Source organism: Huijunlia imazamoxiresistens (assembly GCF_037132455.1).
Taxonomy (GTDB): domain Bacteria; phylum Bacteroidota; class Bacteroidia; order Chitinophagales; family Chitinophagaceae; genus Flavisolibacter; species Flavisolibacter imazamoxiresistens.
On the sequence record NZ_JBBBEI010000040.1, the window covers coordinates 1 to 40,870 of the forward strand.

Sequence of the window (40,870 nt, forward strand, 5' to 3'; positions counted from 1 at the left end):
CTGCCAAATCTTTTTTCTTAAAAACCGGCGGCTATTTTTTCACCCTTATTTTCCCCTCACCGTAAAGAACAACCGCCGTTATTTGTTTGGCGGGCCGCAAAGATACAAGCTCTACCATTACCCGCCAAGCTTTTCTTTTGTTTCTTAACATTTTCTTCTCCCCTACCCCTCTAAAATAAAAAAAGGAGAAGGTGGAAACCTTCTCCGTAGCTTGTCTATGCTTGATATGTCAAAAAGTAATGCTCAACGAAACCGGATGCGCACACAATATTAAACCGGTTCCACGTCTCCGGGCAGGGACGGACCGGTAGAAAATGGGGGGTTATTTCTGCTTACCGGGCTTTTCTTCCTGCTTTCCTTTTATGCGGATCACCGTAAAGGAATAAGGCTGCAGCTCGGTTACCAGGTTTTCCGGAACAGCGATCGACGAGGTCACCGGCCGTACATTCCTGTCGGAGGGCGCACCGGCCAATACCGTCTTTACCGCTGCGGAACCAACCGGCACGATGCCTTTCAGGTCCACGGAAGCATTCACCGGCTGGGGCAGCAGGTTGACCAGCTTCACCACCACGTCCTTACTCTTTGCATCCCGCACCACTGACACGGCAATGCGCTTGCTCACCGCTTCCGTATTATTGGAAAGGGCCACGGCGGCCGGCAGGTATTCCGTGCCCGCATTCTGCCCGTACAATTTCTGTACTTCGTAGTTTACGGTAGGCTTCACTTCCGTGCCGTTAAAGTAAATAAGGTCGGGGTTCCACTGGGTATGTCCCTCCCGGGCCAGCAGGGGCGCATAAGAGGTCATGGTCACCACGTCGGCATTCCGCTCCACGGAGGCCAGGTACAGGGCCTCGGCCAGGGCGTTGTAAAATGTATTGCCCCGGGTGGCATATTCACCGAGGTACACCTTCGGCTTGGAACGGTCGTAGCGGTCGTAATACTCCTGGTTGTGGATCATCCAGGCCGGCGGAACATAATAGTGTTCGTCCACCATGGGCACCTGCAGCTTCGAGGCCAGCTCCCAGCCTTCCTCGTAATCCGTTCCTTCATAAAAAGGTCCTACGGTGCCGATGACGGTAATCTCCGGATGCTTTTCCTTCAGCGCCTTATAGATCATCGCGAACCGCTCTTCGAACACGTCGGAGATCAGGTCTTCGTTGCCCACGCCGATATATTTAAGGTTAAAGGGTTTGGGATGGCCGGCCTCCGCCCGCATCCTGCCCCACTTGGAAGTGGCGGGTCCGTTGGCCCATTCCACCAGGTCCAGGATGTCCTGTACGTATTCGTCCATCTGGTCCATCGGGATGCCGCCCTGCTGGCCGCCCCCATGGGGCCCGGTAGCCGAGTTCTGGCAGGGCACGCCGGCAGCCACCACCGGCAGCGGCTCGGCGCCCATGTCCTCGCAAAACTGGAAGTACTCGAAATAGCCCAGTCCCATGCTCTGGTGGTAGTTCCAGATATTGCGCTGCGGCTGGCGGGCTTCCAGCGGGCCGACGGTATGTTTCCAGCGATAGATATTCTCCAGGCCGTCGCCGTGCGCCACGCAGCCGCCAGGGAAGCGCACAAAGCGCGGATGGAGATCGGCCACCGCCTGCGCCAGGTCGGCCCGCAGGCCGTTCTTGCGTCCTTTAAAGGTTTTTTGCGGGAACAGCGACACCATATCCACCGCCAGGCGGCCGGCGGCCAGGGGCTGCAGCTCCAGGCGGGCGTCGGCGGCATCGGCCGTGGGCGTCAGTACGGCCTTCACGGCCTTCCAGGCGCCGGCAGTTGCAGTAACGGTGGTACCCGCCAGCAGGTTACCTTCCTTGCTCACCAGGCTGACACGGATCTTACCGCCTTTGCCCTCCAGCTGTTTGGCGAAAAGCGAAAAATCGTAGCGCTCGCCTTTCTTAACCGGGATGCCGTCGAAGCCCCCATTTACCAGGGCCGCGCCGGGCGCCGTAGTGTGCAGCACGGCATAATGCGGGTTGTTGGGATGAAGGGGCGCAGCGGAATCTATGATCAATTGGGTGTTGTCGCCTTTGAGGGACCAGGCATGGGTGGCATTCCAGCCCTGGTCGCGGAATTTTTTGTCGCCGGGCTGGTACTCGAAGCCGCGGTTCTGCACCAGTTCGGCATACAGCCCGCCGTCGGCGGCATAGTTGATGTCTTCAAAGAAAACCCCCACCAGCAGGTCGCTGATCGACTTTGCCCGCTGCGGCTCCAGGGAGATCTTCGCCTCCACGGGCTTCAGGCCGGCAAAGCGCTGGGCGTCCTGGGCCGCGCTTTCTGCGTAAAGGGTGTTGCGGTACTGGTTCTGCTCGTAGGTTTTCACCAGCTTGTCCACCACCGACCAGGGCACCCGGTGCACCTGCCCGGTAGCGGCGCCTCCCGGGAGGGCCACGGTCAGGCTCCCATCCTGGTAGCGGGCGGGGGGCACTTCGGTGGCGGCCGTGTAATTTTTAAAGTCCTTTGTGGTGACCTGGAAATACTTCCCCGCTGCATCGGCATAGGTGACGACGTAGGCGCCGGCCTTCTGGTCATAGACCGCCACCGGCCGCAGCACGTTGGCGCCCGCTGTAACCGCCGGGTAGTTCTGGCGGCCCCAGTCCACCAGGTCGGCCGAGGCCGCATGGGCAAACAGGTGTTCGCGCTCGTTCAGGCCCCAGACCGCGTGCCAGACGCCTTTGGCGTCCTGCAGCACAAAGGGAGTCATCATGCGCTTGTCCGATCCCCAGGGACCGTAATCGCTTTTGACATAGGCGTATTCGTTGCCCACGGGATGCCAGCTTTGCTTATCGCGGCTCCAGGCAAAATGCAGCCCGTTCTTACTGCTGTTTTTGGTGGTTCCGTAAGAAAAGAGATAAACGGAATCGGGTTCGTTCGCCATAGCCGCCGGGCTTACTCCCGCCGCCAGGGCTACCAGTGCAAGAAATCGTTTCATGTATGGTCTTGAAATTTAAGTAAGTGTATCGCCGGCTCCGGGCAGGGCTGGCGGTGAAACGCTGCAAATTATGGAGGAAAATGGGAGCAAAGGGGGACATATTCACTAAATAAGGGTAAAATTGATGAAGGCAACCGGCCCATCCCCCACATCCGGGCTCTTTTGAAAAAGGAAAACCTTAGTAATTTTACAGAATTTGGCAACCCGCCCTCCATGGCGTTTTCTTAACTACCCTGGCCTATGTTCGCTCCAGAAAAACAAGCTTCCGCCGAAGCGGATAAACTGTCCGGCATCGTCAACCGCGTCACCTTCCACAGCGTGGAAACGGGCTATACCGTGCTGAAGGTCTCCAGCTTCCAGAAACCCGCGGAGGAAGTGACCGTGGTGGTGCACCAGTCGAAAGTGTTTGCCGGCGCCACCCTCGACCTGTACGGACAGTGGACCACCCACCCCCAGTACGGCCTGCAGTTCAAGGCCGTCAAGGTGGTCGAGCGCAAGCCGGCCACCGCCCATGCGCTGGAAAAATACCTCGGCTCGGGCCTCATCAAGGGCGTGGGCCCGGTAACGGCCAAAAGGATTGTAAAGCATTTCGGAAAGGATACGCTGGAGGTGTTTGAAAACAACATCGAACGCCTGACCGAGGTGGACGGCATCGCCCGGCGCAAGCTGGAAATGATCAGCCAGGCCTGGACCGAGCACCAGGAGATTCGCAACGTGATGCTGTTTTTGCAATCACACCACATCTCCACCCTCTTTGCCGTAAAGATCTACAAGACCTACGGCAACGACGCCATCGAGATCGTCACCAGCAATCCTTACCGGCTGGCACAGGACATTTACGGCATCGGCTTTTTCTCGGCCGACAAGGTGGCCCTGAGCCTGGGGCTGGCCAAGGATTCGCCCCAGCGCATCCAGGCGGCCATCGACCACATTTTGCAAAACGCCCGCAGCGAGGGACACTGCTACCTCACGCAGCAGCAGATCGTCCAGGGCGTGACGGAGTTGCTGTCGCTGGAGGCCCCCGGGGCCATCGATACCGGCTTGGTGGAGATGGAAAAGAAAGAAGAGCTGAAGATCCGGATGCTGCCCGACGACAAAGGAGGGGTACAAAAATGCTTTTACGCCCACTCGCTGTTCTACGACGAGCAGTACCTGTCCACCAAGGTGCGGCAGCTCATCGCTCACCGGCTGCCGGCCAGCCGCGAGCACCTGCTGCAGCAGCTGGAGGTTTTTTGCAGGTTCCACCGCATCACCCTCAGCGACGAACAGCAGGAAAGCGTGTTGCATATGCCCACGGAGCGCCTGTCGATCCTGACCGGCGGGCCGGGCTGCGGCAAGACCACCACCACCCGGGCCCTGGTGGGCCTGTTGCAGGCCATGGGCCGCAAGGTGCTGCTGGCGGCGCCCACCGGCCGGGCGGCCCAGCGCATGAGCGAGGTCATCGGCGAGGAAGCCAAAACCATCCACCGCCTCCTGGAATTTGACGTGTCCAAGGGCGGCTTTAAAAAGAACGAGCTCGATCCCCTGCAAACCGACGTGCTGATCGTGGACGAATGCTCCATGCTGGACGTGCACCTGGCGGCGGCCCTGCTGCGGGCGGCGCCCCCGCAGGGGCAGATCGTGCTGATCGGCGATGCCGACCAGCTGCCGGCCGTCGGCGCCGGCAACGTGCTGAAGGACCTGATCGCCTCGGGCGTGGTGCCCTGCCACCGCCTGACCAAAGTATTCCGCCAGGCCCAGGAGTCGCTGATCATTTCCTACGCCCACCAGATCAACCGCGGCGAGGTGCCCCGGATCGAATCGCCCTTTCACCAGCCCCAGGTGTGGCAACAGAAGATCGACTGCCTGTTCATCGATTCGGAAGAAGCCACCAGCGAGCAGCTGCGCTTTATTGCCCGGGTGAAACGCATGGGAGAGGCCGGAAACACCGAGGCCACCGGCACCGGCGAAAAGACCAACTGGATGCAGGAAACGCCTGCCGATCCGTACAGCCAGGACAGCGAGTTTTCGATCCCCTCCAAGTTCAGCCACGTCGACATCGAGGCCCTGCTGCAGGCCCGTACCTACACCGACGAGCTGAAAGAGGTGCTCCGGCGGGTGCACCCCTGGTCGTCCCTGAATTACGGGCTGTCCGCCGTGCCCATGCTGGAAAAGCTGTACGAGACCATCATTCCCAAATATTTTGGAAAAAACACCGAGATCCAGATCCTCTCGCCCATGACCAAGGGCAGCCTGGGAACGGCCAACCTCAATAAGGTGATCCAGGAAAAGCTCAACCCGCCCAGCGAAGGAAAGGCCCAGGTAACCGTGGGCGGACGGATTTTTCGCGTAGGCGACCGGGTGATTCAAAAACGAAACAACTATGACCTGGGGGTCTTCAACGGCGACATCGGCACGGTAGCCAACGTGGACAACGAGGACATTGCCTTAATGGTATCGTTCAAGGCGGGAAAGGAGGTCAAGGAAGTGGCCTACGAAAAGGAGCACCTGCTGGAGCTGGACCTGGCCTATGCCATCACCATCCACAAGTCGCAGGGCAGCGAGTTCGAGGCCATCATCATCCCCGTAGTGACGCAGCACTTCAACCTGCTGTTCCGCAACCTTATTTATACCGGCATCACCCGGGCCAAAAAGCTGGCGATCTTCATCGGCACCCGCAAGGCCCTGGCCATGGCGGTAAATAAGCAGAATACGGCGACACGGCAAACCGCATTGGCGTATTTGCTGCAAGGCGGAAAATAAGTCCCCTCCCTTCCGGGGTCAGGGCGCTTTCGACCGGACGATCTCGGCCCCGTTGCCCGTATAGGTAAATTCGACAATGCAGCCCTGGCAAAAGCTTTTCTTTTCCTTGTCCTCCGTAGGACCCGAGGATTTTTTGGCACTGTCCACGGCCAGGTAAATCCTGCGGCCGTCCGGGGAAAGGGCAATGTCCCGGTAACGGGCCATTGCCTGGAAATACACCAGGGTGTCGCCGGTAAGGCCGTCCCCGTTTTCGTTTAAGGGCAACCGGAGCAGGCGGCCGGTTTTCAGCGTGGACAGCAACAGGGAGTTGCGCCACCCCGGTATGGCAGGGGATGTATAGACGTCTATACTGCTGGGCGCTTCGGACACCCACTCCCCCCGCTCTCCATCCCTGGTTTTGACCAGCACCTTCCGCAGGGTGCTGTTCCGGGTGGGGTAGAAACTTTTCAAAGGATTGCGGTAAGCAGCCCCCAGGGCTGTGGCAGTGGCCTGCTCGCTGATGATATCGGGATAAGTGGTATTCCAGGCTCCCGGCAACTCTTTGTGGTCGGTAGCGCCGGCGGCCAGCCCGTTGTAATTGCCGTCAGCATAGCCTTCGATCAGCGGGTGGCCGTAGTTACCCGCTTTTTCAATGAGGTTGACTTCATCATCGGAATAAGGGCCGTGTTCCGATGAATAAATTTTCCCACCGGCAAACGCAAGACCCTGGGGATTGCGGTGGCCATAAGTCCAGACAGCACTTTGCCGTTGCCCGTTAAAGGGATTGTCATTGGGGATCCACCGGTCAAAGGCGTTTGCATCCCCGTCCGGCTCGGTATGGAACCGGAGGATCTTGCCCTCGTAGAACCGCACGTCCTGTGCATGGTTGGGGCGTCCCCCGTTATCAAACTGCCCGGCGCCCATGTCACCGACGGCATAAAACAAATAGGGCCGGTCCCCTTCCGGGGCGATCAGTAAACGGCCGCCGTTGTGGTCGTTGCTGCCCGGGATCGTATCGCAGAGCACCACGGGATCGATTAACTTACCGGCCGGGGCATCATAACGGTACCGCACGATCCGGGTGGAAAAAAAGCAGCCGCCGTACTTATCCGCACAACCGCTTCCACGGGCCCCGGCACCGGCAAAACGGTACACGTAGGAAAGAAAGACATAGGGCTTGCCTTCCCCGAATTGCGGATGCAGGGCCAGCCCCATCAACCCGCCCTGCGGCCAGGGCTTGCGCTCCTTTTTCTCCTCTTTCACCAGGTCATACCTCGAAAACTTCCGCTCCCCGCTCACATCCAGCACTACCGTACGCTTGCCGCTGGCAGGATCCACCCGGCTGACCCGGTACCCTTTGGCTTCCGTTACCCACAACGACTGGTCGGGACCGTAGGTGATCTCCCAGGGATCGCTCAGCCTGTCGGCTACAATCCGGCGGACAAATACTTCGCCTTTGGGTCCCGTTACGGTTTCCGGCGCTTTCGTACCGCCGCAGGCAGAAAGAAGAAACAGTAAAATTGCGCTGATGCTACGCATACTTCCTGGTGATTGGTTTTTAAAAGGGGTGCAGCCCGGTAAACAGGCAGGAGAAAACAGGCAAGAGTGGTGCCATGCGTGGGGGCAGCAACCTGATCACGTAGTAATAAAGCGTATCTTTAACCCACAACCAAACTAACCTCGTGCGTACCTACCTGATCAGCCTTTGGGCCGGCGTATTCTTTCTCCTGGCCGGCGGCAGCCTCCGCTCCCAAACCTCCACCAGCAGCCTTTTTGTAAAATCCTATACGTTGGAAAGCGCTCCGGAAAATAAAGACTTCCTGCTGGCCCTGCCCGGCGGCAGCACTATTTTCGGTGGCAGGGGCCACAGCAACGCCAGCATCACCAAGGCAGACGCCCAGGGAAATATCGTGTGGAATAAAAAGATCCCCCTGTCCGCCCTGGGTCCGTCTACCCAGGCGGTCCTCGCGCCGGGCGGTGTTTTATGGTTTGCCCTCGGCGGGGGCAGTTTCGCCCGGATGGATACCACCGGCAGGCTGCTGTCCGCCAAAAAGGTTATCCATCCCGAAGGGGATTGCTCCTATATCGATATGCAGGTGGCCGCAAACGGCGACCTCTGCGTGCTGTTCCGCGACTGGACCGGCAGCGGTGGCGACAAGTACCTGCTGACCCGCTTCGACCCCGGCTTCTCCCAGATCAGGTGGACGGCCTTTTTTTCGGCCGACTTCGCCAATTACCGCCAAATACTGGTGGACGGCGACCGGGTACTGGTCGCCGGCTCTTCCACCGTGAGCTCCCGGGAGCCCCTGGCCGGGAACCTCCTGTGCTTCAATGCAACGACCGGCAAACCGGAGCGCCAGGTGACCCTGGAACTGGACGGCCATCCTACCGATATCCGCAATATTTACAGCTACGACAACGGCTACCTGGTTACCGGCATTTACCTGCCCCAGGGCAACACCATCCCGGAGAACAAGGCGGTGGCCGTGCGGCTGGACAAAGCCCTGCAGCCCAGGTCGGCTTTCCGCCTGCGCAACCAGAACGGGCCCGACTTTGCGCACCTGTGGGTAGAGCCGGACGGTTCCTTTTTCGGCGTGAGCCCCTCGGTAGGGAACACCTATTTTCACGTCAGCCCCACGGATTCGCTTTTGTGGTCCCGCATTACCATGACCCAGCCTGCCGTCCCCTGCCGGATCGTCCGCTCCGGGGGTCAACTGGTGGTGGCCAGTGAATACCATAATTTCCTGTCAAGGTCGGACCTGAATGCCCTGGTCGGCGACTGCCCCTGGGGCGAGGAGGCCAACGGCACCATCCCCCTCCGCCCTACGTTGATTTCCGGGCAGATCTATATGGCCGATACGTCCCTGCTGACCGTTTCCCCCCTTTCGCTGACCCTGCAGAACCACCCGGCCGCCACGGCCTTCACCTACTGCTCCTCCACCAGCAGTTGCGCCTCCCTTTCCATCCAGGGAGCCTCCCTCCTGTGCACGGCCCGGGACCGGGTGCTGTTTACCGGGAAAAGAAATGCCGGCTGCTCCCTGCCGGTAGACTGGCAATTGACCGGGGGCCGTTACGAGGCCTACCGGCTGAACGACAGCACGTTTTCGGTGCGGTTCTTACAAAACGGCACCTACCGGCTCACCGCCCGCCTCGGGGGTAGCAGCGTTCCCATCGCCGACAGCCTGGAAGTAACCTATCATGCGCCGGACGGGCTTAGCCTCGGGCCGGATACCACCTTGTGTACTGGGGGCAGCCTTACCCTGCAGGCCGGGCAAGGCTACCGGGGCTACCTGTGGCAGGATGGCTCCACCGGCACCTCCTTTACCGTCCGGCAGCCCGGCACCTACCACGTACGGGTGGAAACCGCCTGCGGCTCCTTTTTGCGGGATACGATCACGGTGGGGCAGGCGCCGCCCCCGCCTTTCGACCTGGGCGGCAACCGCAGCGTATGCAACGACGATACGCTGGTAGTGACGGCCCCCGGCGGCTTTACCGGCTACAACTGGCAGCCTGCGGCGGCGGTGCGCCGCAACGGGGAACAAACCGTTACGCTGACGCCCCCGGTCAGCACCCAATACCGGGTTACCGCAACAGGAGCGGGCGGCTGCATTGCTACTGGCACCCTCCTGGTCCGCGTCTACCACTCCACGCCGCTGGACCTCGGAAAGGATACGAGCTTCTGTGCCGGCGGCTCCGTGACGCTGCGGGCAGGCGACGGCTTTGTACGTTACCTCTGGAACGACGGAAGCACCCAGGCTACCCTGCCTGTCCCCCAAAAAGGGCTCTACCGGCTGAAAGCCTGGAACGCCAACGGCTGCCTGTCCGAGGATAGCCTCCGGGTGCGGGAGGTATACCCAAACCCAAAGGTCCGGTTAAGCGGTGATTCGGTGCTCTGCGCCGGCACTGCCCAAACCCTGGATGCGGGGAGCGGCTTTGCGGCCTACCAATGGAATACCGGCTCCCGGGAACAGGTAATAACGGTGCGGGACAAGGGCGTGTACCGGGTGGACGTGTGGGACGGAAACGGCTGCAGGGGAAGCGATTCCACCGCGGTCACCCGCATACAGGAACGGCCGGCCGGCTTTCTTCCGGAGGATACCGCCTTATGTGCCGGTACTGTTTTGCGGTTAACGTCCCTGGCGTCCTTTTCCTCCTATCGCTGGAGTACAGGCGCACCTACCCCGGGCATTACCATCAGCCAGCCGGGCACTTACCGGCTGGAGGTGACGGATGCATCCGGCTGTACCGGCACGGATACCATCCAGGTGCGCTCAAAGCTTTGCGTGCAGGAACCCAGCGTACCAACGGCCAGTGTACCGACGGCCTATGCGCCAACAGCCTTTACGCCCAATAGCGACGGGAAGAACGACTCTTTCCGTCCCCTGCTTTTGGGAAAGGTCGTCAAATACCAACTGGTCGTTCTGAACCGCTGGGGCACAAAATTGTTCGAGACCACCGACCCGGCAAAGGGATGGGATGGCACCTGCAAAGGAAGACAGGAAGCTTTCGGCACCTACGGATGGTTCTGCACCTACCAACTGGAAGGTAAACCTGCGGTACAGCAAAGAGGCACGATCGTACTGCTGCGGTAACGCCGGCAGGAAACAGGAGGCGTAAGCACCGATTATCTGTAGGAAGAAAATGGGCGCTTTTGCCTAAGACAATTGAAGCTGCACGTAAGGCACAAATTCTTCCTCAGAGAAAAACCCCGGCGGCAGGTCCAACCCATCCAGTTTTTCCCCGTCCCAGCGTAAGGGTACCTTAAGCAAAATGCAACTTACATGGCTCTCCAGCCCGTTGATCCACTGTTTTTTCACATACGTTCCCCGGGAACATTCTTTACGATCGGAAGGGTAAACCAAGATCAGCAGGCGGGCATCATTATAGTGTGCATAAGCAAACATCTGTTGCAGGTCGCTGTCCGCGGGACAGCTGTCTTCGATAATCTTCCACTTGGTATCTATCACTACACGGCCTTGGGAATGGCTGTTGATAACGATATCGGGACGCAGCGATTTTATGCTTCCGCCTGCAGGTTGCCAGAAACCGATTTCATCCTGGCGCGATATGTCCCAACTGGGATGGAGCCGGACCAGCTGCCGGTACACATACTCTTCCCAAAGCCGGTTCATATCAAACAGCAACGCCAGCACATGGTCGTTGCCGCCTGCGATATCAGGTTGGTAATTCAACAGCAGCATTCGGGCGATCAGCAGGGATTGACGATACCGGGCCGTTTTCTGGTCCACCCCCACCTGACTAAACGTATCGGCAGTTACCTTGATTTCCTTTACATCCGGGAAATCCAGCAGCAACCGGTCCGCCCGGCCCTTAACAAGCGGGCTGCCGGAAAGCCTTTTTACGAGCTTCAGTGCCTGGAAAAGGACCTGGTGTACCAAGTGATCCTTATCATAAACAGTATGACGCACATAAAACCGCTCTTTATGCACCAGGTTACGACTTAACTGTTTGGAAAATAACAGTTGCCCTTTCAAAGCGGACTGATTGCCATCTTCCTTGCGGTACTTTTTGATCAGGCCTTCGTGCATCAGCCGCTGAAGTTCTTCCAAGAACAGCGACAGATAGATCTCTAAGGTCGAATGGTGCTGCAGTTGCAACTGTGCCAAGTCGGGATGCTCTACTTTCAGGAGCTGGCACTCACGGAGCATTTGCAGCAGGGCGCGGTGCCATTTGATTCTTTCCTTTTCTTCCTGCTTTTTATGGTTACCCGGCTTATCCGCTTTGGGCAGGACCTCAATAGTCAGGTTACCTGCCTGGATTACCCCCACATATTGTTTGAACTTAACGCCATCGGGGTAAAGCGTAAGGAACTTATCGCCGTTCTTTTGATTAAATGCGCCCAGGGCTTTCCAGTGTCGCTCCTGAAAATCACCAGTACCTATTTCCAAAAACTCGTGTTCGAAAACTTTAAGCGGCTGGGGCATCTTTGACAGTTTCAAGAATTGGGGAAGGAGGATAAATGGACCGGAAGGCTTCAACCAGGGCTGTTTCATCTTGGGGCATTTTGAACTTATAAGTAACCTTCGATGCCAGCTCTTTTTGAACATCAGCCTCCAGCCCATCAAAACCGGCAAACAAATCGGTATACTTTTTTGTCGACTTTTCCACGAAGGCTTTGCCCAGGATCAGCCCTATCTTGCTATAGTCATTGTAAAAGAACTCCTTCAGTAGAGGAATGATCTTGTTCTCGAAAGCCTCCTTTACTTCATAAACGTTCTGGCATCCCATAAGCCAGGCATGACCAATGGTATGGTCGCGGTCCAGTAATACTTCCAAGCGTTCATTTATGGCTTTCAGCATCCGGTTCAGGTCAATGCCGTCCTTCGTTTGCTCCAGCACTTCCGGCCTGGGCATCATTTCCTCAAAGGTAAAGCGGCGGCGCAGCGCCGTATCTAAGGCCTCCACACTCCGGTCGGCGGTATTCATAGTCCCTATCAGAAAAAGGTTGTTAGGAACGGCAAATTCCGACTTACTATAGGGCAGCTTTACCGTCAGCCTTTCGGAATTACCCAGCCGCTTATCCGGTTCCAAAAGGGTAATCAGCTCACCAAAGATCTGCGAAACATTTCCCCGGTTGATTTCATCGATGATCAGTACAAACGGCCTACCAACCGCCAATGTCCCCTTGCTGTTGAGAATAGCCTGCACTTTTTCAAGGTAGCCCTCATATCCTAAATCCGCCGCTATGCTTTCTTCCCGGATCCGCTCCTTCTCCGAGAAATGATCCTTGATAAAATTCAGCAATCCTTTATAGACACCGTAATTCGGCGACAAATGATATGTCAGGTACGGCTTCAAGGCCTCTTGCAGATTCGATTCGGAACCGGATACGTTTCCCCTGTACATTTGCTCCAGTACGGTCTTCCTGACCGTAAACGGTGTTTTGCCGGCAACTGCCTTTTGGGAATTATTGCTCCATTGATAGTACACTACGATCCGGTCCGGATAAATCTCGTTCTTGCCAATCCTTAACTTGGATCCATCCTTAGTTTCAAAAGGAAACGCATCCTCTTCATAAGTAGACTTTAAGTGACTAATGAAGGCGTCAAATACCGTATCAAAATGCAAGTCCTCCGATGAGGCCTCCTCACTGTTTCGCTGGTACAGATCCTTCAGGGACTGTAGGCAAACTTGCTTGAATAATCCGGGCACAACGGGATAACTCAGTTCCTTTGCACCCGTATCAAAAACGGGTTTGATTCCTTCAATGAAATCCTCATAGCTCAGGCTCTGGTGAAAAGTAACAAAGGATATCCGGCCTTCGCTTACGTATTGCTCAAAACGCCTTTTCAACTCCTTGCGGTCTTCTTCCATCAGCTCGTCTTCCGGGGCATCCTCAATAAGGGAGAGGGCTTTTGTGATCGTTCTATAGGTTTTACCAGTTCCCGGAGGGCCATAAAGAATGGTATTCAGAGGCAGATCATCCAGGTCGTCTCCCAGGCTGGCCGCCGGCGCAGGCAAATGATCGGCTGGAGCATGAAGCCCATCCCTGATACGCAGCACCTGATTCAATTGTTTTGTGAATTTTGGCAGGGGAATTTCGAATTTCTCCGTCAGGTTATGCCGGGCAATGATGTGGTCAAACTCTGGCAGGATCGTTTCTATAAAAGCCTCCAGACTTTGCAGCATAGGCTCGTCGGCGAGCTCCTTACGGTACCTGCAATCACCTATGGAGTCAAAGCCTGCCACACTTTTCACGATATCCTCATAGCAGGCGAGCAGGGCCGAGTCGCCTTCACCCGGCCATACCACTTCCACTTTGTAATGGGGCTGAAGCTGATCGTCAATCCATAACACCCAACCGATGCTCCTAGTCATATTTTTATGGCCACTTGGGTTGTAAAAGCTTAGAAAAATATAGTCGGATCCCTGAAACCATTGCCCGTTTCCCAACCGGCGTTGGTCCCGGTTCCTGTTATTTTCCCGGCTTCTCAGCCAGAAACGAAAATTGGGATGGGTCTTGCGGTAATTTAGTAAAAATTCCAGCAGTTGGTCGCTGAGCCGGATAATTTGCTCCTGCTTCGTCATAAGCAATCAGTTTTTGAAGGGTAAAATTTTTACAATGATAATGTTTCCCGACAGTTCGCGAAAAAAACTGTAGCTCTTAAATAAATGCCTTGGCTGCCACAAAAAAGGGCACCTGTAAAGATAAACAAGCAGGCGGGAGTAAAATTTTGTAAAAACCGGGCAGCGCTTTTGAAAACACCGCAACCTGTCGAAATTTTAGTATTTTCAACCACCTAAAAACCAGCTTATGAGCGGCACAGACTTATCTCCTTTTCCGTCATATCCTACCGTCCGTGCACAGAACCGGCCGGCTTCATTTTATAAATAAACCCCTATGTCTACTCTTGCATTGACCATAAACGATGAAACCGGAACCGGAAAGGTGGTCCACACCTTCCAGGTGGAATTTCCCCTGTCGCTGGTTACCGTGGCCGACATCATTGAAAAACGGGTCCGGGCCGAAGTGCACCAGCACAACACCGCCCGGAAGGAAAATTTTTACGGACTGGTACAACCCTCCGAAGCGGAAGCTGCCCTGAACGGCTCCCGGTCCCAAAAGTTCCGGTTCATTGATGCCGACAAACAGGTAGAGGCCGCAAAAGAAGCCTTTCTGCGCAACGGCTTTTTCCTGCTTATCGACAACCTGCAGGCCGAATCCCTCGACCAGGCCTTTCTCCTGCATGCCGGTTCCGAAATCAGCTTTGTCAAACTAACCCCCCTTGTAGGAGGCTAATCCCCATGGACTCCCTGCATACATCCCTGCCCGGAAGCGAAACGGCCTCCGCCCCGCCCCCCAACCATACGCCCGCCATCCGCCAACGGCTTGATACGGTAGCCGCCAAACTGCTGGAACGGCATCAACTGCCGTTCCATCCCGGCTTTTACCAGAACCAGCCTTCGCCCGGAAACAAGGAAGCTTTATACCTGCATACCGGCGATATCCGCGGCAAGGAAGACCTGCTGTACCTCTCCGCCCTGCTGCCCGGCCTGAAGGAGCAGAACGACCTGGACGCAGAGATCAGGATAGACGTGATCACCTCCCTATTCCAGTACGTGCAGCTGGAAGAAATGGACCTTACGGAGGAAGAACTGTACCGGTTCCTGTACAGCTGGCGCCAGGTAACGAACGACAGCCGCTTCTCCTATGTGGTCCATAAGGCGCTTGGCCTTGTGCTGAAAAGAATGGACGAAAAAGGCATGACCGACGAAATAAAAGAGATCCTGATGCTCTTCCTGATCCCCGACGATGGCTACCTGCCATCCGAAGCGAGAAAGATCAACGGTACCGTGGAATTCCTGCTGCAGGGCGCCGTCTCCGTAGCGGTTAATATGTACGATCCCTGGGGCAAAAAGATCATTTCCTTCCTGGAGGCGTTGCCCGATAGCGAAAAGGCCGCATGGAAGGCCCTGCTGAACCACTGCCTGGCGGCTGGAGAAAAAGGCTCCCCGGTAAAAAAGTGGCTCGAAAAGGCGCAGCAACTGGTGGCCGCTACAGGCAGGGCTGCTTTTTCCACCCAACTGGCGGAATGGCTGTCCTTCAACCGCGACATCCTCCTGGCCATCCACCGCAATGAACAGGAAGGTTTCCTGCGCGAAGGCAACCACAACCTGCTCAAAAGCCTTATCTGGTGCGCGGGCCTGGTGAACGACGCGGCCCTGAACACCGCCGTGGACCACTATGCCGCACTGGCCTACAAGAAGAAACCCGGCCAGGGACCGGTATCCCTCAAAACCGGCAATGCCTGCATGTTTGCTTTTTCCATGCTGCCCTTTAAAGAGGCCGTTACCCGCCTGATGAAATTCCGCAACCGCACCACCAACAACGCTATCATCAAATCCATTGATAAACTGATCGGCGAGGTAGCGGAAAAAAGCGGCCGCGACAAGGATGTGCTGGAGGAGATCGGCGTGATGGATTTCGGGTTGAATAAACATGGCTGCCGCCAGGTAACCTTCGACAACGTTACCGCCACCCTGCAGGCAAAAGCAGCCGGCGACGTATCACTGACCTGGACAAAGGAAGGCAAAGAGCTGAAAAGCGTTCCTGCCGCCGTGAAAGCGACTCATGGCGCGGCGCTCAAAGAGCTGAAGAACGAAGCCACCGAAATGGCCGCCCAGCTGCAGGTACAGAAAGACCGCATCGAAAGCTACTATCTCCGGGCTAAAAGCTGGCCCTATTCCGAATGGCAGGAGCTGTACCTGCAGCATCCGCTGGTACGGATCGTGGCCGGCCGGCTGATCTGGTCCTTCACGCATAACGGCCAGACGCAAAGCGGCTTTTTCGAACAGGGACGCCTGGTGAATGCCGCGGGAGCGCCGATCACCGACTTGCCGGAGGAAACAAAGGTAGAACTATGGCATCCCATCCAGGCGGCTACGGAAGAAATCGTGGCCTGGCGCAACTTTATACAGGAGCGGGAGATCACCCAGCCCTTCAAGCAGGCGTACCGTGAAATTTACCTCCTCACCGATGCGGAGCTGCGCACCAACACCTATTCCAACCGCTTTGCCGCCCACGTATTGCGGCAGCACCAGTTTGCCGCCCTTTGCCGGCAGCGCCAGTGGAAATATCATTTAATGGGCAGCTGGGATTCGCACAATACGCCTGTGTTCCTGCTTCCGCACTGGAATATGATGGCCCAGTATTATGTGGAAGCCGACTGGAACGGCGCCACCAACGAAATGGGTATCTTCCTGTATATCGCCACCGACCAGGTACGCTTCTACCGCGACGGGGAGCAGCTGGAACTGGCCGACGTGCCCCGGCTGGTCTTCAGCGAGGTGATGCGGGACGTAGACCTGTTCGTAGGCGTTACCAGCATCGGCAACGACCCGGACTGGAGCGACGCCGGGGACAGCCAGTTCGGCAACTACTGGCGGAGCTATTCCTTCGGCGACCTGGGCGAATCGGCCAAGGTGCGCAAGGAGGTGCTGCAGCGCCTGGTACCGCGGCTGAAGATCCGCGACAAGTGTTCATTTGACGGCAAGTTCCTGGTGGTCCGGGGACAGATCCGCACCTACAAGATCCACATGGGCAGCGGCAACATCCTGATGGAGCCGAACGACCAGTACCTCTGTATCGTGCCGGCCGGCAAAAAGGAAAGGGACCAGAAAATGTACCTTCCCTTCGAAGGTGACAACCTGCTGTCCATTATCATCAGCAAAGCGCTGCTGCTGGCAGAGGACGACAAGATAAAGGACGAGACCATCACCCGGCAACTGAAGTAGCCCGGCGGAATCCTACCGACTCTTTTTTCCTATCCTGTACCTGGAATCGGCGCCCATGACAGCCGTTGCGGGTCTTTCTTCCCTACCAGCAGGATACGTCTCTGGTTGGGGCACCCCTCTCCAGATGGAGAACCTGTCCCGCCTCAGCGGGAGGGGCCGGGGGTGAGGTTACTTCCGCAAGGCCTCCCGCACCTTGGGGGCGATCTTCGTGCCGAAGATCTCGATGGACTTCATGAGGGAGCCGTGCAGCGGCCCGCCCACATCCATATGCGCCGAAAAGCGGGTAAGACCGAACAGCTCGTGCAATTGAAGGATCTTGTCTACCGCTTCATTGGCATCGCCGACCAGCAGGTGGCCACCCGAGCCGCGTCCCAACTCGAATTGCTGCGGCTGGTAGGGCGGCCAGCCGCGCTGACGGCCGATGCGGTTCATCTGCGCCGCGTAGAGCGGGTAATAGTCATCGGCGGTCTGCCGGCTGTTTTCGCCAAAGAAGGAATGCATGTGCACGCCCACCTGGAGGTTTTCGGGCTTATGGCCGAAATGCGCATAGGCTTTTCGGTAATAATCGAACAGGGACTTAAAATGCGCCGGGTTGCCGCCGATAATGGCAAAGATCACCGGGAGGCCGTGGCGGGCCGCCCGCACCACCGACTCCGGCGTGCCGCCTACCGCCACCCAGATGTCCAGGTGATCGTTCACCGCCCGGGGCAGCACTTCCTGGTTCACCAGGGCAGGACGGAACTTCCCTTTCCAGTTGACCCGCTTTTCTTTATTGATCTGCACCAGCAGCTCCAGCTTTTCCTCGAACAGCTCGTCGTAATGATTCAGGTCGTACCCAAAGAGCGGGAAGGATTCGGTAAAGCTGCCCCGGCCCACCATCAGCTCGGCCCGTCCGCCGGAAATGCCGTCGAGGGTGGCAAAGCTCTGGTACAGGCGCACGGGGTCCGAGGAACTCAGCACCGATACGGCGCTTCCGAGCTTAATGTTTTTCGTCACCGTGGAGGCCGCGGCCAGCACGATCTCGGGGGTGGACACGGCGTAGTCGGGGCGGTGGTGCTCGCCGATGCCGAAAAAGTCCAGTCCCAGTTCATCCATCAGTTTGATCTCTTCGATCAGCTCCTGCAGCCGCTGGTGCGCCGGCTGTATCTCGCCCGCGCTGTTGATATGCAGGTCGCCAAACATGCCAATTCCTATTTCCATGGAGTTCAATTTTTTCTATGTAAAGAGGACAATTATAAGGTTTTAAAATGAGCCGGAATCCATCAGGAAAGCGGCTCGGGGCGTGGTGCGCTGCCGGCAGGTTTGGAACGGTCATCCGGGAGGGGAATGAAGGCCTCGTTGTCGTTGGGCGGTAAAATGATCCGTCCCTGCTTCCAGTCTTCCTTCGCCTGCTCGATGCGCTCCTTGCGCGAGGAGACAAAGTTCCACCAGATAAAGCGCTCGCCCAGCGGCTCGCCGCCGAGGAGCATGAGCGTTGTGGGCTCCAGGGCCTTGATCACCGGGTCGGCACCGGGAGTGAACACCAGCATCTGCCCCTGCCGGTAGGCGGTAGTGCCGATGGCAACGCTGCCCTTGACCAGGTAAATACCTCTTTCGGCATGTTCGCGGGGCAGGCCAAAATGGGCGCCGGCTTCCAGCACCACGTGCAGGTAAAAGAGCGGTGATAGGGTGGCCACCCCGTTGCGCAAGCCATAGGCGGTGCCGGCGATCAGGCGCATCCACACACCCTTGTCGGTAAAAACCGGCAGCTGCTCCGGCTTGTAGTTATGAAAGGAAGGCAGGTCCTCTTCGTCCTTTTCGGGCAGCGCCACCCAGGTCTGGATCATCTCCAGCTGGCCGCCGGCCAGGGCGGCGGGGTCTTCGAAGCGCTCGGAATGGGCGATGCCGCGGCCGGCCGTCATCCAGTTGACCTCGCCGGGGCGAATCACCTGCTCCACGCCCAGGCTGTCGCGGTGCGTGACCTGGCCGCCAAACAGGTAGCTGACCGTGGACAGGCCGATATGCGGGTGGGGCAGTACGTCCAGCGACGAAACGTTGGAGGGCACGTCGGCCACCGGGCCGGCATGGTCCATAAAGATAAAGGGGCCCACCATCCGGCGCAGGCGGAAGGGCAGGATGCGCTTCACCTTCACGGAGGGACTGATGGCCGCCTGGCGGGCTTCAATGACAATGTCGAGCATAGGCCGAAGTATTGTTTCGGATTAAAGGTACCATTTCCTATTCACCCCAGGCCGTCACCACCAGGCTGCGCGGACCGCCCTGGTCGCGGTGCTCGCAAAGGTAGATGCCCTGCCAGGTGCCCAGCGCCAGCCGGCCGTGGCGGATCGGAATGAGCACGGAGGCGCCCAGCAGCGACGCCTTCAGGTGGGCCGGCATATCGTCGGGCCCCTCGTAGTCGTGCACGTAGTCGGGATCGTTCTCCTTTACCGTTTTATTGAAAAACATCTCAAAATCCTTGCGCACGGTGGGATCGGCGTTTTCATTAATGGTCAGGGAGGCCGAGGTATGCTGGAGGAACACCTGGCACAGACCGGTGCTGATCTGCGCCATTTCGGGCAGGGCCCGCACCACCTCGTTGGTGACCAGGTGGAAGCCCCTTCTTTTTTCGGGGAACGTTATCGCTTTCTGAAACAGCTTCATATTCCTTGCTATTGGTTTATTGGAGTAAAGTTCCGGGAAAGATAGCGAATGCTCTTATCCCAGTGCCTGCACCACCAGGCTCCAGCAGGCGGTGCTGAGAAAGGCCAGCAAAATGCCGATGCCGATAATGAGGTTGACCAGGCGGGCGTTGAGGCGATACTGCTCCGCCACGATGCCGGAAGATACCAGGGTGGGCATGGCCGCCTCCAGCACGCTCACCTGGGCCACCGCTCCCCGGGTGCCGGTGGCCAACACCAGCAACACCACCAGGGCGGGCGCCAGCAGCAGCTTGTACACCAGTGCGCTGGAAACCTGGGAAAGCTGCTGCCGCCAGCCGTTGAACTTCAGCTGCAGGCCAATGGAAAACAGGGCCAGCGGCCCTACCGTGGCGGCCAGCCGGTCGAAAAAGGGTTCGGCAAACGACAGGTCGACCAGGAAGGAAAGCACTAACGCCAACATACAGCCGATAAAAGGCGGGAACGACAGCAGCCGTTTTCCCACCTGCGCCGCGCTTACCTTTCCGCCCTGCGCCCCTCCCCCCTTCACGGCCGCGACGATGCCGGCGGTGGCCAGCAGCAGGAAGGTGGCCTGGTCGCAGATGATGGCGATGGGGATATGTTGTTCACCCAGGTAGGCGGCCACCAAAGGGAAGCCGATAAAGGAGGTATTGCTGTAGCCGCCGGCCAGCTCCAGGGAGCTGCGGGAGCGCTGCCCGTACTTTTTGTACCGGCAATAGAACTCCATAAAGAGCCAGCTGCCCGCCCATACCACCACCGGCGACAGCACCGGCACCAGCATCTGCCGGGACCATTCTATTTGCGGAAGGTATTTGAACGAAACGGCGGGCAACGCCACGTACAGGATCCAGGCATTGATGCTTTTGTGGGCGTCGGCGGGGACCCACCGCTGCGCCTTGAACAGCAGGCCGGCACCGATACAAAAGGCGATCAGGATAAAATTCACCATAAGAGCCTGCAAATTTCCGTAACCTTACGGCGAATAAATACACGCCCGTGCAAATAGACCCCTCGCTGGAGCAGCTTCGCTCCTTTGTTTCCTTGCTGCACCCGCTGGAAAGCGGAATATGGGAAGAATTTGCCGCCATCTGGCAGCCCTTCAGCGCCCGGCGCAAGACCGTGCTCACGGCGGCCGGCGAAACGGAACGGCACCTCTACTTTGTGCGGGAAGGCGTGCAGCGGGCATACTACCTGCACGAAAGCGGGCGGGAAGCTACTTTGGTCTTTACCTACAGCGGGTCGTTCAGCGGGGTGGCCGACAGCTTTTTGCTGCAGCGGCCCTCGAAGTATTTTTTGGAAACCCTGACCACCAGCACCCTGCTGCGCACCACCTACGGCCAGGTGGCCGCACTCATGGAAAAACACCATGGCTTCGAAACCTTTATCCGAAAAACGCTGGCCGCCACCCTGGCGGGTACGCTGGAGCGACAGATCGAGCTGCAGTGCTTTTCGGCCGAGGAGCGGTTCCGGGCACTGCTGACCCGCAGCCCGCATGTGCTGCGCCTGATCCCCCATAAATACCTGGCCTCTTACCTGGGCATCGACGCCACCACCTTCAGCCGCCTGCTGGGGAGCATACGCCTCTAAACTTCTTTTTTGACTTTAGTCGCTGTACGCTGCGCCCACCCCGCTTTGCGTACGGTCATTCTCATTGTCCTGATGAATCCGATCAAAATGCAACAACGATGCAAAAGAAGGGGTTTGGTATGCAAAAACGCCTACATTTGCAACAATGTATCAAATTCTATTGCGGGCCGCTACCGGCTTATCCGTTATACGAACAGGTACGCAGGAAAGGTACTTTCCTGTTTTTTATTCATTCAACTGTTTTCCCTTGCGCGCTATTTTCCCTTTTATATTGCTCTTCCTGCTCTCCCCGGGGGCTTTTTCACAAACCTGTGGCCTCCGGCTTTCCGGCCATGTGGAGGATGCGGATACCAAGGAAAAGCTGTCGCGGGCCGTGGTCACCATCCGGGAGACGGGCGCACAGCTGACGACCGACGAAAAAGGCGATTTTTTGTTCCCGGCCTTATGTGCCGGCGTTTACACCTTGCAGGTACACCACCCGCATTGTGATACGGCAGAAAAAAGAATCCTTTTTGCAAAAGATCATCATATAGACATCTTCCTTCCCCATGCCCGCAGGCTGCTGGGGGCAGTAGTGGTGGAGGTGCAGAAGGGCACGCCCAATACGGGCTTCAAAAAGGAACTGCGCGGCAGGGAGCTGGAGCAGACCCGGGGCCATTCCCTGGCGGAGGCGCTGAGCCGCGTCAACGGGGTGACCCTGCTGCAAACCGGCTCCACCATCTCCAAACCCGTCATCCACGGCCTGCACGGCAGCCGCATCCTGACCATCAATAACGGCGTGCGCCAGGAAGGCCAGCAATGGGGCAATGAGCATGCACCGGAGATCGACCCCTTCATCGCGGACAGGCTGACGGTCATCAAAGGCGTAGACGAGCTCCGGTACGGTTCGGATGCCATCGGGGGCGTGATCCTGGTGGAACCCAAAGCGCTCCGGACCACGCCCGGCGCATCCGGGGAGCTCCATACGGGCGGGTTCACCAACAACCGGCAGTTCGTCGTTTCCGGCGTTTGGGAGCAACGGCTCCGGAAAGCGCCTGCCTTCGGGTACCGCCTGCAAGGCACCTTTAAAAAAGGGGCGAATGTCACCACCCCCGGCTACCGCCTCAATAATACCGGCAGCGAGGAAAAGAACTTTTCGGCCACGGCCGGCTGGAAAAAAGACCGGTTCAGTACCGAGCTGTTTTACAGCCAGTTTGCTACCCGGCTGGGCATCTTTGCCGGCGCCCATATCGGCAACCTTACCGACCTGAAAACCGCCCTTGCCGCTTCCCGGCCCGATGCCGTTTTCCTGGGACAGAACACGTACCGCATCGGCCGCCCCTACCAGGAGGTGGCCCACCACCTGTTAAAGTCCAGGACCCTTTTGCGCAAAGGCGAGCATCAATTCAACCTGCTGCTGGCCGGGCAATGGAATAACCGCAAAGAGTATGACATCGTCCGCAGCAGCAGCAATACGAGGCCCCAGCTCGACCTGTCCATCGCCACAATGTCCGGGGACCTGAGCTGGGAACCGCCCAAATTCCATGGGCTGAACGGTACAACGGGCGTGTCTGCGGCGGTGCAGGACAACACTTACAGCGGCCGCTATTTTATACCGAATTACCGTTCGTATTCGTGGGGCGGCTACCTGGTGGAAAAATGGTCGCGCCACCGCTGGGAGCTGCAGGCAGGCGCCCGCTTCGACCACAAAACGATCCGGACCAACCGCCTGAAATTTAATGGCGATACCCTCAACCACGACTTTAACTTTTCCACGCTGGCGGCCTCCCTCAATGGGATCTACCATCCCTCCCCCCACTGGCAGGTGAACCTCAACGTTAGCCTGGCCAGCCGTGCCCCTTATGTCAATGAGCTGTTAAGCGACGGCATTCACCACGGCACCGCCACCTACGAAAAGGGCGATATCGGCCTGAAGCCCGAGCGGTCGCTCCACCTGTCCTCGGGGGTGAATTTTCAAAACACGCCCAAAACCTTCCGCGGCGAGCTGCTGCTGTATGCAAATGCCATCCGGGACTTTATTTACCAGCAGCCCCTGCCGGACAGCCCGGTATTGACGATTGCCGGCGCCTTTCCCCTTCTGGCGTACCGGCAAACCAGCGCTCTGCTCAGCGGTGCTGACCTGTCGGCAGCCTGGAAGATCGATCCCAGGCTAAGTTGCGGCTCCCGTCTCTCCGTGCTGTATGCCCGCAACACAACGGCCCGGGACTGGCTCATCCTGATGCCGGCCAACCGGATCAGTAACGAGCTCACCTATAACCTGAAGGAACGAAAAGCCTTTTCGGGCAGCTACCTTTCCCTGGAAGCGGTCAACGTCATGCGCCAGACCCGAACGCCGGATGAAAGCAAAGGGGCGCAGGATTACAAAGCCCCGCCCCCGGGCTATACCCTGGTGCACCTGCATGCGGCCACTACTCTGGCCCTGGGCCACAGGAAGATCACCTTTAACCTGGAGGTGCGGAACCTGCTGAATACCCGCTACCGGGAGTATCTGAACAGCATGCGGTATTTCACCGATGAGGCAGGCCGGAATATCGGCCTCCGCATCAAGGTACCGCTCCACCATACACCTGGATCCTGATACCATATTCTTTCATCAAAAAAACAAATACATGAATTGGAAACTGACAAGAATGGCCCTGGGAGTACTTATGATCGGCTCCTTGTTTACCGCCTGCAAAAAGGATAAGGACGAACCGGAAGAAAACGAAGAAGAGCTGATCACGACCCTGAAGCTGACCTTTGTTCCCGTGGGCGGCGGCGCCACCGCCACCTACCAGTTCCGTGACCCGGACGGCGCAGGCGGCGTAGCCCCCACCCAGGATGGGATCGTGCTAGCACCGTCGAAGACCTACAATGTAACGGTGCAGCTGCTCAATGAATCCAAAACGCCGGCAGAGGATATTACCACGGAAGTACAGGAGGAGCCCCAGGCCCACCGGTTCTATTACCAGCCCTCCGCCGGCAGTAATATTACCGTCAGCGGGTTGAATACCGATGCGGCCGGTGCACCGCTGGGCATTACCAGCACCTGGACCACCGGGGCCGCCGCTACCGGTTCGGTGGCGGTGACCCTGCGGCACTATGGCGGCAATCCTCCCGGCAAAGCGGCTGCAGATCCGGTAAACAGCCCTAAATCCAGCACGGATATCGACGTCACCTTTACCACCCGGGTTCAATAGCACAGGAGCATACCCATTTCCGCATACACTTAACCGATAGTGGCCTGCCGGGTGCCGGCAGGCCACTAAAATCTTGTTCTGCGCCAAGATTTTCTACGACGGTCTGCCGCAGCTTTGCTGGAAACATTCACCCCATGCCCACCTACACCCCCACCGCGCTGTTGCAGGACCTGCAGCTGCAAACCGAAAACATATTGGATAAAGCCGTCGGCCACTGGCAGATGATCCCTCCCGAAAGCCTGCTGCGCGCCCCCGGCGAAAACCGCTGGAGCGCCGCCCAGTGCCTCGAACACCTGAACAGCTACGGCCGCTACTACCTGCCCGCCATCGAAAAAGCCATCAGTGCCGCGGAGCAAAAGGGCCCCGCCCCCTCCCCCACCTTTACCAGCGGCTGGCTGGGCCACTACTTCTACCAGCTGATGCTGCCCAAAGAAAAGGGCATGAAAAAAATGAAGGCCCCCAAAGACCATATACCGGCTTCAAACCTGGACAGCGATGCCGTACTGCGGGAATTCATCGACCAGCAGGAACAATTGCTCCTGCTGCTGGAGCGGGCCAAGGGCATCGACCCGGGCCGGGCAAAAGTAGCCATCAGCATCGCCCCGTTCCTAAAACTAAAGTTGGGCGACGTATTCCTCTTCCTGGTAGCCCACCACCAACGCCATGTACTGCAGGCGGAAAAAGCCATGGGAATTTCGGATGTCGGATTTCGGATTTCGGCCCCTTCAAAGCAGTAATACCATTGTAACCCGGATTGACCAGGAAGAAGAGGAAGCCCGCAGGGCTTCAACAAAAGTAGCCCCGGGTGCAACCCGGGGTCAGCCGTAGTTCGTTACCCACAACCCCGGATGGGGTTGAATGTGGGACCCACAGCAAACGGGCAATCCGGGAGCAGAAAGGCTTTCCGAAGACTCCTTCGAAACTGAATAGTGCTTTAAGTCGAACAGGACACATTCAACCCCATTCGGGGTTGGGGTGCCTAACTACTGCTGACCCCGGGTTGCACCCGGGGCTACTTTTGTTGAAGCCCTGCGGGCTTCCTCTTCTTCCTGGTCAACCATAATGAAAACGGTATAAGGCTCTTGCTACAGTCAAAGGTGCCGACATCCGAAATAAAAAAAGAGGCTGCCCCTAATCAGGAACAGCCTCTCCAGTCATCATGAGTATCGGATCTTGAATGGTGGCCTTTCGAATTTTTCGAAAAACCTGTTTTATTGCAACCGTAAAACCTAGCTGCTTAATTCCAGCCGCCGCCCAGCGCCTGGTACACATGTACCACGGCGTTGAGCTGCTGCTTTTTTGTTTCCACCAGCTCGAACTTCGATTCCAGGGCATCGCGCTGCGTCATCAGCACCTCCATGTAATCGGCCCGGGCCGACTGGAACAGGTCGTTGGAAATGTCGATGGACTCGGTCAGCGCCGCCACCTGTTTGGATTTCAGGTCGTAGCTCTTTTCCAGGTTGCTGATGCTCGCCAGCTGGTTGGCCACTTCGAAATAGGCGTTGAGGATCGTGCGCTCGTACTGGTACACCGCCTGGATTTGTTTGGCGTTGGCATTGGCATAGGTGGCCCTGATGGCGTTCTTGTTGATCAGGGGGCCCGCCAGGTCGCCGGCCAGCGAATACAACAGCGATTCCGGCATTTTTAACAAATAAGCCGGGTTGAAGGCCTGGAAGCCCAGGGAAGCGGATATACCCAAAGAAGGATAAAACGCGGCCCGGGCCACCTTTACATCCAGCCTGGCGGCTTCCAGGTCCAGCGCCGCCTGGCGGATATCGGGACGGTTGTCCAGCAGCTGCGAGGGCAGGCCGGCATGCACCGCCGCCGGCACCAGGTTCTCGAAGGAACGGCCGTTGCGGGCAATGGCCTGCGGCTGGCGCCCCAGCATGAAGTTGATGCGGTTCTCCGTCTCCGTTATCTGTTGAAGAATGCCGTATTGCAGGCTCCGGGTTTTGAGCACCTCGGCCTCGAACTTGCGCACCGCCAGCTCGGTGAGCCTCGTGGCTTCCTTCTGGATTTTTACGATGCCCAGGGCATTGTTCTGTATCTCGATGGTCTTGCGGACGATCTCCAGCTGGTTGTCCAGCGCCAGCAGCTCGTAATACGAGTGGGCGATCTCGGCCACCAGGTTCGTCACCACGAAATTCCGCCCTTCCACGGAGGAGAGGTAGCGCACCGCCGCCGCTTTTTTGGCGTTCCGCAGCCTTTTCCAGATGTCCACCTCCCAGGTGGCATAGGCGCCCGCCCCGAAGTCGGGCAGCGGCTCGGGCATTTCCTTGCCCGGCTTCAACTCGGTAGTGGCCTCGCTGGCACCGCGGCTGGTGTAGCGGCCCACCTTTTCCAGGCCGGCGCCGCCTTTCAGGCCTACAAAGGGTTTATACTCCCCCTGGCGTGCCTGGATCTCGTTGCGGCTGATGGCGATCTCCTGGAGCATGATGCCCAGCTCCTGGTTGTTTTTGAGGGCCGTGTCGATCAGGGCCGCCAGGTAGGGATCGGTAAAAAACTGTTTCCATTGCAGCGCGGCCGCATTGGTGGTATCTTTCGCAGGGGCGTACTGCGCCGGCAGGGCGGGGTTTTCCGTCTTTCCCACCAGCGTGGGCACCTTGCAGGCTGCCAGCGACAGCGCCACCAGGCCCACGCCTATATAGTTTGATCGTTTACTTTTAGACATTGTGTTCGATTTCTTCGGTTAAAGGATTTTCCACTTCATCGCGAATCAGCTTGCGCTTCGAGGCCAGCTTGCCGAATACGTAGTACAGGCCGGGGATCACAATTACCCCGAACACGGTACCCAGCAGCATACCCCCCGCCGAAGCGGCACCGATGGTGCGGTTGCCGATGGCGCCCGGGCCCGAAGCGAACAGCAGGGGCAGCAGGCCGGCAATAAAGGCCAGGGAGGTCATCAGGATCGGGCGGAACCGTTCGCGGGCACCTTCCAGGGCGGCGCGGTATACCGAGGCGCCGGCGCGGTGCTTTTGCACGGCGATCTCCACGATCAGCACAGCGTTCTTACCCAGCAAACCTACCAGCATCACCAGGCCCACCTGGGCATAGATGTCGTTGGCCAGTCCCATGGCTTTCACCAGCAGGAACGAACCGAACACGCCGGCCGGCAGCGACAGGATCACCGCCAGGGGCAGCAGGAAGCTTTCGTACTGGGCGGCCAGGATCAGGTACACGAAGGCCAGCACCACCAAAAAAATGACGAGGGCTTCGTTGCCCCGGGCCGATTCGTCCTTGGACAGGCCTTCCCAGTCGATGTCGTAGCCGCGGGGCAGGGTTTTCGCCGCCACCTCTTTGATCACCTCGATGGCTTCCCCCGAGCTGTAGCCGGCGGCGGGCTCGCCGCGGATGGCCGAAGACGTATACATGTTGTAGCGGGTGATCTCGTTGAGGCCGTGGGTCTTTTTGATCTTCATGAAGGCCGAATACGGCACCATCTCGTCGCGGTTGTTCTTCACGTACAGCTGCAGCAGGTCGTCGGGCAGGCGGCGGTATTCCGGGGAAGCCTGCACAAACACCTTGAAATAAGTGCCGAAGCGCACGAAGCCCAGCTCGTAGGAGCTCCCGATCAGCACCGACAGGTTGTCCATGGCCTTGCCGATGGAAACGCCCTTCTGCATGGCGGCCTCGTTGTCGATCTGCAGCTCGTACTGGGGGTAGTTGGCGCTGAAAAAGGTAAATAAGCCTTTCAGTTCTTTACGCTTCTCCAGGGCGGCCATGAAGTCGTCGTTCACCTTTTCCAGTTCTTTATAGTCGTCGTTATTGGTCTTGTCCAGCAGGCGCAGGGCAAAGCCGCCGGCGGCACCGTAGCCCGGTACGGCCGGGGGGCCGAAGAACTCGATGGTGGCGCCGGGGATCTCTTTGGCTTTCTCTTCCAGCTCCTCGATGATCTCGGTGGCGGTATGCTTGCGCTCCGACCAGTTTTTGAGGTTGATCAAACAAGTACCGGCGTTGGAGCCGCGGCCTTCGGTCAGCACCTCGTAACCCGCCAGGGCCGAAACCGACTGGATGCCGTCCACGTGTTCGGCGATCTCCTGCAGGCGGCGGGCCAGGTCGTTGGTCCGCTCCAGGGTGGAGCCGGGAGGCGTCTGGATGATGGCGTAGATCATGCCCTGGTCTTCGTTGGGGATAAAGCCCGTAGGCAGGGTTTTGCTGATGCCGAAGATGCCGAAGCTGAAGGCGGCCAGCATGCCGAAGGTCACCAGGCGGCGGTTAACGATCCGCTTCAGCAGGCGGGCGTAGCGGCCGGTAAGCCGGTCGAAGGCCCGGTTGAAGCTGCCGAGGAAGCGGGTCATGAAGGTTGGCGACTGCGGTTTACCGTAGTTGTTTTTCAGGATCATGGCGCACAGCACCGGCGTCAGGGTCAGGGCCACTACGCCGGACAGCACGATGGCCGTAGCCATGGTAATGGAGAACTGGCGGTAGAAGATGCCTACGGGACCCGACATGAAGGCTACGGGGATGAACACCGCCGCCATGACGAAGGTGATGGCCACGATGGCGCCGCTGATCTCGTGCACCACCTGGCGGGTGGCCATGAAGGGCGAGAGGTGCTTTTCCTCCATTTTCGCGTGCACCGCCTCGATCACCACGATGGCGTTGTCCACCACGATGCCGATGGCCAGTACCAGGGCGAACAGGGTGATCAGGTTGATGGTCAGGCCGAAGGCCTGCATCACGAAAAACGTCCCGATCAGCGATACCGGCACCGCCAGCGTCGGGATCAGGGTCGAGCGCCAGTCGCCCAGGAACAGGAACACCACCAGGGCCACCAGCACGAAGGCCTCGCCCAGGGTATGCACCACTTTTTCAATAGAGGCGTCGAGGAAGGAAGAAACGTCGTAGCTGATCTCGTATTCCATGCCCGGGGGGAAGGAAGAGGATTTCAGCTCGTCCAGCTTGGCCTTGATATTTTGGATTACCTCGCTGGCGTTGGAGCCGTAGTTCTGCTTCAGCACGATGGCCGCCGAGGGGTGGCCGTTCAGGTTGGAGTAAATGTCGTAGTATTCACTGCCCAGCTCCACTTCGGCCACGTCCTTCAGGCGCAGGGCCTCCCCATCGGGGTTGGAGCGGATGATCACGTCTTTATATTGTTCGGGCTGGTTGTAGCGACCCTGGTAGGTGAGCACGTATTCCAGGGCTTCGGAGCGCTTGCCGTCGCTGCGGCCCAGGCGGCCGGGCGAGCCGATCACGCTCTGGCTGCCCAGGGCCTCCATCACCTCGTCGGTGGACACGTTGTAGGCCCGCATGCGGTCGGGCTTCAGCCACACCCGCATGGCGTACTGGCGGGAGCCCAGGATCTGGGCGGTACCCACACCGCTTACCCGCTTCAGCTCCTGTAAAATATTGACGTTGGAATAGTTGTATAAAAACTTCTCGTCGGCCTTGGGGTCTTTGCTGTAAATGTTCACGTACATCAGCATGTTGGGCTGCATGATGTTCACGACGATGCCCTCGCGCTGCACCAGCTCGGGCAGGCGGCTCGTCACTTGTTCGATCCGGTTTTTGACGTTCACGACCGCCTGGTTGGGGTCGGTTCCCAGGTCGAACACCACCTGGATGTTGGCCTCACCGGCACTGGTGGCGTCGGAGGTCATATATTTCATGCCGGGAACGCCGTTCACGGCCTTTTCCATGGGAATGAGCACCGACTTCACCAGCACGTCGGCGCTGGCGCCCGGATAAGACACGGCCACCAGCACCCTGGGCGGGGCGATGGACGGAAACTGCGAGGTGGGCAGGGTTTTGATGGCCAGTACCCCCATGAAGACGATGACCAGCGAGATCACGATCGCGAAGACCGGCCTTCTTAAAAATGTGGTAAACATGGTTTAACTTTTTGGGATAAGGGAATTATTCGGACGCTAATTGCAGGTGGCCGATCACCGAGCGGGGCTCCTGGTATTCGAAGGCGATGTGGTCGTTGTCCTTCACCTTTCGCAGGCCTTCCAGCACGATCTTCTCGTTGGCGGCCAGGCCGTCGCCGATCACGTACAGGTCCGGGATCTGGGCCGATATGGTGATGGGGCGCAGCTTCGCCACGTTGTCCTTGCCAACGACCAGCACGTATTTCTTATCCATGATTTCCAAAGTAGCTTTCTGGGGGATGACGATGGCATCCTTCAGTTGTTCTTTCAGGAGGATGTTGCCGGTTTCGCCGTGGCGCAGCAGCCGCTCGGGGTTGGGAAAGGTGGCGCGGTAGGCGATGTTGCCGGTTTCGTTATTGAACTCGCCTTCGATGGTTTCCACCCGGCCGGGGTGCTGGAACAGCTCGTGGTTGGCCAGCTGCAGGTGCACCTGCGGGCGGCCTTTGGACCTGGCCTGGGCTTCGAAATTGAGGTATTCGGGTTCCGACACGTTAAAGTAGACCCACATCTGGCTGTTGTCCGACAGGCTGGAGAGCAGCTCGCCTTCTTCCACCAGGCTTCCCAGCTTCAGGTGCAGGCGGTCGACCAGGCCGTCGAAGGGGGCGCGGATCTCGGTAAAGGCCAGGTGCACTTTGGAAAGTTCCAGTTCGGCCCTGGCCTTTGCCAGCCTGGCCTGGGCCAGCGCCAGCTCGTTTTTCGATACGACCTTTTTGTCGGCCAGGGTCTGGGAGTTCTGCACTTCGATGGTGGCGGCGTCCACTTCGGCCTGCGCTTTATGCATTTCGGCTTCGTAGAGGCGGGGCATGATGCGGAACAGGAGCTGGCCTTTTTTCACAAACTGGCCTTCGTCGACGAAGATGTCCTGGAGGTAGCCTTTTTCCTGGGCCCTCAGTTCGATGTTGCGGATGGAGCGGATCTGGGCCACGTATTCATTGGTGACGGTGGTGTCCATTTTGAGGGCGCTGGTAACGACGAATTTGGTTTCTTCTTCCTTGATCTGTTCCGTGGATTTGCAGCTGGTGTGGCACAACAGGGCGCACAAGCCCACTACAATGAGCGTTCTTTTCATGTGTATTAAAGGGTCTGATTGGAGGTTTTACGGTTGCTGTTGACAGGGAGGGGCCCTCCGGTAGCGGGTGCTACGGCGGTCCGAACATGACGATGCCAGGCAGAAAAAATTTGCCTTGTGCGGAGCGGGGTATCAGATGCGGAAAACGCGGAAAACGATGTACCGGGAAGTGGAGGTACCGGTGTAAGGGAAGTGGCCGGGGAAGCGCTTTTTCAGGGGCGCATGGAAGTCGTCGGGCGCCTGGGTTTCGAAGAAGGAGGTGAAGTACGCAGCGGATCTTGCGTGTTTCTGGAATGAAAGGGAATCTTCCTCCTCTTCGTCCTCGTCCTGCTCCTCCTGCGTGGTGGGCGTCGCCTTGCCGGCCCTGCGGTGCGCTTTTGTTTCCCGGAGGGAAGGAGCGATCCGGGCCACCTGCACGTGGTGCTTCCGGGCGATGCGGGTATGCAGCACCGCCAGCCGTTCGGGATGCTGCTTCCGGTACACGCAGGAAATGCCCTCCTTCTGCCGTTCGCGGGCGTCGAGGTGGTTATTTCCCAAAAACAGGAAACACAAAAGCAGGAAAAAACGAACGAGTAACTTCATCAGCAGGCTTCAAAATTAGCCAAAAGCCGGGCAAAAGCAGAGGCATATGTCTTTTATTGAAATGTTAATATTAATTAAACACGATATGATCTCCCGGTTTTCTTCAGATTTTAATATTCCGGCATGCTTGTACTTACCTTTATCCGTAAAAGAATATGAGCGGAAAGGAAACCTATGGAAAACGGGGGCTGTCCCTGCTGGGCCGATTCGGGCTCGATCCGTTTGTCCTGATGCTGCTGGTGATGATCGTGCTGGCAAAACTGTTCCCGCAGGGAGGCACAGGCGAGGGTCCCTGGTCGCTTTCGTCCCTGGCCGGCTACGGGGTTTCGCTGATCTTCTTTTTTTACGGATTGAAACTGAATTTTGCGGGGCTGAAGGCCGGCCTGCGCAACTGGAAGCTGCACCTGGTGGTGCACAGCAGCACCTTCCTCCTCTTCCCGCTGCTGGTCTGGGCCTGCAAGGGACTGTTGCCCGATGCCGCTTATACCCTGTGGCTGGGCACCTTCTTCCTGGCCAGCCTTCCCTCCACGGTTTCCTCCTCCGTAGTGATGGTGTCCATCGCCGAAGGCAACATCCCCGCGGCCATTTTCAATGCCAGCATTTCCAGCATCCTCGGGGTCTTCATCACCCCGGTCTGGATGGGCATGGTCAACACCGGCGCCGCCGGCGGGGCCGACATGTCCGACATCATCACGAAGCTTATTTTGCAGGTGCTGGTGCCGGTGGCGCTGGGCGTCCTTTTCAATAAAAAATGGGGGCATTGGGCGGACCGGCATAAAAAGCAACTGAAATATTTCGACCAGAGCATTATCCTGACCATTGTGTACACGGCCTTTTGCCACTCCTTTGCGGAGCGCCTGTTCAGCAATATCGGGCCGGCCGACCTGGTGCTCCTGGGCGTGGGTATGCTGGCGTTGTTCTTCGTGGCCTACTTCATTACCACGATGGCCTGCAAAGCTTTTTCCTTCAACCGGGCCGACACCATTACCGCTACTTTCTGCGGCTCCAAGAAATCGCTGATCCACGGCACGGTCATGTCGAAGGTGCTCTTCGGCCAGAGTACGCTGACAGGTATTTTGCTGCTGCCGCTGATGGTGTACCATGCGTTGCAGCTGATCGTCGTGAGCATGATCGCCCAAAAGTTGGCGAAGGACCACCACAAAGCCCCGGCAACCGGTGAAACCGGCGGTAAACTAAAGGCCTGATAGCCACAGGTTTTCCCTTACAGGCCGGCTCCACTATACTCTTAAAGGCGCATTTTACCCTGAAATTCACCTTCAAAAGCGGGGCATTCACCGAAGGAATAGGGCGTAGCCTGCGTTGGCATCCTATCTTTGACTTGTCAAACGATCCGATACCTGTTGAAAGCAAAAATTAAAACCAAATCCAAAAGTCTGAACCGTCCGTTTCCAATATCTTGAAGAAGCCCGTTTTTATCCGTAAGTACCACTTGAAAACTTCCAAATCCAGAAAAGCCAAAGGCGTCCTAAACCAACCGAACAAAATTTAAACGCCTTTAAATGAAAAAGCCCCTCCCTCCGGAGGGGTTTTTTATTTGCCTTAATGGCTGGTTACCTGCATAAAAAAAGCCCCTGTAGAAACAGCGGGCCTTGCTTGCTTGTATTGCTTGAAGATTTAAATAATTCGTTGTCTTTTTATTTGGCGGGGGTCACCTTGTACAGGCCGGCGCCGTGGCGGTTGATCTCCGGTGCGAATTCGCCGGAAAAGCGGCCCACCACCTTGCCCGTCCACAGGTCGGTAATGAGGCAGGGACCGGCGAAGCCCAGGTCCTTTAACGCTACCGGCACGTTGGCCTTGGCGGGCGGCTCGGGCCCGGCCGGGTTTTGGGTAAATACCAGGAACTGCACCGTGGCGCCCGTGTTTTGTACGGCCGCCGCCTTGTCGAGGCCCGCCAGGGCTTTAAAACGGGTATAACCCGCCGGTACGTCAAATTCCACCACCGAATTGGAATGCACGCCGATGCCGTTCGGATACGAAACGTTGTTCACCACCAGGCCGCTGCCGCTCACGCCCTGGTTGCGGTGCACCCGCCCCCAGCCCGAATGAGCCTTCACCCAGGGTTGGGCGGACAGGTCCAGCGAATCTTTATCGTTGTACAGCCGCGGGGCGATCCAGTCGGCATGGTCCCAGTCGATGTTGTCGCCACCGTTGGTCACCACCAGGTACAGCTTTTGGGCACCGGTAATGTCCACGTCCACCTCCTTGCTTTGGGCTTCGCGGTTGACCGGGCCACTTTTCCAAATGGCTTTTTCTTCAAGGGCCTCTACCTGGTCGGCCTTGTTGAAGAGGGCCAGGTATTTGGCGCCGGTGCGGGGCTCGTCGGCCGTCCATGCGGCCTTTTCGGCATCCTGGAACAGCGGCCGGTTGTTGGTGCTCCTGTTTAAAACATCCAGCACGTTTTTGTTGGTGAGCAGCGAAAGCGTAAAGGGATCATTATCGGGCAGGTTCCCGCCGAACATCAGGGGCGATTTGAAAATGCTCCAGAGGGTCATGAGGGTGTACTGCTCGTCTTTGGTAAAGCTGGTCATGCGGGGATTGCCTCTTTCGGCCCGGATGCCGATGCGGCCCAGGGGCAGCATGTCGCCGTCGGGATAAGCGCCATAGGCGCGCCATTTATTCCAGCGTTCGAACACGTCGAAGTGCTCTTTGAGCTGGCCCCAGCTGTCCCAGAAGTCGCCCACGGTGCGCCACATGTTGGCGTGCTGCTGCACGTGGGGAGCATGGTCCAGGGGCGTTTCGCCCGGCGAGGTGCTGAGGACGATGTTGCGGCCCGTGCGGTCGATGGCCTTGCGGATCATTTCCACTTCTTCCGTAAAATAAATGGGCGAGGACAGGTCGTCCACTTTTACAAAATCAAGGCCCCAGGAAGCATAAAGCTCGAAGAGGGAATTATAATATTCCTGCGCCCCTTCTTTGCCCGGCACGATGGTGTACATGTCGCGCAGCCAGCGGCACTGGTCCTTTTCGGAGTAAATGTCTTTTGCCGTTACCTTGGTGCCTTTGACCGGCAATCCTTTTTTGACCGCTACTACGGGTACACCGCGCATGATGTGGATGCCGAACTTAAGTCCTTTGCTGTGGAGGTAGTCGGCCAGGGGCTTAAAGCCCTTGCCGCCGGCGGCCGAAGGAAAGCGGTTGACAGCCGGTTGGAAGCGGCCGTATTCGTCGATCTGGAAGTCGGGATCGGACTCGTTGTAGCCGTGGGCCTTGTCGTTGGCCACGTACCAGCGGATGTCCACGATCACGTAATTCCAGCCGTAAGGTTTGAGGTGTTTGGCCATGTAGTCGGCATTGGCCTTTACTTCGGCTTCGGTAACGGTGGGACCAAAACAGTCCCAGCTGTTCCAACCCATGGGCGGTGTGGCGGCCCATTGGTGAAAGTGGGCTTTTTTGGAAGCAGCTTCCCCTTCTTTGGGTTGCTGCTGCGCACGGGCAGGCGACAGCAACTGGAGCGAAGCAAAAAGCAGGGCGGCACCCTTTATCCAAAGGCCGGGCGCCTTCATATGGCAGATACGATACATGGTATAGTTTATTTCGTGTGATTTCTGTCCCGAAAGCAATCGTTCTTTATCGTGATACGGGAAAGAATCCGGTGTAAAGGTGGTGTTCCCTGCGCGGATCTTTTCCACCAAACGTTCCTTTCTTTCGACAAGAAGTCCTAATCAGGGCCGGAACGGCCTTCCCAGTTTGAGCTTGTCGCCGGAATCATCCACTTCGAACAGCCGGGGAATGCGGACATAGCGCCCGTTCACGTCCTTATGGCTGTGAAGAGACATCAGCAGCTTGCCGTCAAAGGTCCGGAACAGCATGCCATGACCGAAATTCATCGGGGTAATGGGTTCTTTTTCCTGTATCCAGGGACCATCGAGGGTGCCGCTTTTGGAATAAGCAACGCCCTGCACGTACACGTCATGAATCCAGGAAGTCCACAGCATTCCCAATTTGCCGGTGCGGGTATGGAAAAGAAAAGGACCGTCGGTGACCTTGTGGGGACCGATGGTGCCGTCCTCCTTGCGTTCGCGGCTCCAGGGCGACTCGCTGGCGCGGAACAGCAGCTTGCCTTCGCCCACAGGTCCACTCAGGTCGGGCTTCAGCTCGATCTTTTCGATAGTGCCGTTCCAGTTCTGCAGCCATTCATAACAGTACACCATATACGGTTTGCCGTCGGTATCCACCCAGAACGTGCCGTCGAGGGTGGGCTTATTGGCGGGCAGGTAGGCAGGGTCCTTCATGGGCACATACGGACCGCCGGGATGATCGCTGACCAGCACATGGCTGGCGCGGCGCTCGATGGCATTGCCCTTGAACGTATCGATCTTTACCTCGCGGTTGGTGAAGGTGGCGAAATAGTAATATTTGCCTTTATAGGCGTGCAGTTCGGCGGCCCAGATCATGGGGTTCTTTCCCATCCACGAGCCGGTGTCGGGGCGGGCCGCCCGGAAGGGACCGCTCCAGGTTGCCAGGTCCTTACTTTTCCACATCATACCGCCCGTACCGGTCATGTAATAGGTTGTGGTCTTTTTATCGGCCAGGATAAAGGGATCGCTCAGGCGAATGGAATCCAGGGGAATGTTTTCCTTGACTACGGGCTCCCGGTTTTGCGCCCGTGCCGGCAAATGCAATAAAGCCAGCACGGCCAGCCATCCCAAAAGATTTTTGTACAACTTCATACAGCAACAATTAACGGATGAAGTAAAGCAATCCGGAACAAAGTTGCTTCGCCCTGCGTATCAAAATATCTGCAAATCGTCCCAATTCCAAACGATTACAACGGCCGGATGGCATTAAGGTCTTTGTTGAAGGCAGGCCGGTATTTTTTTACGTAGTCCGAAGGGTTCATGCCGAAGACCTGCACGAACTTTTCCCTGAAAAACTTCCGGTCCTTCATGCCTACCTGAAAGGAAGCCTCCGAGATGTTGGTATCGCCGCTCAGCATCAGCACGGCCGCCCGGCGCAGCTTGACGGAGGTGATAAAGGAAGTGATGGACTGGCCGGAGACCGCCTTCACTTTCTTGTACAGCAGGGAATGGCTCATGCCCATGAGCTGGGAAAGCTTTTTGACATTGAAATCATCATTGCCCATGTGCGCTTCAATGGTATCGATGCACTTTTTGATAAAATCGCGGTAGGCATCTGGCACTTTCACCGAGCTTTCCTTCAGGGTGATCTTGTCGAAAAAATACCGCTGGAGCAGGTCCCGGTTGGCCAGGATGTTCTGGATCTTGGCCAGCAGCAGCTCCTGCTCGAAGGGCTTGGTAATGTATTCGTCGGCGCCCGACTCCACGCCTTTCAGCTTCATCTCCGCCGCCAGCGAAGCGGTCAGCAGGATGACGGGAATATGGCTCAATTCCTCGTCCTTTTTGATGGCGGCGCACAGCTCCAGGCCGTTCAGGCCTTCCATGTTCACATCGCTGATGATCAGGTCGGGTTCCAGCTGGCGGGCCCGCTCCAGGCCCTGCAGCCCGTCCGGGGCATCGTAAAACAAATACCGCCCTTCCAGCACGCGCCGCAGGTACTGCCTTATTTCTTCGTTGTCGTCCACGAACAGGATGGATTTCTTTTCCGTCACCACTTCGCCGGCGGAAAGTCCTTCCGGCAACGGCTCGGGCTGGGGAGCCGCCAGGGCTTCCTCCTCCGGCAAGGGCTCCGGCAGCACCGACAGGCTGGGGGCCGGGCAGTCCGACACCAGGGCCCCATCGAAATGGTCTTTCCCTTTTTTCAGTTCTATATCGAATGCGGCCCCTTCGCCGGGGCGGCTGGTGCAGGTAATGCGCCCTCCATGGCTCTGCACGAAATGGCGCACCAGGTACAGGCCGATGCCGAAGCCGTGCTTCGACTCGCCGGCCGTCGCCTGCCGGAACTTTTCAAAGATCCGCTCTTCGGCCCCCTCCGGTATGCCCGGCCCGGTATCGCGGACCGAGAGCCGCACCGTTGCGGCTGCTTCCACCAGCTCCAGCGCTATGGTGCCGCCTTCCGGCGTAAACTTAAACGCATTGGACAGGAGGTTGAACAGGGCCATTTCCAGCTTGCCGTAATCGCCGTACACTTCCAGGGAGTCCATCGCATGCAGGAACGGAAAGCGGATATTTTTTCGTTTGGCCTGCTGCACAAAATGCTCGTACACCTCGCGGCAGAGGGCCACCATATCGAAGGGCGCCACGTGGAGGCGGTCGGTCTCGCTTTCCACCTTTCGGAACAGCAGCAGCTGGTCCACCAGCCGCAGCAGGCGGTGGGCGTTGCGGTATACCCCTTTCAGCTCGTCGAGCAGGGCACTACCGCCCTCCGCCCCTTTCTGCACTAAGTCCTTCACGGGATTGAGGATCAGGGTCAGGGGCGTGCGGAACTCGTGGGAGATATTGGTAAAAAAGGCAATCTTGTTTTCGTGGAGCTCTTTTTCTTTTTGCGCCTCCACCTGCGCCAGCTTGACTTCGTATTCCAGCCGGGCCTGCTTGTTCTTGTACAGGATGTAGACGAACACGAGGCCGGCGCCCAGGGACACATACAGCAGGTAGGCCCACCAGCTCCGGTACCAGGGCGGCAGCACGATCACTTTTACCAGCGATACTTCAGGGCTCCAGCCGGTGCCGGGATGGGTCCCCTTCACCTGGAAGGTGTAGGTGCCTTCGCGCAGCCGGCTGTAGTTGGCCGTGCGGGTGGCCTGCACATAGTTCCAGCCCCGGTCCCAGCCCTTGAGGGTATAGGCATAACGCACCTGGTCGGCCCCCGAATACAGCAGGGCCAGGTAGTCGAGCGAGAGCACGGCCCGGTCGAAGGGGACGGTGATCTCCTGCACCTGGCCCCGGGCCTGCTTTGTAACGTAGGGGCCGCCGGGCAGCACCTCTTCGTTCGCGACGCGCAGGCCGGCGAGGAACAGCTTCAGGTCCGCCCGCTCGTTGCGGATGCTGTCGGGGTGAAACAGGTTGAAGCCCCGGATGCCGCCAAAGGCCAGTTCGCCCGAGGCCAGGGCCAGCGCCCCGTTGAAGCTGAACTCATTGCTTTGAAGGCCGTCGGAGCGGGAAAAATTGCGGAACGACCGGGTGGGCGGATGGAAGCGCGACAGCCCGTTGAAGGTGCTCAGCCACAGGTAGCCCCGGCCGTCTTCGATAATGCGGAGGATGGTGTTGCTGGGCAGCCCGTCCGCGGTGGTGAACCGCCGGTACTGCCCGCTCTTGCGGTCAAACAGCAGCAGGCCGCCGTCCTGGGTGCCCACCCAGAAATTCTGTTGCCGGTCCTCGTGGATCGAACGCACGGTATAGCCGATGTTGAACACCTTGTGTTTTTTATTCACCGGGTCCAGGCGCACCAGGGAGGCATAATCGCCGCCCCAGAGGGTACCGCCGGCATCCTGGGCCAGGCACTGCAGGTTGGTGAGTGAGGGGTCGAAGCACTCGAAAACATGGGTCTGCCGGTTCAGCAGGTACAGGCTGCCTTCCGCGCTGGCGCTGGCCCACAGGCGTTTCTGCGCATCCTCGAACAGCAGCCAGATGTGGTTGTCGTTCGAGTGGGTTACCGGATTGTAGCAGCGGTAATGCTCGAAGCCGGCGGCGCCCTTACGCAGGCGGTTGATGCCGCCGAACCAGGTAGCCACCCAGGTATCGCCGGCCGCATCGCGGAGGACGCTGGTGACGAAGTTGCTGCTGAGGGAGGACGGGTCGGCGGGGTTGTGCAAAAAATTCCGGTAACGGTTGGCCGGGCGGTCCCAGTAGCGGAGGCCGGCGCCGTCGGTGCCGATCCAGAGGTTGTGCTTTTCGTCCTCGCAGAACGAAAGGATGAAATTATTGACCAGGTTGGCCTTGTCTTCTTCGTAAACGATGTGGCGGAACGGCAGGGAGCGGGCATCCACCACGTTGATGCCGCCGCGGAGGGTGCCCACCCATTTGCGGCCTTCCTGGTCTTCGTAAACCGAATAAACGGCATTGCTGTTGACCAGGGGCCGCCCGTTGCTTCCCACGGCCAGGGAGGCCTGCTGCCGGTCGGGCGGCAGCACCCAGAGGCCGTCGCCGTTGGAGGCGATCCAGAGCGCGCCGTTACGGTCCTCGCACAGGTCCACGACGGAGCGCACCTGGGGCGTGATATTTTGGGAAAAACCGCCGGTGGCCTCGTTAAAGCGGTACAGGCCGTTGCCGTTGCCCAGCCAGATATTGCCCTGCCGGTCGCGTTCGAGGCAGTAACCCTGTTGGATGGCGCCGCTTTTCAGCTGCAGCCGCCCCGTTCCGGGGTTATATATAAAAAGTCCTTTGTTTTGAACAAACACATATGCAAGGTTTTTTACCCCATCGTACACCAGGCTGCTGACGTCGTAAGCGCCCGTCCCGGAAAGCGGCACCTGCCGGCCCACCTGGGCGCCCTTCGGAAATACGAACAGGCCGTGGTGCTGGGTGCCGGCCAGCACGGTGCCGTCTTTCAGCGTCCGGATGATGTTGGAATTATCGTTCAGGGCCGTCACCTGCTGCCCGTTCAGCAATACAAAGCGGGCGGGAGCGAAGCGGGCCGTGGAGGGTGTGTAAATGCTGATGCCTTTATGGCCGCCCACCCAGAGGTTGCGGTCCCCGTCTTCGGCTATAGAGTTAATGTTGTTGGAGGGCAGGGAGGTGGTGTCGCCGATGATGTTGCGAAAGACGCGGAACTGGTAGCCGTCGTAGCGGTTGAGGCCGTCGTAGGTGCCGAACCACAGAAAGCCGTTGTGGTCCTGGAAAATGGTATTGACCGAGTTATTGGATAGGCCTTTGTCACTGCCCAGGTAGTGCACTACCGGGCCGGGGCCCTGGCCAAGGGCGGAAGATACAGCAGCAAAGAGCAACACACACAGGCACAAAAATGCCTTTCCGGGATTAGAAGATGCAAGCATGAGGCGGCGGTCGGTTAGGAAAATGTATTCACCGCGCAAGATAGGCTAATTACCTCACCCCCGGCCCCTCTCCATCTGGAGCTACCGTTAGGACACATCTCTGATGAGGTTAAGCTCAGCAGTTTCCGGGACCAGAAGCCCGCAGGGCTTCAACAAA

Annotated in this window: 24 protein-coding genes; 9 read left to right on the top strand and 15 right to left on the bottom strand. The window is 58.0% G+C overall.

What is annotated here, in order from left to right; all coding sequences use genetic code 11:
- Positions 1-322: 322 nt before the first annotated feature.
- Positions 323-2,923: an alpha-L-arabinofuranosidase C-terminal domain-containing protein gene (locus V9K67_RS25020; protein ID WP_336727520.1), complete on the bottom strand. Its 2,601-nt coding sequence runs from the start codon at positions 2,921-2,923 to the stop codon at positions 323-325.
- Positions 2,924-3,163: 240 nt separating this feature from the next.
- Here V9K67_RS25020 and recD2 point away from each other — a divergent pair, with 240 nt between their 5' ends.
- Positions 3,164-5,665, top strand: a complete 2,502-nt coding sequence (gene recD2 / locus V9K67_RS25025; RefSeq protein WP_336727523.1) for an SF1B family DNA helicase RecD2 — start codon at positions 3,164-3,166, stop codon at positions 5,663-5,665.
- An 18-nt stretch (positions 5,666-5,683) separates the two neighbouring features.
- Here the strand turns inward: recD2 and V9K67_RS25030 are convergent, their stop codons facing one another.
- Positions 5,684-7,183: a PQQ-dependent sugar dehydrogenase gene (locus V9K67_RS25030; protein WP_336727525.1), complete on the bottom strand. Its 1,500-nt coding sequence runs from the start codon at positions 7,181-7,183 to the stop codon at positions 5,684-5,686.
- 143 nt (positions 7,184-7,326) lie between these two features.
- On the opposite strand from V9K67_RS25030, the gene V9K67_RS25035 reads away from it, so the two are divergent.
- A complete protein-coding gene (locus V9K67_RS25035; protein ID WP_336727526.1) occupies positions 7,327-10,236 on the top strand; it encodes a T9SS type B sorting domain-containing protein in 2,910 nt (969 codons plus the stop codon).
- A gap of 63 nt (positions 10,237-10,299) precedes the next feature.
- Here V9K67_RS25035 and V9K67_RS25040 read toward each other — a convergent pair whose 3' ends face one another.
- Both V9K67_RS25040 and V9K67_RS25045 read right to left on the bottom strand, forming a co-directional pair.
- Complete coding sequence (locus V9K67_RS25040; protein ID WP_336727527.1) at positions 10,300-11,589, bottom strand: McrC family protein; 1,290 nt, start codon at positions 11,587-11,589, stop codon at positions 10,300-10,302.
- On the bottom strand, positions 11,573-13,693 hold the full coding sequence (locus V9K67_RS25045) for an McrB family protein (RefSeq protein WP_336727528.1): 2,121 nt from the start codon (positions 13,691-13,693) through the stop codon (positions 11,573-11,575). Before V9K67_RS25045 ends, V9K67_RS25040 begins: the two co-directional genes overlap by 17 nt.
- A gap of 313 nt (positions 13,694-14,006) precedes the next feature.
- Here V9K67_RS25045 and V9K67_RS25050 point away from each other — a divergent pair, with 313 nt between their 5' ends.
- Positions 14,007-14,405: a hypothetical protein gene (locus V9K67_RS25050; RefSeq protein ID WP_336727530.1), complete on the top strand. Its 399-nt coding sequence runs from the start codon at positions 14,007-14,009 to the stop codon at positions 14,403-14,405.
- 5 nt (positions 14,406-14,410) lie between these two features.
- Complete coding sequence (locus V9K67_RS25055; protein ID WP_336727532.1) at positions 14,411-16,900, top strand: DUF4132 domain-containing protein; 2,490 nt, start codon at positions 14,411-14,413, stop codon at positions 16,898-16,900.
- A 168-nt stretch (positions 16,901-17,068) separates the two neighbouring features.
- Here the strand turns inward: V9K67_RS25055 and V9K67_RS25060 are convergent, their stop codons facing one another.
- The 4 genes from V9K67_RS25060 to V9K67_RS25075 all read right to left on the bottom strand — a co-directional run bounded on the left by V9K67_RS25060 (position 17,069) and on the right by V9K67_RS25075 (position 20,506).
- Positions 17,069-18,100 (bottom strand): LLM class flavin-dependent oxidoreductase, encoded by a 1,032-nt coding sequence (locus V9K67_RS25060; protein WP_336727533.1) that lies wholly within the window; start codon positions 18,098-18,100, stop codon positions 17,069-17,071.
- A gap of 62 nt (positions 18,101-18,162) precedes the next feature.
- Positions 18,163-19,080, bottom strand: a complete 918-nt coding sequence (locus tag V9K67_RS25065) for a pirin family protein (protein WP_336727534.1) — start codon at positions 19,078-19,080, stop codon at positions 18,163-18,165.
- Positions 19,081-19,117: 37 nt separating this feature from the next.
- On the bottom strand, positions 19,118-19,540 hold the full coding sequence (locus V9K67_RS25070) for a secondary thiamine-phosphate synthase enzyme YjbQ (RefSeq protein WP_336727536.1): 423 nt from the start codon (positions 19,538-19,540) through the stop codon (positions 19,118-19,120).
- A 54-nt stretch (positions 19,541-19,594) separates the two neighbouring features.
- Complete coding sequence (locus V9K67_RS25075) at positions 19,595-20,506, bottom strand: AEC family transporter (protein ID WP_336727537.1); 912 nt, start codon at positions 20,504-20,506, stop codon at positions 19,595-19,597.
- A gap of 47 nt (positions 20,507-20,553) precedes the next feature.
- On the opposite strand from V9K67_RS25075, the gene V9K67_RS25080 reads away from it, so the two are divergent.
- The 4 genes from V9K67_RS25080 (at position 20,554) to V9K67_RS25095 (ending at position 25,060) form a co-directional block, all read left to right on the top strand.
- A complete protein-coding gene (locus V9K67_RS25080) occupies positions 20,554-21,144 on the top strand; it encodes a Crp/Fnr family transcriptional regulator (protein ID WP_336727538.1) in 591 nt (196 codons plus the stop codon).
- 247 nt (positions 21,145-21,391) lie between these two features.
- Positions 21,392-23,722, top strand: a complete 2,331-nt coding sequence (locus tag V9K67_RS25085) for a TonB-dependent receptor (RefSeq protein WP_336727540.1) — start codon at positions 21,392-21,394, stop codon at positions 23,720-23,722.
- Positions 23,723-23,753: 31 nt separating this feature from the next.
- Positions 23,754-24,323 carry a hypothetical protein gene (locus V9K67_RS25090; protein ID WP_336727542.1) on the top strand — a complete coding sequence of 190 codons (570 nt, stop codon included), beginning with the start codon at positions 23,754-23,756 and terminating at the stop codon, positions 24,321-24,323.
- Positions 24,324-24,457: 134 nt separating this feature from the next.
- Positions 24,458-25,060, top strand: a complete 603-nt coding sequence (locus V9K67_RS25095) for a DinB family protein (RefSeq protein ID WP_336727544.1) — start codon at positions 24,458-24,460, stop codon at positions 25,058-25,060.
- A gap of 500 nt (positions 25,061-25,560) precedes the next feature.
- On the opposite strand, the gene V9K67_RS25100 is transcribed toward V9K67_RS25095, so the two are convergent.
- The 4 genes from V9K67_RS25100 to V9K67_RS25115 form a co-directional block, all read right to left on the bottom strand.
- A complete protein-coding gene (locus V9K67_RS25100; protein ID WP_336727546.1) occupies positions 25,561-26,994 on the bottom strand; it encodes a TolC family protein in 1,434 nt (477 codons plus the stop codon).
- Positions 26,987-30,154 (bottom strand): efflux RND transporter permease subunit, encoded by a 3,168-nt coding sequence (locus V9K67_RS25105; RefSeq protein WP_336727547.1) that lies wholly within the window; start codon positions 30,152-30,154, stop codon positions 26,987-26,989. The genes V9K67_RS25100 and V9K67_RS25105 overlap by 8 nt, the downstream gene beginning before the upstream one ends.
- A 25-nt stretch (positions 30,155-30,179) precedes the next feature.
- Complete coding sequence (locus tag V9K67_RS25110; RefSeq protein WP_336727549.1) at positions 30,180-31,262, bottom strand: efflux RND transporter periplasmic adaptor subunit; 1,083 nt, start codon at positions 31,260-31,262, stop codon at positions 30,180-30,182.
- A gap of 132 nt (positions 31,263-31,394) precedes the next feature.
- Complete coding sequence (locus V9K67_RS25115) at positions 31,395-31,844, bottom strand: hypothetical protein (RefSeq protein WP_336727551.1); 450 nt, start codon at positions 31,842-31,844, stop codon at positions 31,395-31,397.
- Positions 31,845-31,999: 155 nt separating this feature from the next.
- On the opposite strand from V9K67_RS25115, the gene V9K67_RS25120 reads away from it, so the two are divergent.
- Positions 32,000-33,049 (top strand): bile acid:sodium symporter family protein, encoded by a 1,050-nt coding sequence (locus tag V9K67_RS25120; protein ID WP_336727553.1) that lies wholly within the window; start codon positions 32,000-32,002, stop codon positions 33,047-33,049.
- Positions 33,050-33,499: 450 nt separating this feature from the next.
- Here V9K67_RS25120 and V9K67_RS25125 read toward each other — a convergent pair whose 3' ends face one another.
- From V9K67_RS25125 to V9K67_RS25135, 3 genes are all read right to left on the bottom strand, one after another.
- A complete protein-coding gene (locus V9K67_RS25125) occupies positions 33,500-35,386 on the bottom strand; it encodes an NPCBM/NEW2 domain-containing protein (protein WP_336727555.1) in 1,887 nt (628 codons plus the stop codon).
- Positions 35,387-35,527: 141 nt separating this feature from the next.
- Positions 35,528-36,535 (bottom strand): glycoside hydrolase family 43 protein, encoded by a 1,008-nt coding sequence (locus V9K67_RS25130; protein WP_336727557.1) that lies wholly within the window; start codon positions 36,533-36,535, stop codon positions 35,528-35,530.
- A gap of 95 nt (positions 36,536-36,630) precedes the next feature.
- A complete protein-coding gene (locus V9K67_RS25135; RefSeq protein WP_336727559.1) occupies positions 36,631-40,713 on the bottom strand; it encodes a hybrid sensor histidine kinase/response regulator transcription factor in 4,083 nt (1,360 codons plus the stop codon).
- Positions 40,714-40,870: the final 157 nt, after the last annotated feature.

Excerpts from the sequence above, each read along its gene's own strand:
- V9K67_RS25020 (WP_336727520.1), bottom strand. The coding sequence starts at position 2,923 with ATGAAACGATTTCTTGCACTGGTAGCCCTGGCGGCGGGAGTAAGCCCG.
- recD2 (WP_336727523.1), top strand. The coding sequence starts at position 3,164 with ATGTTCGCTCCAGAAAAACAAGCTTCCGCCGAAGCGGATAAACTGTCC.
- V9K67_RS25030 (WP_336727525.1), bottom strand. The coding sequence starts at position 7,183 with ATGCGTAGCATCAGCGCAATTTTACTGTTTCTTCTTTCTGCCTGCGGC.
- V9K67_RS25040 (WP_336727527.1), bottom strand. The coding sequence starts at position 11,589 with ATGCCCCAGCCGCTTAAAGTTTTCGAACACGAGTTTTTGGAAATAGGT.
- V9K67_RS25045 (WP_336727528.1), bottom strand. The coding sequence starts at position 13,693 with ATGACGAAGCAGGAGCAAATTATCCGGCTCAGCGACCAACTGCTGGAA.
- V9K67_RS25050 (WP_336727530.1), top strand. The coding sequence starts at position 14,007 with ATGTCTACTCTTGCATTGACCATAAACGATGAAACCGGAACCGGAAAG.
- V9K67_RS25055 (WP_336727532.1), top strand. The coding sequence starts at position 14,411 with ATGGACTCCCTGCATACATCCCTGCCCGGAAGCGAAACGGCCTCCGCC.
- V9K67_RS25060 (WP_336727533.1), bottom strand. The coding sequence starts at position 18,100 with ATGGAAATAGGAATTGGCATGTTTGGCGACCTGCATATCAACAGCGCG.
- V9K67_RS25065 (WP_336727534.1), bottom strand. The coding sequence starts at position 19,080 with ATGCTCGACATTGTCATTGAAGCCCGCCAGGCGGCCATCAGTCCCTCC.
- V9K67_RS25070 (WP_336727536.1), bottom strand. The coding sequence starts at position 19,540 with ATGAAGCTGTTTCAGAAAGCGATAACGTTCCCCGAAAAAAGAAGGGGC.
- V9K67_RS25075 (WP_336727537.1), bottom strand. The coding sequence starts at position 20,506 with ATGGTGAATTTTATCCTGATCGCCTTTTGTATCGGTGCCGGCCTGCTG.
- V9K67_RS25090 (WP_336727542.1), top strand. The coding sequence starts at position 23,754 with ATGAATTGGAAACTGACAAGAATGGCCCTGGGAGTACTTATGATCGGC.
- V9K67_RS25095 (WP_336727544.1), top strand. The coding sequence starts at position 24,458 with ATGCCCACCTACACCCCCACCGCGCTGTTGCAGGACCTGCAGCTGCAA.
- V9K67_RS25100 (WP_336727546.1), bottom strand. The coding sequence starts at position 26,994 with ATGTCTAAAAGTAAACGATCAAACTATATAGGCGTGGGCCTGGTGGCG.
- V9K67_RS25105 (WP_336727547.1), bottom strand. The coding sequence starts at position 30,154 with ATGTTTACCACATTTTTAAGAAGGCCGGTCTTCGCGATCGTGATCTCG.
- V9K67_RS25110 (WP_336727549.1), bottom strand. The coding sequence starts at position 31,262 with ATGAAAAGAACGCTCATTGTAGTGGGCTTGTGCGCCCTGTTGTGCCAC.
- V9K67_RS25115 (WP_336727551.1), bottom strand. The coding sequence starts at position 31,844 with ATGAAGTTACTCGTTCGTTTTTTCCTGCTTTTGTGTTTCCTGTTTTTG.
- V9K67_RS25120 (WP_336727553.1), top strand. The coding sequence starts at position 32,000 with ATGAGCGGAAAGGAAACCTATGGAAAACGGGGGCTGTCCCTGCTGGGC.
- V9K67_RS25125 (WP_336727555.1), bottom strand. The coding sequence starts at position 35,386 with ATGTATCGTATCTGCCATATGAAGGCGCCCGGCCTTTGGATAAAGGGT.
- V9K67_RS25130 (WP_336727557.1), bottom strand. The coding sequence starts at position 36,535 with ATGAAGTTGTACAAAAATCTTTTGGGATGGCTGGCCGTGCTGGCTTTA.
- V9K67_RS25135 (WP_336727559.1), bottom strand. The coding sequence starts at position 40,713 with ATGCTTGCATCTTCTAATCCCGGAAAGGCATTTTTGTGCCTGTGTGTG.